The organism is Flavobacterium sp. CFBP9031 (assembly GCF_034044945.1).
GTDB lineage: Bacteria > Bacteroidota > Bacteroidia > Flavobacteriales > Flavobacteriaceae > Flavobacterium.
Map to the genome: position 1 here is coordinate 1 of NZ_JAXCWF010000008.1, position 57,671 is coordinate 57,671.

The 57,671-nt window shown below is 34.0% G+C and carries 48 protein-coding genes and 1 pseudogene (1 of these 49 running past the window's edge); 14 read left to right on the forward strand and 35 right to left on the reverse strand.

Annotation, left to right across the window (positions count from 1 at the left end; translation table 11 throughout):
• Window positions 1–289 precede the first annotated feature (289 nt).
• The gene (locus SOM12_RS14045) at window positions 290–1,102 is read right to left on the reverse strand and encodes a mechanosensitive ion channel family protein (protein ID WP_320493884.1); all 813 of its coding nucleotides are present in this window, start codon (window positions 1,100–1,102) and stop codon (window positions 290–292) included.
• A 199-nt stretch (window positions 1,103–1,301) separates the two neighbouring features.
• Between SOM12_RS14045 and SOM12_RS14050 the strand changes: the two genes are divergently transcribed.
• Window positions 1,302–4,208 carry an FAD-binding and (Fe-S)-binding domain-containing protein gene (locus SOM12_RS14050; protein ID WP_320493885.1) on the forward strand — a complete coding sequence of 969 codons (2,907 nt, stop codon included), beginning with the start codon at window positions 1,302–1,304 and terminating at the stop codon, window positions 4,206–4,208.
• Window positions 4,209–4,451: 243 nt separating this feature from the next.
• On the opposite strand, the gene SOM12_RS14055 is transcribed toward SOM12_RS14050, so the two are convergent.
• Window positions 4,452–5,612 carry a Gfo/Idh/MocA family oxidoreductase gene (locus tag SOM12_RS14055; RefSeq protein WP_320493886.1) on the reverse strand — a complete coding sequence of 387 codons (1,161 nt, stop codon included), beginning with the start codon at window positions 5,610–5,612 and terminating at the stop codon, window positions 4,452–4,454.
• Between the two features lie 363 nt (window positions 5,613–5,975).
• On the opposite strand from SOM12_RS14055, the gene SOM12_RS14060 reads away from it, so the two are divergent.
• The gene (locus tag SOM12_RS14060) at window positions 5,976–7,910 is read left to right on the forward strand and encodes an amino acid permease (protein ID WP_095931867.1); all 1,935 of its coding nucleotides are present in this window, start codon (window positions 5,976–5,978) and stop codon (window positions 7,908–7,910) included.
• Window positions 7,911–8,058: 148 nt separating this feature from the next.
• On the forward strand, window positions 8,059–9,153 hold the full coding sequence (locus SOM12_RS14065) for a DUF695 domain-containing protein (protein WP_320493887.1): 1,095 nt from the start codon (window positions 8,059–8,061) through the stop codon (window positions 9,151–9,153).
• 241 nt (window positions 9,154–9,394) lie between these two features.
• Here SOM12_RS14065 and SOM12_RS14070 read toward each other — a convergent pair whose 3' ends face one another.
• Window positions 9,395–10,639, reverse strand: coding sequence for an aminotransferase class I/II-fold pyridoxal phosphate-dependent enzyme (locus tag SOM12_RS14070; protein ID WP_320493888.1), 1,245 nt, complete (start codon window positions 10,637–10,639; stop codon window positions 9,395–9,397).
• A 325-nt stretch (window positions 10,640–10,964) separates the two neighbouring features.
• On the opposite strand from SOM12_RS14070, the gene SOM12_RS14075 reads away from it, so the two are divergent.
• Window positions 10,965–11,423, forward strand: a complete 459-nt coding sequence (locus tag SOM12_RS14075) for an Lrp/AsnC family transcriptional regulator (protein WP_320493889.1) — start codon at window positions 10,965–10,967, stop codon at window positions 11,421–11,423.
• A 367-nt stretch (window positions 11,424–11,790) separates the two neighbouring features.
• Window positions 11,791–13,194 carry a dihydrolipoyl dehydrogenase gene (lpdA, locus tag SOM12_RS14080; RefSeq protein WP_320493890.1) on the forward strand — a complete coding sequence of 468 codons (1,404 nt, stop codon included), beginning with the start codon at window positions 11,791–11,793 and terminating at the stop codon, window positions 13,192–13,194.
• Between the two features lie 60 nt (window positions 13,195–13,254).
• On the opposite strand, the gene SOM12_RS14085 is transcribed toward lpdA, so the two are convergent.
• A complete protein-coding gene (locus SOM12_RS14085) occupies window positions 13,255–13,908 on the reverse strand; it encodes a hypothetical protein (protein WP_320493891.1) in 654 nt (217 codons plus the stop codon).
• A 179-nt stretch (window positions 13,909–14,087) separates the two neighbouring features.
• Here SOM12_RS14085 and SOM12_RS14090 point away from each other — a divergent pair, with 179 nt between their 5' ends.
• Window positions 14,088–14,630 (forward strand): lipocalin family protein, encoded by a 543-nt coding sequence (locus SOM12_RS14090; RefSeq protein WP_320493892.1) that lies wholly within the window; start codon window positions 14,088–14,090, stop codon window positions 14,628–14,630.
• Window positions 14,631–14,687: 57 nt separating this feature from the next.
• On the opposite strand, the gene SOM12_RS14095 is transcribed toward SOM12_RS14090, so the two are convergent.
• Window positions 14,688–15,062, reverse strand: coding sequence for a DoxX family membrane protein (locus tag SOM12_RS14095; protein WP_095931855.1), 375 nt, complete (start codon window positions 15,060–15,062; stop codon window positions 14,688–14,690).
• A gap of 299 nt (window positions 15,063–15,361) precedes the next feature.
• Between SOM12_RS14095 and SOM12_RS14100 the strand changes: the two genes are divergently transcribed.
• The 3 genes from SOM12_RS14100 (at window position 15,362) to SOM12_RS14110 (ending at window position 20,202) form a co-directional block, all read left to right on the forward strand.
• Entirely contained in the window at window positions 15,362–16,648 is a 1,287-nt protein-coding gene (locus tag SOM12_RS14100; protein ID WP_320493893.1) for an anthranilate synthase component I family protein, read from the forward strand.
• 162 nt (window positions 16,649–16,810) lie between these two features.
• The gene (gene tilS / locus SOM12_RS14105) at window positions 16,811–18,121 is read left to right on the forward strand and encodes a tRNA lysidine(34) synthetase TilS (RefSeq protein ID WP_320493894.1); all 1,311 of its coding nucleotides are present in this window, start codon (window positions 16,811–16,813) and stop codon (window positions 18,119–18,121) included.
• Window positions 18,121–20,202: a protein-disulfide reductase DsbD family protein gene (locus SOM12_RS14110; RefSeq protein ID WP_320493895.1), complete on the forward strand. Its 2,082-nt coding sequence runs from the start codon at window positions 18,121–18,123 to the stop codon at window positions 20,200–20,202. The genes tilS and SOM12_RS14110 overlap by 1 nt, the downstream gene beginning before the upstream one ends.
• A gap of 317 nt (window positions 20,203–20,519) precedes the next feature.
• On the opposite strand, the gene SOM12_RS14115 is transcribed toward SOM12_RS14110, so the two are convergent.
• Window positions 20,520–21,836, reverse strand: coding sequence for an ammonium transporter (locus tag SOM12_RS14115; RefSeq protein WP_095931329.1), 1,317 nt, complete (start codon window positions 21,834–21,836; stop codon window positions 20,520–20,522).
• Window positions 21,837–22,151: 315 nt separating this feature from the next.
• Between SOM12_RS14115 and SOM12_RS14120 the strand changes: the two genes are divergently transcribed.
• Complete coding sequence (locus tag SOM12_RS14120; protein ID WP_320493896.1) at window positions 22,152–23,114, forward strand: Gfo/Idh/MocA family oxidoreductase; 963 nt, start codon at window positions 22,152–22,154, stop codon at window positions 23,112–23,114.
• Here SOM12_RS14120 and SOM12_RS14125 read toward each other — a convergent pair whose 3' ends face one another.
• The gene (locus SOM12_RS14125; protein ID WP_320493897.1) at window positions 23,115–23,816 is read right to left on the reverse strand and encodes a DUF1963 domain-containing protein; all 702 of its coding nucleotides are present in this window, start codon (window positions 23,814–23,816) and stop codon (window positions 23,115–23,117) included.
• A gap of 154 nt (window positions 23,817–23,970) precedes the next feature.
• Here SOM12_RS14125 and SOM12_RS14130 point away from each other — a divergent pair, with 154 nt between their 5' ends.
• Window positions 23,971–25,506, forward strand: a complete 1,536-nt coding sequence (locus SOM12_RS14130; RefSeq protein WP_320493898.1) for a YifB family Mg chelatase-like AAA ATPase — start codon at window positions 23,971–23,973, stop codon at window positions 25,504–25,506.
• A 91-nt stretch (window positions 25,507–25,597) separates the two neighbouring features.
• On the opposite strand, the gene SOM12_RS14135 is transcribed toward SOM12_RS14130, so the two are convergent.
• The 19 genes and pseudogenes from SOM12_RS14135 to gltB all read right to left on the reverse strand — a co-directional run bounded on the left by SOM12_RS14135 (window position 25,598) and on the right by gltB (window position 44,727).
• On the reverse strand, window positions 25,598–26,467 hold the full coding sequence (locus tag SOM12_RS14135; RefSeq protein ID WP_320493899.1) for an alpha/beta hydrolase: 870 nt from the start codon (window positions 26,465–26,467) through the stop codon (window positions 25,598–25,600).
• A gap of 96 nt (window positions 26,468–26,563) precedes the next feature.
• Complete coding sequence (locus SOM12_RS14140; RefSeq protein WP_320493900.1) at window positions 26,564–27,067, reverse strand: SRPBCC domain-containing protein; 504 nt, start codon at window positions 27,065–27,067, stop codon at window positions 26,564–26,566.
• A 47-nt stretch (window positions 27,068–27,114) separates the two neighbouring features.
• Window positions 27,115–27,612, reverse strand: coding sequence for an SRPBCC family protein (locus SOM12_RS14145; protein WP_095931334.1), 498 nt, complete (start codon window positions 27,610–27,612; stop codon window positions 27,115–27,117).
• Window positions 27,602–27,928 carry an ArsR/SmtB family transcription factor gene (locus SOM12_RS14150; protein WP_095931335.1) on the reverse strand — a complete coding sequence of 109 codons (327 nt, stop codon included), beginning with the start codon at window positions 27,926–27,928 and terminating at the stop codon, window positions 27,602–27,604. Before SOM12_RS14150 ends, SOM12_RS14145 begins: the two co-directional genes overlap by 11 nt.
• Window positions 27,929–28,083: 155 nt before the next feature.
• A complete protein-coding gene (locus SOM12_RS14155) occupies window positions 28,084–29,271 on the reverse strand; it encodes a hypothetical protein (protein ID WP_320493901.1) in 1,188 nt (395 codons plus the stop codon).
• A gap of 242 nt (window positions 29,272–29,513) precedes the next feature.
• Window positions 29,514–29,879, reverse strand: coding sequence for a hypothetical protein (locus SOM12_RS14160; protein ID WP_095931337.1), 366 nt, complete (start codon window positions 29,877–29,879; stop codon window positions 29,514–29,516).
• A gap of 59 nt (window positions 29,880–29,938) precedes the next feature.
• Window positions 29,939–30,412, reverse strand: a complete 474-nt coding sequence (locus SOM12_RS14165; RefSeq protein ID WP_320493902.1) for a DUF1572 domain-containing protein — start codon at window positions 30,410–30,412, stop codon at window positions 29,939–29,941.
• Between the two features lie 32 nt (window positions 30,413–30,444).
• The gene (locus tag SOM12_RS14170) at window positions 30,445–31,008 is read right to left on the reverse strand and encodes a hypothetical protein (RefSeq protein WP_320493903.1); all 564 of its coding nucleotides are present in this window, start codon (window positions 31,006–31,008) and stop codon (window positions 30,445–30,447) included.
• A gap of 99 nt (window positions 31,009–31,107) precedes the next feature.
• Window positions 31,108–32,268, reverse strand: coding sequence for a DUF1624 domain-containing protein (locus SOM12_RS14175; RefSeq protein ID WP_320493904.1), 1,161 nt, complete (start codon window positions 32,266–32,268; stop codon window positions 31,108–31,110).
• Between the two features lie 219 nt (window positions 32,269–32,487).
• Window positions 32,488–32,853 (reverse strand): hypothetical protein, encoded by a 366-nt coding sequence (locus SOM12_RS14180; protein ID WP_095931341.1) that lies wholly within the window; start codon window positions 32,851–32,853, stop codon window positions 32,488–32,490.
• Between the two features lie 76 nt (window positions 32,854–32,929).
• A complete protein-coding gene (locus SOM12_RS14185; protein WP_320493905.1) occupies window positions 32,930–33,397 on the reverse strand; it encodes a DinB family protein in 468 nt (155 codons plus the stop codon).
• A gap of 44 nt (window positions 33,398–33,441) precedes the next feature.
• Complete coding sequence (locus SOM12_RS14190; protein ID WP_320493906.1) at window positions 33,442–33,894, reverse strand: hypothetical protein; 453 nt, start codon at window positions 33,892–33,894, stop codon at window positions 33,442–33,444.
• A gap of 25 nt (window positions 33,895–33,919) precedes the next feature.
• A complete protein-coding gene (locus SOM12_RS14195) occupies window positions 33,920–34,378 on the reverse strand; it encodes a hypothetical protein (protein WP_320493907.1) in 459 nt (152 codons plus the stop codon).
• Window positions 34,379–35,038: 660 nt separating this feature from the next.
• Entirely contained in the window at window positions 35,039–35,443 is a 405-nt protein-coding gene (locus SOM12_RS14200) for a helix-turn-helix transcriptional regulator (protein ID WP_320493908.1), read from the reverse strand.
• Between the two features lie 65 nt (window positions 35,444–35,508).
• Complete coding sequence (locus tag SOM12_RS14205) at window positions 35,509–36,018, reverse strand: hypothetical protein (RefSeq protein WP_320493909.1); 510 nt, start codon at window positions 36,016–36,018, stop codon at window positions 35,509–35,511.
• 157 nt (window positions 36,019–36,175) lie between these two features.
• Window positions 36,176–36,490, reverse strand: a complete 315-nt coding sequence (locus SOM12_RS14210) for a GIY-YIG nuclease family protein (RefSeq protein ID WP_250835184.1) — start codon at window positions 36,488–36,490, stop codon at window positions 36,176–36,178.
• A gap of 454 nt (window positions 36,491–36,944) precedes the next feature.
• Window positions 36,945–38,171 (reverse strand): annotated as a pseudogene (gene lysA / locus SOM12_RS14215) (diaminopimelate decarboxylase); the annotation flags it as partial.
• Between the two features lie 420 nt (window positions 38,172–38,591).
• Window positions 38,592–40,046, reverse strand: a complete 1,455-nt coding sequence (locus SOM12_RS14220; protein ID WP_320493910.1) for a glutamate synthase subunit beta — start codon at window positions 40,044–40,046, stop codon at window positions 38,592–38,594.
• 163 nt (window positions 40,047–40,209) lie between these two features.
• Window positions 40,210–44,727 carry a glutamate synthase large subunit gene (gltB, locus tag SOM12_RS14225; protein ID WP_320493911.1) on the reverse strand — a complete coding sequence of 1,506 codons (4,518 nt, stop codon included), beginning with the start codon at window positions 44,725–44,727 and terminating at the stop codon, window positions 40,210–40,212.
• A gap of 416 nt (window positions 44,728–45,143) precedes the next feature.
• Here gltB and sucC point away from each other — a divergent pair, with 416 nt between their 5' ends.
• On the forward strand, window positions 45,144–46,337 hold the full coding sequence (gene sucC / locus SOM12_RS14230; RefSeq protein ID WP_095931350.1) for an ADP-forming succinate--CoA ligase subunit beta: 1,194 nt from the start codon (window positions 45,144–45,146) through the stop codon (window positions 46,335–46,337).
• A gap of 269 nt (window positions 46,338–46,606) precedes the next feature.
• Here the strand turns inward: sucC and SOM12_RS14235 are convergent, their stop codons facing one another.
• Window positions 46,607–47,404: a DUF5694 domain-containing protein gene (locus SOM12_RS14235; RefSeq protein ID WP_095931351.1), complete on the reverse strand. Its 798-nt coding sequence runs from the start codon at window positions 47,402–47,404 to the stop codon at window positions 46,607–46,609.
• Between the two features lie 82 nt (window positions 47,405–47,486).
• Window positions 47,487–48,284 carry a DUF5694 domain-containing protein gene (locus tag SOM12_RS14240; RefSeq protein ID WP_320493912.1) on the reverse strand — a complete coding sequence of 266 codons (798 nt, stop codon included), beginning with the start codon at window positions 48,282–48,284 and terminating at the stop codon, window positions 47,487–47,489.
• A 221-nt stretch (window positions 48,285–48,505) separates the two neighbouring features.
• Between SOM12_RS14240 and SOM12_RS14245 the strand changes: the two genes are divergently transcribed.
• Together SOM12_RS14245 and SOM12_RS14250 are read left to right on the forward strand one after the other, a co-directional pair.
• Complete coding sequence (locus SOM12_RS14245) at window positions 48,506–49,546, forward strand: histidine kinase (RefSeq protein ID WP_320493913.1); 1,041 nt, start codon at window positions 48,506–48,508, stop codon at window positions 49,544–49,546.
• A 3-nt stretch (window positions 49,547–49,549) separates the two neighbouring features.
• Window positions 49,550–50,263, forward strand: a complete 714-nt coding sequence (locus SOM12_RS14250) for a LytTR family DNA-binding domain-containing protein (RefSeq protein WP_320493914.1) — start codon at window positions 49,550–49,552, stop codon at window positions 50,261–50,263.
• A 135-nt stretch (window positions 50,264–50,398) separates the two neighbouring features.
• Here SOM12_RS14250 and SOM12_RS14255 read toward each other — a convergent pair whose 3' ends face one another.
• From SOM12_RS14255 to SOM12_RS14285, 7 genes are all read right to left on the reverse strand, one after another.
• Entirely contained in the window at window positions 50,399–50,866 is a 468-nt protein-coding gene (locus SOM12_RS14255) for a DUF1456 family protein (RefSeq protein ID WP_320493915.1), read from the reverse strand.
• Window positions 50,867–50,902: 36 nt separating this feature from the next.
• Window positions 50,903–51,937, reverse strand: a complete 1,035-nt coding sequence (locus SOM12_RS14260; RefSeq protein ID WP_320493916.1) for an aminotransferase class I/II-fold pyridoxal phosphate-dependent enzyme — start codon at window positions 51,935–51,937, stop codon at window positions 50,903–50,905.
• A 1-nt stretch (window position 51,938) separates the two neighbouring features.
• Window positions 51,939–52,949 (reverse strand): dipeptide epimerase, encoded by a 1,011-nt coding sequence (locus SOM12_RS14265; RefSeq protein WP_095931357.1) that lies wholly within the window; start codon window positions 52,947–52,949, stop codon window positions 51,939–51,941.
• Window positions 52,950–52,990: 41 nt separating this feature from the next.
• Window positions 52,991–54,220, reverse strand: coding sequence for a hypothetical protein (locus tag SOM12_RS14270; protein ID WP_320493917.1), 1,230 nt, complete (start codon window positions 54,218–54,220; stop codon window positions 52,991–52,993).
• Between the two features lie 114 nt (window positions 54,221–54,334).
• Window positions 54,335–56,326 carry an excinuclease ABC subunit UvrB gene (gene uvrB / locus SOM12_RS14275; RefSeq protein WP_250835195.1) on the reverse strand — a complete coding sequence of 664 codons (1,992 nt, stop codon included), beginning with the start codon at window positions 56,324–56,326 and terminating at the stop codon, window positions 54,335–54,337.
• Between the two features lie 157 nt (window positions 56,327–56,483).
• On the reverse strand, window positions 56,484–57,425 hold the full coding sequence (locus SOM12_RS14280) for an alpha/beta hydrolase (protein WP_320493918.1): 942 nt from the start codon (window positions 57,423–57,425) through the stop codon (window positions 56,484–56,486).
• A gap of 82 nt (window positions 57,426–57,507) precedes the next feature.
• Window positions 57,508–57,671, reverse strand: partial view of a uroporphyrinogen decarboxylase gene (locus SOM12_RS14285; RefSeq protein ID WP_111365373.1) — the 3' portion only. The gene runs 73 nt beyond the window's last position; 164 of the gene's 237 nt are visible here — the last part of the coding sequence; the start codon falls outside the window, past its right edge; its stop codon occupies window positions 57,508–57,510.

Here is a 57,671-nt window from a genome sequence, read left to right on the forward strand (position 1 = left end):
CCACAAGCTCGGAGGAACGAACAGTTTACTTTTGCTTCCTTTCTCAATCATAAATCTACTTAAAATTTCAAAAAACAAATCTAAAGGAGTAACGAGAAATCACACGCGGGATTCCGCAAAGAGAATCGTCAATCTTTGTCGAGCTACTTGCGAAGATTTCTCCTTACGTCGAAATGACAAGATTGGGGAGATTTGTTGTGGGAATATTAGGTTTCATAAGCCTTCGACTACGCTCAGGGTGACAATTGGGAAACCTCAGAACCTTAGTGCCTCAGTATCTTAGAACCTTTTATTTAAGCACAAATTCATTCTCCTTCAGTTTATTCAAAACCACAGCAATTATCTTAGAACGGCATTCTGAATTTTCGGTTGTTGATGCGGTTTTAACCCAATACCGAATATTAAGCTGAATAATGCCACCAGCAATAACATCGGTAATTACGGCGGCGTTTTCGTGGTCTTTTTGGGTTACCTCTTCGCTGTTTCCTAGAATTTCTTTTACAAGTTCGATGGCTCGGGTATAATCAGAACCATATTCGAGTCCGACGGTGAAAGTCTGGAGTAGAAAACCTTCGCTGTTGTAGTTAATTAAGGTATTTTTTATAAGAAGCGCGTTTGGAATATAAATAATTTTAGAATCGCTTTTTACTTCGGTATCACGAAGGTTGAGGTTGATGACTTCGCCTTTTACGCCGTTGCTTTCGATAATATCGCCAATAGAAAACGGACGTTTGAAAGCCAGAAGAATTCCGGCAAGAAAATTTTCTCCAATATCTTTAAGCGCAAAACCAATTACAAAAGCCGAGATTCCCGCTCCGGCAAGCATACTTTGTGCAACGCCTTCGAGACCAATAATTCGGAACATAAACAAGATTCCGATAATAATTAAAACCGATTTAATTAAACGTGCAATAAAAACTGCCAAAAGACGATCGTGCATTTTAGCTTTGAGTCGGTTTCCTGCAAAAATGCCAATGCGGCTCGCGATAAACCATGAAACGAGAACGACCAAAATGGCCAGAATAAATTTTGGTGTAAGATCAACAATGCTATTGTAGTAACCTTCGAGGTGGCTGATGACGTCCTGAAAGAAATTTTCCATATTAATAAGGCGTAAAAAAGTAAAATTTTAAAATTACCTTTTTAGTAAATCAAAAGCTTTACAGGATTCTTTCAGAATTTTATAAAATATGATGGAGTTGTTAGATAAATTCCCAAAATAGAATCGTTTTGCCCTGTGATATTTTTATCTTTGTGGTCTGAGTTTTTTCAGGAAATATTTTTATAAAAAGCACATTTACATGTTGACCCAATCTCATTTAGAGCAATTAGCCGCTAGTCTCGAAGGCACACTTTTATTCGATGAGCTTCATAAAACGCTTTATTCTACAGATGCTTCGGTGTACCGAATTAAACCCAATGCGGTGGCAATTCCTAAAACGACTGAAGATATTGCCAAATTGATCCAATTTGCAGCACAACATAATCTGTCGATTACGCCAAGAACAGCGGGAACTTCGCTAGCAGGACAAGCAGTAGGAGATGGATTGGTCGTGGATGTGTCAAAGCATTTTACAAAAATTATTTCGTACAATGCCGAAAAGAAAACCGTTACGGTTCAGCCAGGCGTAATTCGCGATGAGCTGAATTTATTCTTAAAACCTCACGGCGTATTTTTCGCTCCGATTACATCAACGTCAAACCGCGCGATGATTGGCGGAATGGTAGGAAATAATTCATCAGGAACTACTTCGATTCGATATGGTGTTACACGCGATAAAATTGCTGAAGTAAAAGCACTTTTAAGCGACGGTTCTGAAGTGGTTTTTAAAGACCTGACTTCGGCTGAATTTATCGAAAAAACAAAAGGCGATACTTTAGAAAATAAGATATACAAAACGATTTACGACGAGCTTACTATAAAAGAAGCTCAGGAAGAAATTGTAAAAGAGTTTCCGAAACCTGAAATTCATAGAAGAAATACGGGTTATGCCGTTGATATTCTGCTGAAATCGGAATTATTTGGCGGAACTGAACCCACCATAAATCTTGGGAAATTACTTTGCGGAAGCGAAGGAACACTGGCTTTTACAACCGAAGTGACGCTGAAAGTTGATGATTTGCCACCGCCTCACAGCATTATGGTTGTCGGGCATTATCATACCATTCAGGAATCTCTAGAGTCGGTTGTGGTGGCGATGAAACATCATTTGTACACTTGCGAAATGATTGACGATACGATTTTGGATTGTACCAAAACCAATCGGGAACACATTAAAAACCGTTTCTTTTTGGTTGGAGAACCAAAAGCAATTATGTTGTTTGAAGTCGCATCGCATACTTTAGAAGATGCCGAAAAACAAGCCGATGCTTTGATTGCAGATTTAGAGAAAAATAATTTTGGTTACGCTCGAGTAAAAATCTACGGAAATGATATTGACAAAGCCAATGAATTGAGAAAAGCAGGTCTTGGACTTTTAGGAAGTATTGTAGGCGACGATAAAGCAGCAGATTCGATTGAAGATACAGCGGTAGAATTGAGCGATTTACCAAATTATATTGCAGAGTTTTCGGCAATGATGTTGCGTCACGGGCAGGAAGCGATTTATTATGCGCATGCGGGTGCGGGAGAATTGCATCTTCGTCCGGTTTTGAATTTAAAAAAAACTTCTGATTTAAAATTATTCAGAACCATTGCGACTGAAGTAGCGCATTTGGTGAAAAAATACAGAGGTTCGCTAAGTGGTGAACACGGAGACGGAATTGTGCGCGGAGAGTTTATTCCGTTCATGATTGGCGATAAAAATTACGAACTCTTGAAAAGAATCAAATTGGCATTCGATCCAAATTCGGTTTTGAATATTGGGAAGATTGTAAATGCTTTGAAGATGGACGAGAATCATCGTGTTATTTCAGGAAGAGTAGAACCGGATATTAAAACGTTTCAGGATTTCTCAGATAGTTTAGGAATCTTGCGTGCAGCCGAAAAATGCAACGGTTCTGGAGATTGTAGAAAACTGCCGTCTGGCGGAGGAGCGATGTGTCCGAGTTATCGTGCAACGCGAAATGAAAAAGAAACGACCCGTGCACGAGCCAATGCTTTGCGAGAATATTTGACGTATTCTGAAAAAGAAAATAAATTTGACCAGAAAGAGCTATACGAAGTTTTTGAGTTATGTGTAAGCTGTAAAGCCTGCGCAAGCGAATGTCCAAGTAACGTGGACGTAGCGACTCTAAAAGCAGAATTTTTATACCAATATCAAAAAGCAAACGGATTTTCTACTCGAAATAAGATTTTTGCCAACAATGCCAAATTGAACAAAATGGGAAGTAAATTCCCGTCGATTACGAATTTTATTTCGAATCAGTCTTTGGTGAAAAAAACAATGGGAATTGCGCCAGAAAGACAAGTTCCGTTATTGGCGAAAAAGACTTTTAGAAAATGGTACGCTAATAATAAACCGTCACAAACCGATTTTCCAAACGGAAGATTGTATTTGTTTGTAGATGAATTCACGAATTATTATGATGTCAATATCGGAATCGATGCTTTCGAATTATTGACGAAATTAGGTTATCAGGTTTTGGTTGTCGATCATGAGGAAAGCGGAAGAACGTATCTTTCAAAAGGATTTTTGGAAGAAGCGAAGAAAATTGCGAATCATAACGTAAATATTTTTAAAGATCTCGTTCTAGGAAATGCACCTTTAATTGGAATTGAACCTTCGGCGATTTTGACTTTTAGAGATGAATATCTTCGTTTAGCCGATGATAAAGAAGCTGCTGAGAAATTATCCAGAAATGCTTTTACAATTGAAGAGTTCTTGAAAAAAGAAATCATAGATGGTAAAATCACAGCCGATTCTTTTTCAGAAGAAAGTAAAGAAATTAAGATTCATGGACATTGCCACCAAAAATCGTTGAGTTCTGTTGAGGCAACTTTTGCTATGCTGAATCTTCCAAAAAATAATACGGTTACAATTTACAATTCAGGCTGCTGCGGAATGGCGGGTTCTTTTGGTTATGAAAAAGAACATTATCAAGTGAGTATGCAAATGGGTGAGGATACTTTATTTCCTAAAGTGCGTAACACTGCCGAAAATGTAAAAATCGCCGCTGCAGGAACAAGCTGTCGCCATCAAATTTATGATGGAACGAAACGCGAAGCACAGCATCCTGTTAGTATTTTGAGAAGCTGTTTGAAGTAAATTAACCGCAAAGGTCGCAAAGAATTACGCAAAGAGCGCTAAGATTTTTTTGCTACAGATTAAAGGATTAAAAAGATTTTTATTTCACGCAGATTTTACAGATTGAAGCAGATAATCGCAGATTATTAGTTATCTCTGGTTTAAAATTAAATCTGCCTAAATCTGTAAAATTTGCGTGAAAAATTATTTAGATAAAGATTGGAAAAATCGTTTTAATCCTTTTAATCTGCGAGAAAAATAAAATTATTTCAAGCTTACTTTTTTGCCAGTTTCAGCGGCTTTATAAGTGGCATTAATGATTCGAACGTCTTTAATTCCTTCTTCACCAGTAATATGATTGGGAAGTTTTTGGTTTGCTAAAATCACTTTACAAATTTCATCCATTTGGGTTTGCTGTTGGTTTATCACAGGAAAATTAAATGGTTTTCCATCAGATCTTTTACCTACAAAAGGGCCATAACTCACCGCAGGACTCATTTCGAAGAAACCTTCATCTGCGGCAGCGTAAAAACGATCAATTCCAAAACCACACGAACTGCTGCAATTCGCCACGGCACCGCTAGGGAATTCCATTTGCCAAGTGATATTTTCTTCAACTTGAGAAAACATATTTTTGTTATTGACATGTCCAAATTGTGCTGTAACAGCAATTGGTTCTTCGCCTAAAACATAACGCGAAACCTGAATGCAATAAATTCCTAAATTAATCAAACAACCGCCGCCGGCCCATTTTTTAGTCAGTCTCCATTCTTTGCGGGCGTTTAGATCAACAGGTTTATTTATGTCACGAACATCATAAGTACTATAACCCAGACCAGTTTCAATATAACGAACTTGTCCCAAGACTTTTTCTTGTCCCAATCGTTTTATTTCTAGATGATTTGGTTCGTAATGCAGTCGATATCCCATTGCCAATTGCACATTATTATCGTTGCAGGCTTTGATCATTTCTTCGCAATCTTCAGCAGTAATTGCCATCGGTTTTTCGACAATTACATGTTTTCCTGCTTTTGCAGCGCGAACAGTAAATTCTTTGTGCAGTGCATTTGGAGTTACAACGTATACTAAATCAATGTCTTTGTTTTTTATGATTGAATCGAAGTTTTCGTAATTATAGATATTCTTTTCAGGGATGTTATATTTCTTTTTCCATACTTCAGCTTTAGAAGGTGTTCCGGTGACAATTCCAGTAAGCTGGCAGTATTCAGAAACCTGAAGACCCTCAGCTAATAATGAAGCATAGTTTCCTAGACCGCACAAAGCAATATTTAATTTTTTTCCGGTGTAAGGTTTGTGAACCTTTTCTGTTTCGGTTATAAAAGAAGGAAGTGAAGTCATCACAACCGAAGCGCCAACACCAAGTCCAAATTTATTTACAAAAGAACGTCTCGTGATTTTTTCCATAAAAATGATTCTTTAAAAATTAAATACTACTTGTATTAGTAAGCTCATTTTGAGAAATGTTACATTTGTGCTTAATATTTAACCGCGAAGTTCGCTAAGATTGACGCAAGGTTCGCAAAGATTTTTTGTTTCACGCAGGTTTGGCTGATTTGGAGCAGATTATCCTGTTCGCTATCGTTACGGTGATTGTGAAAAAAAACTTAGTGTCTTAGTGCCTTTGTGGCAAGAATCTTTGCAGCAAGAAAAAAAATCACAGAAAAACAAAATGGTTTTATATATTTGAAATCAGGATATTTTTTGCATTATTTGCAAAATAAAACCAGAACAACTGAATTAAATCAATTAATAATAGCAAAAACATATATGGCATTTTCAAGTTTATTCCGAAAAAAAACAGTGCAGGATATTCTGAAACAGGTTGCAAAAAATGAAGCAGATGGACATGGAGCATTAGGAAAGCACCTTACAACCAAAGATTTAACTGCTTTCGGAATTGCTGCAATTGTAGGTGCGGGGATTTTCAGCACCATCGGAAAAGCAAGTGCAGATGGAGGACCAGCCGTAATATTTTTGTTCCTTTTTACTGCTCTTGCCTGTAGTTTTGCAGCTTTTGCTTATGCCGAATTTGCCTCAATGGTTCCCGTTTCTGGAAGTGCTTATACGTATTCGTATGTGGCTTTTGGAGAGCTAATCGCTTGGATTATCGGATGGGCTTTAATCATGGAATATGCCGTCGGAAACATAACCGTAGCCATATCGTGGAGTGATTATTTTACAGGACTCCTCCAGAGTGGCGGCATTCATTTACCGCAATGGATTCAGATGGATTACTTAACCGCTTCAAACGGATATAATGATGCTGAAGCTTTAATGCGCGGCGGAAAATCATTCGAAAATTTAAGCACAGCTTTACAGCAAGCGCACACCGCTTGGACAACGGCGCCTACGTTAGGGTCGTTTCATTTTGTTACCGATATTCCAGCTTTATTCATTATTATTTTGATTACTGCTTTGGTTTACAGAGGAATGAAAGAATCTCGTAATGCGAGTAATTTAATGGTGGTCGTAAAACTTTGTGTAGTTCTTTTAGTGATCGCTGTCGGTGTATTTTATGTAGATACAGCAAACTGGGATCCTTTTGCTCCAAATGGAGTTGGAGGGGTTTTAAAAGGAGTATCTGCAGTTTTCTTTGCTTATATTGGTTTTGATGCTATTTCGACAACGGCAGAAGAATGTAAAAATCCGCAACGTGATTTACCACGCGGAATGATGTGGGCAATTATTATTTGTACCATTCTTTATATTGCAATTGCCTTGGTTTTAACCGGAATGGTAAAATATCACGAATTAAATGTTGGAGATCCTTTAGCATTTGTTTTCGATAAATTAGACTTAAAATGGATGTCTGGAATTATTGCCGTAAGTGCAGTAGTGGCAATGGCGAGCGTTTTATTGGTTTTCCAAATGGGACAGCCTCGTATTTGGATGAGTATGAGTCGAGATGGGTTATTGCCAAAGAAATTCTCAACGGTTCACCCAAAATTTAAAACACCTTCTTTTGCAACTATTGTAACAGGATTTGTGGTTGCAATTCCGGCTTTGTTTTTGAATCTGACAATGGTAACCGATTTATGCAGTATAGGGACTTTATTTGCGTTTGTATTAGTTTGTGCTGGAGTTTTGGTTTTACAAAACAAACCTGAAATTCCAAGAGGAAAATTCAAAACGCCTTATATTAATTCAAAATTTATTCTGCCAGTTTTAATGATTGCTGGATTGTATTATGCTTTTGCTTTCAACAGCAAAGCAACAATGGCTTTTATCAATAACGATCCGCAGATTTATGATGCAACTTCAATCGTAACCTCTTTAGACAAATCAGAATCAGAGCAGGTTTTCAAATATTTAGAAAGCATTGAAGCAAACAATAAAACCGCTGAAACATCAGATTTAGAGCATTTATTAGGACAATATCAAGACGACGAAGCTAAATATGCTGAAGTTGTAAAAGGATTGCCAATTGCAGATTCTGCTAAATATGAGTCAGGTTTCAGTTTATTCAAACACAAAATCCCAATGTGGATATTCCTATTCGTTTTGGTTGGATTAGCTGTTTGGGCTTTCAGAAAAAATCTGTCTTTAATTCCACTTTTAGGATTAATCTGCTGTCTGTATATGATGGCCGAATTAAGCGTTTGGAACTGGATTTATTTTACAATCTGGCTAATAATTGGATTACTGATTTATTTTACATACAGTAGAAAAAACAGTAAGCTGAATACTGAAAATATAGGATAAAAGTAAAATTATATACTACAAAAAGCCGTTCTGAGTACTTCAGAACGGCTTTTTGCATTCTTAATATTTTATAGAAATATTCTTATGTTTTAAGAGTGCTTTTCCTTAAGTTTGTTTTCAGTAAAATTTTAAATTTAATTAGTAATACATGGGTTTTCTCGATAAAATATTGGGCAAAAAAGAAGCTGCAATACAATCTAATACTGATTTCTGGAATTGGTTTTTAAAAAATGAAAAAGAGTTCTTTGCAATAGTTAAAAACAGACAAAACATACACCAAGGTTTTTTTGAAAAATTGGCTCCAAAACTGGATGAAATTCACAACGGGATTTATTTTCTAACGGGAATGTTAGATAATATTACAGTAGAATTAATCTTAACGCCAGACGGAGCAGTTAGAAATATATATGCAATTGAAGAATTGGTAAATGCAGCTCCTCAAATTAAAGGTTGGAAAATTACGGCATTAAAACCAGCATCAGACATTCAGGACATTGGTATTGATTATGAAGGATTCAAATTTAATAAGGACAATCTAAAATTTTATCCAAACATTCATGACGGATATCCAGATGAAATTGACTTAACCGTTATTTACGATGATTTTGTAGAAGAAAAAAAACAAGTTATAACCAACGGTGTTTATATTTTCTTAGACAATTATTTAGGAGAACTGCATTCTGTTACTTTGATTGATAACATGAAAATAGACGGTTCAAATAGTATTTCAGAAGAATTAATTCCGATCGAAAAATTAAAAGATTATTTGATCTGGAGAGAAAAAGAATTTGTAGAAAAATACGAAGGCACAAGACATAATACGGAAAATGATAACTATTCAGGTTTTGAAGCAACTGCGAAAGATGGAAGTGGCATTATAGGATTAATGAACACAGATCTTTTGCAATGGGATAAAAAAGCATCACATCCTTGGGTATTTATTATTACCATTCTTTTTGATGGAAGCAATAATAACGGAATGCCAGATAAAGAAACTTATCAGTTGTTAAACGAAATAGAAGATGAAGTTGTATTAGATCTTAAAGACCTGGAAGGTTATTTAAATGTAGGAAGGGAAACACTGGCAAACAGGAGGGAAATCTTTTTTGCCTGCAAAGACTTTAGAAAGCCAACAAAAGTGGCAGATGAATTAATTAAAAAACACTCTGGTTCATTCGAAATAAGTTACGAAATCTACAAAGACAAATACTGGCAAACGTTTAGACATTACGAGCCAAGATAAAGTACAAAAAGCCATTTTGAGAATATTCAAAACGGCTTTTTTTTCGATAAAAAAAATCCGCTTAGAGAAAATCTCCAGCGGATTCAAACGATCTAATAAAAAATGTGCAAATTTATTTATAGAGTAATGTTTGCCTTTATTGCGAGTAATTTTCTCGCGCAGATTTTGCAGATTAACAGCTCCTTTTTATAACCTTATTAATAAATCGGCATAATCAGCCAAATCTGCGAGAGAAAAAGTTTTAACGTATCTCTGCGAAAACCTCTTTGTTGGTCTTTGCGGAATTTAAAATCCCAAGCTCAACCATACAAGCTTTCATCATTTCGTAAGTACGATCAATATCATTATCCAATCCAATAGAAAAGCGAATCAAACCATCTGTTAATCCCATTTCTTTCTGCTCTTCTAACGGAATTTCACTAGAAGTTGAGGTTCCCGGTGCGCTGAATAACGTTTTATAAAAACCTAAGCTTACTGCCAAATATCCAAGGTTTCGTTCTTGCATCAATTCCATTAATTCATTGGCTTTTTCCAAAGTTCCAACATCAATCGTTAGCATTCCTCCAAAACCATATTCGGGATTAATCATCTTTTTATACAATTCATGACTCGGGTGACTTTTCAATCCCGGATAAACCGTTTTTAAACCGTCTTTTTCAAACTGATCCGCCAAATAATGTGCATTATGACTATGCTGTTTAATTCTAATATGAAGCGTTCTCAAATTTTTCATTACACTTGCAGAACGCAAACTATCCATTGTTGGCCCTAAAAGCATACTTGCACCAGAATTTACATTCTTCAGAGAATTAATAAATTCTTTAGACGCACAAGTCACACCGCCAACGGTATCACTGCTTCCGTTAATGTATTTCGTCAAACTATGAATTACAATATCGGCGCCCAATTTTGCAGGAGAAACCGATAATGGCGAAAATGTATTATCTACAACCAATTTCAAATTGTGCTTTTTGGCAATTTTAGCCAATCCAGCAATATCAGCAACTTCCAGAAGTGGATTACTAACCGTTTCGCAATACAAAACTTTCGTTTTCGGCGTAATTGCAGCTTCTACAACATCCAATTTTGTAATGTCAACAAAGCTCGTTTCTATCCCGAATCTTGGCGTAAAGTTTTTTAAGAAAGCATAAGTTCCGCCATAAATAGTTCGGCTGGAAACGATGTGATCGCCCGCACCGCATAATTGCAATAGAGTAGGCGTAATTGCTCCCATTCCCGAAGCCGAAACATTTGCCGTTTCTGTTCCTTCCATCGCCGCCAAAGCCTGATCCAAATACAAATTACTTGGCGATGAATGGCGCGAATACAAGTAACAGCCTTCCATGTTTCCCTCGAAAGTATCAAACATAGTTTTAGCCGAAAGAAAAGTATAAGTCGAAGAATCAGAAATCGACGGATTCACACCGCCAAATTCCCCAAAGTACTGCAAATCCTGAATTTTATCTGCTGGGTTGAAGTTTTTCATTTTTAGTTAGTTTCAAGTTTTTATTTGTTTCAAGTTTCAAGTTGTTTGAGCCTTGTGTTGATTTTTAGAAGCTATTTCCTGCTATCCGCTATATCTTTTGTGCCGAACCCCGGCACAAAAGGATGCCGCTTCTATCAGGGCTAGGACTCTCGTTTTCAAAATAAATTCCATCCAAAATAAGATCTAATAAGAAAATTAATCAACTATAAAATGAATAATTAGATTTTAAAACTATAAATATAGATTTTTAGTGATTTTTAATCTAAATTTGAATTGATAAAACCCAATCAATAGATTTTCTTTCATCTTCTAAAAACAAACAAAAATGACTTTAGACGTTACAGATAAAAAACTTCTGGTTTTGCTTCAAACCGACAGTAAAAAAACAACCAAAGAATTATCCTTAAAACTTGATCTTTCTGTTACAGCGGTATATGAAAGAATTAAAAAATTAGAACGCGAAGGGGTAATTAAAAACTACGTCGCCTTAGTCGATAAATCCAAAATTGAGAAAGGGTTTGTAGTTTTCTGTCACCTAAAACTCATTCAGCACACCAAAGAATTCCTAACCAAATTCGAAAGTGAAGTAATCAAACTCAATGAAGTTTTAGAATGCCATCACGTCAGTGGCGATTACGATTATATTCTAAAAGTTTTAGTGAAGGATATGGAAGCTTATAGAGAGTTTTTAGTAACCAAATTAACTTCTTTACAGCACATTGGGAGCACCCAAAGTATGTTTATGATTAGTGAAGTGAAGAACTCGACGGTGATTTCTTTTTAGGAAGGTTCAAAGGTGCAGAGTGACAAAGGTTTTTCAGTAGATATGCACTGCAGTGCGTTTAACGTTCAGTTTGTCATCCTGAGGAACGAAGGATCACACGCGAAACTCTACAGAGATTTGCGATTTTGCATGCGGAGCTTCTAGTGTGATCCTTCGTTCCTCAGGATGACAAGCATGGCCATAAACTTTGCGACTCTGCGTCTTTGAGAGATTAAAAAAAACAAAACTTTGCGAACCTCTGCGTAATTCTTAGCGCTCTTTGCGGTAAAACTAATCCCAAAATTTCACACAAAAAACATTGAAAATTAAACTTCAAACAGAACTTTATTGCTTAATTTTGTAACCGCTAAAATAAAAACAAAATACTATGAGTTCATTTGACGTAGTCATTATAGGTTCAGGTCCTGGAGGATATGTATCAGCAATTCGTTGCGCACAATTAGGTTTCAAAACTGCAATTGTAGAAAAATATAATTCATTAGGCGGAACTTGCCTTAACGTAGGTTGTATTCCTTCAAAAGCATTATTATCTTCTTCTCATCATTATGCTGAAATTGCTCATTTCGCAGATCACGGAATCGAAGTTTCTGGAGATGTAAAAATCAATTTAGAGAAAATGATCGCTCGCAAACAAGCCGTTGTAGATCAAACTGTAGGTGGTATCAACTACCTAATGGATAAAAATAAAATTACTGTTTTCAATGGTTTAGGTTCTTTTGTAGATGCAACGCACATTGCAGTTGCAAAAGCTGACGGAACATCAGAAACTATCGAGGCAAAATATACTGTAATTGCTACAGGATCAAAACCATCTTCTTTACCATTCATCAAAATTGATAAAGAAAGAATTATTACTTCTACTGAAGCTTTAGCTTTAAAAGAAGTTCCAAAACACTTAGTTATTATTGGTGGTGGAGTTATCGGAATCGAGCTTGGACAAGTTTACCTTCGTTTAGGAGCTCAGGTTTCTGTAGTTGAATTTATGGACAGAATTATTCCTGGAATGGATAGTTCATTGTCTAAGGAATTGACTAAAGTGTTGAAAAAACAAGGAATGAAATTCTACGTTTCTCACAAAGTAAAATCAGTTGAAAGAAACGGCGATGCTGTTGTAGTTCAGGCTGAAAATGCAAAAGGAGAAACTATTACTCTTGAAGGAGATTATTCATTAGTTTCTGTTGGTCGTCGTCCTTACACAGACGGATTAAACGCTGACAAAGCTGGAGTGAAAATTTCAGACAGAGGACAAGTTGAAGTAAACGATCATTTACAAACTAGTGTTCCAAATATCTACGCAATTGGTGACGTTGTTCGTGGAGCAATGTTAGCGCACAAAGCGGAAGAAGAAGGAGTAATGGTTGCTGAAATTTTAGCAGGTCAAAAACCACATATCGATTATAACCTAATTCCTGGTGTAGTGTATACTTGGCCAGAGGTTGCTGCAGTTGGACAAACTGAAGAGCAATTGAAAGCAGCTGGAGTTAAATACAAATCTGGAAGTTTCCCATTCAAAGCGTTAGGACGCGCAAGAGCAAGTGCTGACTTAGACGGATTCGTGAAAATCTTGGCTGATGAAAAAACAGATGAGGTTTTAGGAGTTCATATGATTGGTGCTCGTACAGCAGATTTAATTGCTGAAGCGGTTACGGCAATGGAATTCAAAGCTTCTGCTGAAGATATTTCTAGAATGAGCCATGCGCACCCAACTTTCGCGGAAGCGGTAAAAGAAGCAGCTTTGGCAGCTACAGAAAATAGAGCGTTACACGTATAATTTTTACGTTAATCATAAAAGAAAAACCGTCAGTTCCAAATGGATTCTGACGGTTTTTTTTTATTCTTTTATTAATTTGAAAGTATAATAGGTTTCTTTGTTTTTGGAGTAAATGCTATAAATGTTTTCTTCTTCATCATAAATTTTGTATCGATATTTATCGCCCTTCACACTTAGGTTTTTTCGTGACAAATTATTGCTTTCAATAAACTCAAGTTCAAATTCGCAATTGCCTCTTTTTCTATACAACAACTTCGAGAAAGTATTATCGCCGAATTTTTCTATCCAAAGATTTCCATTTATAGTTACCTCGACTTTTTTTCCTCTTTCTTCCCAGTAGTGAAATTTTTTGCTTTCGTCAAAAGTATTGCATTGTTCCTTAGATACATGACCTATAGGCTTTTCGTTTTGCATTCCCCAGTCATTTTGTATAGAATCTTTAGGGAAAAGCGCATTAAATTCATTACAGTTTTTTTGAAGACGATAAATCATTTTTTCAAAAGCCTTTCGCTGTGCGATCGTATCTTTAAATTTTGCCAAAAAAGGCATGACATGAGATTTATTAATGCTATGAAGTCTTATTTCATCATTTAAAATTTTGTTTTCAGCCAATGACTGGCATATTTCGTTATTTAAAGAATCTATTGTTTGTATAGTTTGAGATTGGCTAGTAAGAGAAAATAAAATAAAAAATAGTAATAGATGGATTCTCATTTTGAGTTATTGATTGTGTGTCAAATTTAATGGTTTGTAACTCAAGTTGTAAAAACTTTATCGAAATTTTCAAAATCCCTTATTTTTTTGCTGCTTAAAAATATAAACTTGAAGAAAAATTTTGTAAATTAGATGTGTATTTCAGGTGTTATCTTTATGATTATTAAAAAGATAGTATTATGAAAAGTAAATATATCGCTCCGATTCTAATTGGAGCAGGAATTGGAATCGCATTGTACTCTTGTGGAAGCGGAATTCCAAAAAATGCACAGGCTGTAACAAACTTTGACAGCAATAAATATCTCGGAAAATGGTACGAAATTGCCAGATTAGATTACAAATGGGAGAGAGATTTGAATAATGTAACTGCCGAATATTCTTTAAACGAAGATAAAACTATAAAAGTCGATAATAAGGGCTATAATGTCAAAAAAGACAAGTGGGAACAAAGTGTCGGGAAAGCTAGATTTGTCAAAAAAGACAATATTGGTATGCTGAAAGTCTCATTTTTTGGTCCTTTTTATTCTGGTTATAACGTCGTAGCAATCGATCCAGATTATAAATACGCGCTTGTGGCTGGAGAAAGTTTAAAATACATGTGGATACTTTCTAGAGAAAAAACAATTCCAGAAAGTGTAAAAGCAGATTATCTTATCAAAGCTCAGGAAATTGGATATAACGTAACCGATTTGGTTTGGGTTAAACAGGATAAAGCGAATTAAACAAAAGCCCGTCAGGTATAAACTTGACGGGCTTTTTGTTTTTGGTCGAAAAATGATTTACGCAGTAAAAACACTTTTATAATTATCCCAGTATCTGTAAATCAAAAATAAATTTCCTATAAATAGAAGCACTGCAATTGGCAGACCATCGGGAGTTAAAAAATAATTGATAAACAAAATATTTACCGTAATTGGTAAGATCAAGATGTTTGCTAAAGTTACGTAACGCCCAGTTACAAATGCAATTCCACAAAGTAATTCTATAGATTTTGCCAGTGGCATTAAATACGTCGAAGCCATTAAACCTACGTTAAATGCTTTGAAGTTTCCTGTGGTTTCAGGCTCTGGCATTAGATGGAAAAAATAACTGATAGAGGCAAAAAGTAGCAAAAGGCCAATTAAAACGCGGACAATAATAGTGGCAATTTTCATAATACTTAGGATTTTTTAAGGTTAAAAAATATAATTAAGTTATTGGAAAAGATGCAATCTAAAAGCTCAAATGAGAATCGCAAATTATTTTTTTTGAGGTTCTATTTTAAGGATTTTGCAATTAAATTAATGCTGTTTTAGGATTATTCTAATTGTATATCAAATATAACGAATTTTTTCTTATAAAAAGAATGTATTTTTAACAGTTTTACAGTGTAATTCAAATCATTTCATTATTTTTTTTGCTTTCCGCTAATGAAAGAATTTTGTCGTAATTTTGACCTTTAAAATTACCATTTTTGAGAGTTTCCATCCGTAAAAATATTGCCAATCCGAAACTGTTTAAAGAACAGATTTTAAGTTGGGCGCAGCAATTTCGCGAAGTCGTTTTTTTAGACAGCAATTCTTATCCGCAGCAGTATTCTAATTTTGACTGCATATTGGCAGTAGATGCTTTTACTTCTTTAAAAACAGATTATTACAATGCTTTTGAAGATCTAAAACAATATCAGCAAAATACAAAAGACTGGCTTTTTGGATACCTTTCTTATGATTTAAAGAATGGTATTGAAAATCTTCATTCCAATAATTTTGATGGTTTGAACTTCCCCGACTTGTTTTTCTTTCAGCCTAAAAAAGTTTATATTCTGAAAGGAAATGAACTTGAAATTAAATATTTAATGCTTTGCGATGATGAGGTAGAAGAGGATTTTGAGGAAATAATAAATGTTCAGACCGAAACATTTGTCACACTGAGCGGAGTCGAAGTGAAGCAACGTATTTCTAAAGAATTATATATTCAGAAAGTAAATAAAATGCTGGAACATATTCATGTTGGTGATATGTACGAAGCCAATTTCTGTATGGAATTTTATGCTGAAAATGCTGTTATAAATCCTTTAGAAAAATTTCAGAAGTTGAATGAGATTTCACAAGCTCCCTTTTCAGTTTTCTTTAAAAATTACAAACACTATTTGCTTTCTGCTTCACCAGAACGCTACTTGAAAAAAGAAGGAGATAAGATCATTTCTCAACCCATAAAAGGAACTTCTAAGCGTTTTGTAGATCCAATTGAAGACGAAAAATCAAAGAGTGTTTTAGTTTCAGACGCCAAAGAGCGAGCTGAGAATATCATGATAACCGATTTAGTGCGAAATGATTTGTCGCATACCTCGCAAAAGGGTTCCGTTGAAGTTGAGGAGCTTTGCGGAATTTATTCGTTTTTGCAAGTGCATCAGATGATTTCTACGATTACTTCCAAATTAGATCCTCAATATGCGGCAGTAGATGTTTTGAAGACGACTTTCCCGATGGGAAGTATGACGGGCGCTCCAAAAATTTCGGTGATGGAAATTGTCGAAAATCTCGAAGAAACCAAAAGAGGATTGTATAGCGGTGCGGTTGGTTATTTTACACCTGAAGGCGATTTTGATTTTAATGTCGTAATCAGAAGTATTTTGTACAATCAAGAGAATAGATATGTTTCTTTCTCGGTTGGAAGCGCTATAACATCGCTTTCAATTCCAGAAAAAGAATATGAAGAATGTTTGCTGAAAGCCAAGGCAATGCACGAAGTTTTGCAATAATTTTTATTCGCCATGAATTCACGATTTATTATTATCAAAGATTATCAAAATAATTCGTGAATTGCTTCGCCTGTTCGCTGTCGCTCGAGTCGTGGCATAAAAAAATACCCGCTTAACATTTCGTTTAAAAATAGATCAAATTTAATTCTTTACTTTTATCAGATGTTTTCAAAATTTCAAAATCATATCGTTTCAAGATTTTCTTTTTTAGCCGAAAAAAAGCTTTTTCTGGCTGTAAGTGGCGGATTAGACAGTATGGTTTTGCTACATTTATTGAACAGAATGCCTTATGAAATTGCAGTTTTGCATTGCAATTTTCAACTTCGCGGATTGGAAAGTTTTGGAGATCAGGAATTTATTCAGAACTATTGCGATCAGAACAATATTCCAATTTTTACTACTCATTTTGATACTGAAGCTTTCGCTAAAGATTATAAATTATCAACACAAGTTGCAGCAAGAGAACTTCGTTACAGCTGGTTTTATGAACTTTTGGAAGAAGAAAACTTCGATTATATCCTGACAGCACATCACGCCGACGATAATCTTGAAACTTTTATTATCAACTTAACTCGCGGAACTGGTTTAGAAGGTTTAACTGGAATTCCAGAACAAAACGATAAAATTATTCGTCCGCTTTTACCTTTTTCTAGAGAAGAAATTTTGAATTACGCAGAGGAGAATAAAATAGAATGGAGAGAAGACAGCAGTAATGCTTCGACAAAATATCTCAGAAATAAGATTCGTCATAATTTAGTTCCGGTTTTAAAAGAAATCAATCCTAATTTTCTAGATGCTTTTCAGAAAACCCAGTCCTTTCTTCAAGAATCAAAAGAAATGGTTGAAGATGCATCGATTATGGTATATCAGCAAGTGGCAAAAGAAGCAGGAGACGATATTCATTTTGATTTAAATCAGTTAAAAAAACTTCCAAATTATAAATCGTATCTCTACCAATGGCTAAATGAATTTGGTTTTTCTGCTTGGAATGATATTTATGATTTGGTTGAAGGACAATCAGGGAAACAAGTTCTTTCGGAGGAATTTAGATTGCTAAAAAACAGAGAAACGCTTATTTTAAGTCCGTTTTCTGAAATGCCAGAAAACGAAGAATATGAAATTAGTGAAAACGATAAAGAAGTTAATTTTCCCTTAAAAATGAGTCTTTGTAACGTAGATCACACAACATTCGGTTCAAATAAGGTTATATTTGTCGATTCCAATAAAATCCGTTTTCCATTAGTTTTGCGTAAATGGAAAGAAGGAGATGTTTTTCAGCCTTTCGGAATGAGAGGAAAATCTAAAAAAGTAAGCAAGCTTTTTAAAGACGAAAAATTATCATTGATCGAAAAAGAAAAAACTTGGATTTTATGTTCTGAAAATGAAATAGTCTGGGTTGTTGGAATAAGACAAGACGAGCGTTTTAAAATAGAGAAAACCACAAATCAAATACTAAAAATAGAATTACAATAATGAACTTTACTCGAAATCTTCAGACAAATTTGTCAAAAAATGTTTGGACTAAAACCATTTTACTTTTCGTATTTTTCTTTGCTTTTGCAAAAGGTAATGCGCAAATATTAGAGCCGGTAAAATGGACTTCTAAAATTGAGAAAAAAGGAAACAATGCCGTTTTAATTTTTGATGGAACAATCGAAAAAGACTGGCATATGTATTCGCAGTTTACTCCAGACGGCGGACCTTTGGCTTTAGAAATAACTTTTAAAAATCAAAAAGGAAACTACGAATTAGTTGGAAAAGCAAAAGAAGGTAAAACTAGAACGGCTTTTAACGATGTTTTTGGCGTAGATGAAACTTTTTTTGAAGGAAAAGCACACATTGAACAAGAAATAAAAATCATAAACCCAAATTTAAAAACGGTTGATGTAGATTTTGATTTTCAGGTTTGTAAAGAAGTTTGCATCAATTCGAGTAAGAAATTCTCGATTGCTGTTCCTTCAACTTTCAAAATGGATGAAGTTCCAGTTGTAACAGAAGCTAAAGCTGATGAAACAAAAGTAGTGGGACTAGCAATTGATACCGTTAAAAAAGAAGAAGCTACACAGCCAAAAGTGGAGAAAACAGCTGAAGCTGAAAAAGAAGAAATTCCTGCACCTGCGCCTTCAAGAAGTTTGTGGTCTATCTTTTTTATTGCCTTTTTATCAGGATTTGCAGCATTGTTAACGCCTTGTGTTTTCCCGATGATCCCGATGACGGTAAGTTTCTTTACAAAACAAAGTAAAAGCCGTGCAAAAGGAATTAGAAATGCAATTATCTACGGATTTTCAATCATTGCTATTTACGTAATTTTAGGTCTTATTGTAACTAAAATATTTGGTGCTGATGCCTTAAATGCTTTGTCTACAGATGTTTGGTTCAACTTGATTTTTTTTGTAATCTTAGTTGTTTTTGCTACTTCGTTTTTGGGTGCTTTCGAAATCATGCTTCCAAATTCATGGGCAAATAAAGCAGATCAGCAAGCAGATAAAGGCGGTTTAATCGGAATATTATTCATGGCTTTAGCTTTGGCGATTGTATCATTTTCTTGTACAGGGCCAATTGTTGGAACTTTATTGGTTGAAGCAGCTTCAAATGGAGGAATTGCGCCAATTGTCGGAATGCTTGGATTCTCTTTAGCATTAGCGCTTCCGTTTATGTTATTTGCCATGTTCCCAGGATGGTTAAATTCTTTACCAAAATCTGGAGGATGGTTAAATACTGTAAAAGTAGTTTTAGGGTTTTTAGAGTTGGCACTAGCATTCAAATTCTTATCAAATGCCGATTTGGTTTTACAATTGCATTTCTTAGAAAGAGAAGTATTTATTGCAATCTGGATCGCTATTTTTGGAGCGATGACATTGTATTTATTCGGAAAAATTACCTTGCCTCACGATAGTCCTACGAATCATATTTCTGTTGGAAGATTGTATTTAGGATTACTGACATTTGTGTTTACCATGTATTTAATTCCTGGACTTTGGGGAGCGCCTTTAAAATTAATCAGCGCATTCCCGCCGCCGCCGCAATATAGTGAGAGTCCGTTTGGAGTTGGAGGTTCAGGAAACGGAGCTGTTTCTTCAGAATCAATAAAAGGACTTCCTGAAGGAGCTGAATTAGGTCCACACGGAATTATGGTTTTCCATGATTATGAAGATGGTTTGGCTTATGCAAAAGAAATCAATAAGCCAATTATGCTTGATTTTACAGGTTATGCTTGTGTAAATTGCAGAAAAATGGAAAATAATGTTTGGTCAGAACCAGCAATTTTGCCAATCCTAAAAAATGATGTTGTTTTAATTTCGCTTTACGTTGACGATAAACGTGAATTGCCAAAAGAAGAGCAATTTACAACTGCATCAGGAGATAAGATTATTACTGTTGGCGATAAATGGACCGATTTTATGATCTCAAAATATAAAACGAATACACAGCCTTTATATGTTATTACCGATTTGGAAGGAAAGAATATGAATACTTCTAAACCAACAATAAGTTATGTAAATGCAGATGAATATTTACATTGGTTAAAAGAAGGAATTTCGAATTTTAAGTAAATCTTGGGAGAATAGAATATAGAATATAGATTATAGAGTAAAGAGAATAGAGTAAAGAGAATAGAGTAAAGAGAATGGAACTGAGAAAAATTTCTAATCTATAATCTATATTCTATAATCTATATTCTATATTCTATATTCTATAATCTATAATCTATAATCTATATTCTATAATCTATATTCTATAATCTATATTCTATAATCTAAAATCTGCAATCTAAAATCTACAATCATAAAAGGTATTTAATTCAAAAAGCACTCTAAGTCAAATTTAGAGTGCTTTTTTTTATCAAGTAATGTGAGAAGGGAATTTATTCTTATAAGAATTCTCCGTGTTGAGAGATGTCTAATCCTAGTTCTTCTTTTTCTTCAGTAACTCTTAGAGGAGTAATTTTATTTACGATGAAGAATAAAGCATAAGAAGCTACAAAAGCAAAGATTGAAACAATAACTAAAGCAGTCAATTGATTGATGAATAAAGTTGGAGTTCCGAAGATTAAACCTTGATTATCTCCAACTGCAGGGTTGATTGCTTTTGATGCGAAAACACCAGTTAAAAGCATTCCTACCATACCACCAACACCATGACAAGCAAATACATCTAGAGCATCGTCAATTTTTCCTTTAGGGAATTTGCTTACTACGATGTTACTTACAATTGCAGAGAATAATCCGATGAAGATTGCGTGAGGGATGCTAACAAATCCAGCAGCAGGTGTAATAGCAACTAGACCTACAACAGCTCCGATACAAGCGCCAAGAGCAGATAATTTGTGTCCTAAAATTTTATCAAGGAAAACCCAAGCCATTGCAGCGGCAGCGGCAGCAACAGTAGTAGTTCCTAGAGCTTGAGCAGCAAGACCATTAGCTCCTAAAGCAGATCCAGCGTTGAAACCAAACCATCCAAACCAAAGTAAACCTGTTCCTAATAATACATAAGTAATTCTAGCAGGATTAACTTTTTGAACTTTTCTTTTTCCTAAGAACATAGCTCCAGCCAATGCAGCCCATCCAGCACTCATGTGTACTACAGTTCCTCCAGCGAAGTCAAGAACTCCCATTTTGAAGAAAACTCCATCAGGATGCCAAGTCATGTGAGCAAGCGGAGCATATATCAATAATATGAATAAAACCATGAATAGCAAATAAGCCCAGAAACGTACACGTTCTGCAAAAGCACCTGTAATTAACGCAGGAGTAATGATGGCGAATTTTGCCTGAAATAATGCGAATAATATAAATGGAATTGTTGGTGCAAGGCTCCATGCGGTATTAGTTCCAACTCCTGCAAAGAACAAATTCTCAGACGGGTTTCCGATAATTCCTCCAATTGTTGGTCCAAAAGCCAATCCAAAAGCAACAACTGTCCATAGAATAGTAACAATTACCATTGCCATAAAACTTTGAAGCATAGTACTAATTACGTTTTTCTTACCTACCATACCTCCGTAGAAAAATCCTAATCCAGGTGTCATTAGCAATACAAAAGCAGTGGCAACGATCATCCAGGCAGTATCTCCAGTATCAAATTTTACAGCTTCTGCAGGTATTGGGTTGTCTGCAATAATAAAGTTTGAAATAAAGGTTAGTACCAAAATCGTGATAAGAATCACACTTAAAATAATTTTTCGCATAGTTATTTAGTTTTAAATTTTTTATAAAAGTATAAAATGATTTAATACCCCCTAAAAAAATAGGGCTGTGTGCTTTATTTTTGTTAAATTTAAAATTTAACCCCTATGATTTTGCGTGAATTTCTTAAAACAAACTTAAAATTTACAATTTGGCAACATTTTTTTTTCACTTACCACCATTTTTGATAATTTTTGGGGTAATTGATTGCTATTTTTTGTAGGATAATAGATATTTGTTGTTTAAAAAACGTCTCTTACATCTCGTAAAAGATATTTTTTAATCTTTTTAACAATTTTGATGATTATAATAAAAGGATGGGAAACAGAAGTATTAAATGGGGAATAGTAGGATTAGGAAACATTGCAAGCCAATTTGCATCAGATTTAGTATTGATTGAAAATGCTGAGATTACGGCAGTTGCTTCAAGAGATTTAGCTAAAGCGGAGGAATTTGGAGGAAAATTTAATGCTTTAAGAATGTACAATTCTTATGATTTACTTTTTGAAGATTCAGAAGTTGAAATCGTCTACATTGCAACTCCTCATAATTCGCACGCAGAATTATCTATTAAAGCTTTAGAAAGTGGTAAACATGTGCTTTGCGAAAAGCCAATGTCTTTATCTTTTAAAGACACGCAAAGAATAATAAATGCTTCTAAAAAATACAATAGGTTTTTTATGGAAGCATTCTGGACAAGATTTATTCCCTCCGTTCAAGATGTTCTTGAGAAAATAGACAACGGAATAATTGGAGACATAAATTATATAAAAGCTGATTTTGCCTTTCACGGAAGTGAAACAGAAAATAAAAGACTCTTTGATAAAGAACTAGGAGGGGGAGCTTTATTTGATATTGGAGTTTACCCTTTGTTTCTGTCTTATATACTATTAGGATATCCAAAAGAGATTGCCGCGAAAGCGATTAAACATAAAAATGATATCGATCTACAGACTTCGATGATTTTACAATACGAAACAGCTCAATCGGTTTTGCATGCTTCTATAGTTTCTGAATCTGATATGAAAGCCGTTATTGCAGGAACAAAAGGGAGAATAGAATTAAATGCTCCGTGGTTTATTGCCGATGGCTATTCTTTATATATAAATGAAGAAAAAGAAGCCACATTTACTTTACCAGCTTTAGGAAAAGGATATTCTCATGAAATAATCGAATGTCAAAATTGTATTCTGAGTAATGAAATTGAAAGTAAACTTTGGTCGCATCAAAATTGTTTGGATTTGAGTAGGATAGTGGAGGAAGTTAAGAATAAATCATAATCAATAAAAATCAATATAATACATCCATTCACCAGTTTTTCTATTTTTAGCAAAATAGAAGTTACCGCTGTCAATGATATTTAAGTTTGCTTTTTCATCAGAAGAAATTTGAAATACAAATTCATAATCTTCGCCAAAATCAATTCCTGACTGACGATAGCTTGCATATCCTCCAATTTTATGACCATTACTGTTTTCAAAAAAATCATAATAAGAGCCAATAGTGCCAGAGTCTTCTAGTTCCAGTATTTTGTTTGTGATTTCATCTGAAATCCCGGAAGTATCTTCCCAAACCGGATAATCTTCTTCAATTAATTTATTAGATAAAGGAAAAGCTTTTATAAACGATGCATCATTTTGTAAATCCTTTATAACAATTTTATCTGTGTTTTTGTATTCGCGCAAAACCCAATCATTTCCGTTAGGTGTTAAATCCATAGGGAAATCCTGAGATATAAAAACGGTAATAATTTTAGTTTCTTTTAAAATGTCGGGTACAAAAGGAAACTGATCGAAATATAATTGAAATAAAGGAAGCATTAAGTTCCCTTTTTGATCTAATGGAATTTGTTCGTTTTCATTATATAAATAAACTTTTCCAATCCAGCTTTCAGTAATTGAATTATTTGGCTTGAACCCGCCAGCTATAAATTCAGTCGCATTTTTTTCTAGTACTCTTTTTATTTTTTCTATTTCATCCATTGCCAGTTGATTTTAAAAGAAAAGTAAATTTAAATATATTATCTAAGTTAAAAATCTATTTTCATAAAAATAAAAAGTAATAAAATATTTACAAATATGAATAATTTTGTTTCTAATTGTAATACTTTTACTCTTCAATAATAGATGAGTTTTTATGTTAGTAAAAGTTTACGGAAGTGCCGTTTTTGGAGTTGAAGCCACAACGATTACAGTTGAGGTTCATATGGATAAAGGAATTGGTTATCATTTAGTTGGACTTCCAGATAATGCTATAAAAGAAAGCAGTTTTAGAATTGCCGCTGCTTTAAAGAATAACGGTTTTAGTTTTCCGGGAAAGAAAATTACAGTCAATATGGCACCTGCTGACCTTCGAAAAGAAGGTTCTTCATACGATTTGACATTGGCAATGGGAATTCTGGTCGGTTCAGATCAGATTAAAGCGCCAGAAATTGAACGCTATATTATTATGGGAGAACTTTCTTTGGATGGAAGTTTACAGCCTATTCGCGGAGCGTTACCCATTGCAATCAAAGCCAAAGAGGAAGGTTATAAAGGATTTTTTCTCCCAATTCAGAATGTAAAAGAAGCAGCTATCGTAGCGGGTTTAGATGTCTATGGGGTTGAAAATCTAAAAGAAATAATTGATTTCTTCGGAGGAAAGGGAACGCTCGAACCCACAGTTATCGATACAAGAGCGGAATTTTATAAAACACTCGATTTCCCTGAACATGATTTTTCAGACGTTCGCGGACAAGAAAGCATTAAACGCTGTATGGAAATTGCAGCGGCTGGTGGACATAACATAATTTTGATTGGTCCGCCAGGAGCAGGAAAAACGATGCTGGCCAAACGTGTTCCGAGTATTTTACCGCCAATGACTTTGCGTGAAGCATTGGAAACTACCAAAATTCATAGCGTTGCAGGAAAATTAAAAGAAGTCGGATTGATGAATCAAAGACCTTTTAGAAGTCCGCATCATACGATTTCTAATGTCGCTTTGGTTGGAGGCGGAAGTTACCCTCAGCCAGGAGAAATCTCGATGGCGCATAATGGTGTTTTATTTTTGGATGAATTGCCAGAATTCAAACGCGATGTTTTAGAAGTGATGCGCCAGCCTTTGGAAGATCGTGAAGTAACAATTTCGCGCGCAAAATTTACTATAACCTATCCGTCATCTTTTATGCTAGTGGCAAGCATGAATCCAAGTCCGAGCGGATTCTTTAATGATCCAAGTATGCCCAATACTTCTTCACCGCACGAAATGCAACGTTATATGAGTAAGATTTCAGGGCCATTATTAGACAGAATCGATATTCATATAGAAGTTACTCCAGTTCCGTTTGAGAAATTATCAGATGAGCGAAAATCTGAAAGCAGTGTAGAAATTCGCAAACGAGTTACAGCAGCGAGAGAAATTCAAACGAAACGATTTGAAACGGTAGAAAATGTTCATTACAACGCGCAAATGAGCAGTAAACTAATTCGTGAATTTTGTGTTTTAGATGAAGCTTCAAAAGAATTGCTAAAAACAGCCATGGAAAGATTGAATCTTTCTGCAAGAGCTTACGATCGAATTTTGAAAGTTTCGAGAACCATTGCCGATTTAGATCATTCAGAAAATATTGTTTCTTCACATATTGCCGAGGCTATTCAATATAGAAGTTTGGATAGAGAAGGGTGGTTGGGGTAAATTGTTGATTGTGAAATGTGAAATGTGAAATGTGAAATGTGAAATGGAGACTTTAGCATCTCACATTTCACATTTTACAATATGACAAAGTCTATTCCTTATTTTTTGGATAAAAGAATTTGAAAGAATTAAAAACAGCTGTATGCAGAATCGATCCGTGGTTTTCTTCGGGGAAATAATCGAAGTACGTTTTTACATTTTTGCTTTTGGATGCTTTTAGTTTTTCTGCAAGTAAATTGGCGTCAACTTCCATAACATGCGGAATTGCTGTTGGAGCTAATCCTTCTTTGCCGACAGCAATATAAATTTCGGTTGGCTGTTTAAAATTTTCTTTCAGCATTTCAGAATCCAAATCGAGTAATGAACCATTGTTCCACCATAAACTCGGACTTACAATAACATATTTATTAAAAAGAGCTGGTTTTTTAAGTAAGATTTCAGTTCCTAATAATCCGCCCAGAGATTGGCCTATAATGGTTTTAGAATCGTTTGTCTTGTATTTTTTTTCAATAAAAGGTTGTAGTTCTTTTTCGATAAAAGCAATAAACTGACCCGAATGACCAGTTGTAGGAAAACGAGTTTTATCTTTTTCGATAGTAGTAGGAAAGGTAAAATCTCTTTTTCTGTCAACAGTTGCAATTCCTACAACTATTGATTTTGGAACTTGATTGATCCATTCAAAACTATTAAACTGAACCAATCCAGAAATATGAATAAAATCTTCGTCGGCAGAACCGTCAAGTAAATAAATTACGGGGTATTTTGTAGCTTCAGTTGGATTATAGCCTTCAGGAAGATAAATGTTTAGAATTCTTTTTTCGTTTAATTCTTTCGATTGAATTTCGTCGATAACGCCTAAAACAAAAGGCTTTGAAGTTTCTATGGTTTTAGTTTTATTCTTTTGGCTGAATGCTAAAGTAGAAGAAAAAAGCAAAAAGGCCAGAGCAAAAAATTTGTTCATTGATAGTAAAGTAAAAATGTTTATGTAAAACGAAATTACAATTTTAATATCAGTAAATTCTTCTTTTGTTTTGACCTTTTGTATGTAATTAGATGATTATTTTGCTTTTTCTGCAAAAATAGCATCCAAACCTTCCATTGCAATAGTAAAACCTTCTTTGAAGCCCATTTGGATAATCATTTCCAAATCAGATAGTTTTTCATGTTTAATAACAACATCTACAAAAGTAGAACCATCTTTTTCAGAAAAAGTTACATCCCAGTCAGAACGCGGAAATTCTTTGTTTAAATTTCCTTCGCTATCGCTAAAAGCATCTAAATATTTAAAATTAGTTTTCGGACTAATTGAAGTAAAATCAGCAATGGCCCAATGCTTTTCGCCTTCTGGTCCAACCATGGCATACAATCTGCGTCCGCCTTCTTTAAATTCCATACTCTTTGTTTCCGATTTCCACGGAGCTGGCGCCCACCATAAATCCAATATTGGAGCTTCTGTCCATGCAGACCAAACTTGAGACAAAGAGGCATTAAATTCGCGTTTTACATTGACAGTATTAGTTTCCTTATCAACAGTAAAATTCATTAAAAGATTTGATTTCATTTTCTTAAGATTTTTAATTCGTTAATAATAATTCGGCTGAATTGACTTTATTTTTCTGCTAAGATTTTGTCCAAACCTTGCATTGCAGAAGTAAATCCTTCTTTAAAGCCCATTTCAATTATTTTTTGCAGTTCTTCAAAACTGTCACGTTTAATCACAATGTCAACAATTGTAGAAGTGCCGTGTTCAGAAAAAGTAATATCCCAAAACGAACTTCCAAATTCAGAATTCGGATTTCCTTCGGCATCAGAAAAAGTAGCAGAATGTTTAAAGTTTGTTTTAGGAGAAATTGAAGAATATTCAAAATAACTCCAGCGCTCAGCACCGTCGGGACCAACCATGGCATATAATCTTCTACCGCCTTCTTTAAACTCCATGTTTTTGGTTTTAGATTTAAACGGAGCTGGCGCCCACCATAAATCTAGAATTTCAGGTTCTGTCCATGCAGACCAAACATTTGATAACGGGGCATCGAATTCGCGTTTTACGCTCACTCTTTTATTTTCCTTGTCTACAGAAAAATTCATTAATAAATCAGTCTTCATTTTCTTTAGATTTTAAGTTAAGTAATACTTGATCTAATTGACTAAAACGCTGTTCCCAAATTGCCTTAAATTGCTCCAGCCATTGATCAATTTCTTTCATTTTATCAATTTTGAGCTGATAATAAATTTCTCTGCCCAATTTCTTTTCTTCCAATAAATCACATTCATTCAATATTTTAATGTGTTTAGAAACCGCTTGTCTTGTAGTTTGAAACTGCTCTGCAATAGCATTTGGGGTTAATGCAGTTGAGGAAATCAAAACCAATATTGCTCTTCTTGTCGGATCGGCAATAGCTTGAAAAATATCTCTTTTCATTTTTTTGAATATTTATTCGCAACTAATCAGTTGCAAATATACGCAACTTTTTGGTTGCACAATTCAAAAAGACATTTTTTTATTGAAAAAGTTTAAAGCATAAAGAAAAAGGCGCATCAAAAATGCACCTTTTTCTTTATAATTGTGTTATATAATTACCTTCTAAATTTATTCTTTACAATGATGTCTTTTAGCTTGGCTTTCAGGTCTTCACCTGTATCATACACCATCTGTTCGTTGTTCGGAAAAGCAATAGCGCGTTTGTCAAAATACCCTAAATAATTATCATCGCAAGCGTTTCTGTTCCCTTTGTAAGTCGAATACACATTTTCAAAAACATATTCGCTGCTTATCGGGAAAGTCTGGACTAGCTGATTGCTTTTTAAATCTACATAGTCCACTTTTGCAGTTACCAGACAAGACTTAAATTGTCTGAATTCATAAACCGTTGCGCGAAGTATTTTATAATTATCCACTTTAATTTCCTTACCCAAACTATCCTTTACAGGTCTTCCGCGGTTGTCCAAAAGCGTTTTTACGCCATCTTTAACTTGTCTTTCTTTAACAAATTCTTTCTCTTTAATTTGTTCTGGCGAAATCGCAATTTGTCTGAAATTAAGAATCAAACTATAATCGTACGACACATTTTTTTGTCTTGTGCTATGATAAACCGTCCATTTATCGTTTAATCCGTAGGTTTTAAAATCCAATAAATCTTCCTGAAGCATTTTCGGAATCACCATTTCGGTTTCATTTTTGGCATAAACATCGACAAAATCAGTTCCTTTAAACTGAGCGTCATCCATCAGTTTTTTGGTGTTTTTGTAGCCAGGATTAATGCTTTCCAAATAGGCAAAATCGTCATACGCTTTTCTAAAATCCAATTTGTTATTTGATTTCAAAAGAGTAGATGCGTTTTCATATAAATATTTCGAAAGTGCATTTTTACTGCTTACAATCTCATTCGAATAATTATCAAACGGAAAATTTGCATTTCTTCCCAGCTTCAATAAAGGCAAAGGCAAAATAGGTCTAATTTTTTCCTGACGATTATTTAGCTGTACATAAGTATTATAGATACGTTCGGCATTTGCCGGATTATTTTCTTTATTCAGCATTTCTAGATTACGCAAATCGCGGTCTTTGGCTTTTGCAAAGGCTTCTTCCAACAGATAAACATAATCTTGTTTTCCTTTAGAATCTTTTTTGGTGCGAAGCGCTTCAACGGCGCGATCAATTGCACCGTCGTAATTTCCATCGCTAAGCATTGATTGTGTTGTTTTTACCCCACAAGAAGAAAGGGCTAAAAACAATATAGAAACGAGAAAAGTAATTTTTTGCATAGTGTGTCTTTTGAAGTTGCAAATATATTTTATTTAACTTTCAACAACTATGCCTTTTTCTAATTTATTTAAGGAGCAGAAAAAGCTATTTTCATAAGAACGTTTACTCCCGCTGTCCACTAAATTCCCGATTAACAAAAACTACGGCTGAAATAGCCTTGTTTTTCTAAATCGGGAGATACCGCTTCCATCGGGGCTAGATTACAGCTTTTGTATTTCAGAGGAAACAAGAAAAAACTAACTTATTCTTCCACTTTTTTATATTCAAAAGTACCCACTTCAGGATTGGTTATAACACGTTTCTGACTGTCAAAAGAATTTATCGTAAACACAACTGGCAGAATAACAGAAACAATTGTCAATTGAGAATTGTCTTTAGATAATTTCCATTTTGCCTTGTGCGATTCCTCTCCAATAACACTTTCAAAATCGCCATTTTCTTTAAAAACCTGAAAAACCTGATCTGTTTTAAAACGTTTTTCAATGCTTTTTTCTTTTCCGTTTTTAGTCCATTTTACCAATTGCCATTTTCCAATAAGTTCTTTAGAAGTTTGCGCTGATGCAGATAAGCCAATTAAAAACAGAAATGCTAAGATTAATTTTTTCATTTTTAAATTTTTAAAGTTGAACTCTAATTTAATGACTTTTAATGATTTGAAAGAAAATTTTACGTTAAGTTGTTAAGCTGTTTTTTAATCAAAACAATTTGCCCTAAATGATAATAGCTATGTTCAATCATGGCTTCGATATTTCTTTTATAAGTTCCGTACTGGACGTTTACAAAACCTTCATCCAGTTTTTCGACTGGCATTTGTTCTACTAAAGATGCAAATTCTTCAGTATCATTCCAGAATCGAGTTAGAAAAGAAGTCCATTGTTCTTGAGAATGAATTGACGGAAAATCAAAACTAAATTTGTCTTTTATGTCTAATGTTCCGCCTTTAAAAACCTGATTGATTCCGTTTATGTAGTAATGAATATGCTGCGCCAAAACCGCAATTGTATTTAAGTTTTGAACGGGACTAACTGCAATTTTCCAATCTAGATTTTCGAGCTGATCTTTAAAATTGGTGTTCGCAATCCAAGTTCCGTTTAAAATGACTTCTCTAAAACGATTGGCAATTTCTACTGTACTTTTCATATTCAATAATTTAGGAGTTTTGATTTATGAGCTTATTCCTGCTGAATCCACTCGTATTTTCCGTTTTTTAGATAAATAATTCCGCCTCCACAGCTTTCTTCGGCATGAATAAAAATCCCATCATTTGGAAGTTTTATTTTATCTTCTTCTTTAATTTCTTCTTCGCCCATAATTTCACCGTCATCGTTTACATTGTTCCAGACAATTTCTCCTTTTGGTGCTTTCTCAAATATTCCGACCCAGTCAATTTCGTCAAATCCTTGACCTAAAACATTTTTTCCAAAACCGAAATAATCTGTTCTTTTGTTATTTCCAAAAGTTATTTTTAGACCACTTTTGTCACTTTTTGTACTTCTAATAATTTCTACGAGTTCGTTTTTTCCGTCTCCGTCTAAATCGCAACTTATTTGGTTGGTTTTATGTTTTTTAGAAATTACCAATGTATCAGCTTCCTCAATGTTAATTTCAGCATTAGTTTTCGGTTTTAATGCGACTTCTAAAATATCTTTTTGAGTAGTTGAGGGTGTTTCGGTTTTAGTTTCATTTTTACATGAAATTGCAATTAGGGACAAAAGCAATAAAGTTTGGATTTTCATTATTTTATTATTTTGGCTTTGAAAAATTCAAGGCTAATATAAAAAAATACGTACAGAGTCTAAAGTGTTTTTAGTAGTTCTTAAATAACGCAATGAATTTTAAATGTATTGTAGCCACCAATATGTATGTTCCGATTTATATTTTCCAAACCATTGGCAAGGTTTATAAAGTAGGACAACAACAAAAATCCAAATTAGATAAATTAACCAAAGAGATAAACCGTTTTCTATGCCTTTTGGCCTTCCAAAAGTTCCGGTTGCAAATTCAAATTGCGAAAAGCTGAAACCTTGCGCAAAAAGCATAAGAAGTGTTAGAAAATGAATAACATAAAAATGAACGACAAAATAAAATAAAGGTACTTTTCCGTAGACTAAAGACACTTTTTTGATTCTGGTTGTGAATTGTTCTGCAAATGCTAAAAGCAAAAACATAATTCCTAAAGTTGCTAAACAAAATAGGAGAGAAGGAGGATATTTGGTCACATTAATAAATGACAAAAAAGTAAAAACGACATTTTTTTGTGTGGCCCATAAAGCTGGATCTCCATAAATATTTACAAAACGAATTATGATAAATAAGACTAAAGCGCTTAAACTAATTTTTGTAAATAGTTGTTTTCTTTTCTCTTCAGTCCATTCAAAGAATTTACCAGCTGCAAAACCAACAAGCATAATTCCAAGCCACGGAATCGGTGGATAACCCATTATAAAAGCCCTTCCTGAAAACGGAAATACTATTGGACTAAATAGCGGTGCTAAGACAGTTTTTAAAATCGAATTTTCTGCAAATGGAATAAGCGGTGTGAGATTGTGAAAAAAGAGTATAAGAAGTCCAATAATTCCTAATGTCTGTGAACGGATTTTCAGTAATGCACTTAAAATGATAAAACCAAAACCTATTGTTGCAATCACTTCAAACAAAAGAGAATGAAAGCCAATATCGAAGAATAAACCAAAATTGACAATTGTAAATTCAAGGACAACTAACCAAATTCCTCTTTTGAGTAAAAACTTTCTGGTTTCAGAAACATTATTTTTGTTTTGAAGCGAAAGATAAACCGAAGTTCCGGCCAGAAAAACAAAAGTAGGCGCGCATAAATGAGTTATAAAACGCGTAAAAAACAGTAAAGGTGAAGTAGTTGTTAAATCGGTTGGACTTTGCGTAATAGAATCAACATGCATCAAATCTCGAACATGATCGAGCGCCATAATAATCATTACAATTCCGCGGACAATGTCGATTGATGGCTGTCGTTTCATGGGTTTGATTTTTAAATACTTAAGAGTAAATCTAATGAATTATTTTTTAAGTATTTAAGCAATATTAGTAATTGTAAATGAATTGCCTCCAGCTTTAGCTGGAGGTATATTTGTTAAAAGTAAAAAAGGCTTTAGCCAAAAAAAGATTTGGCTAAAGCCCTATGAGAAAGACTTTATTATTAACCTCCAGCTAAAGCTGGAGGCAATGGAAAAATATATTTATTTAGATTTTCTAATCTTGACCTGATATACAATTTCCCAAAAAATAATAGAAAGAACCGCATTAGCAAAAATGGCCGTTTTAACCTGATACGGATCATAATCTACAAGCAGATGCAAATTGGTAAACTGTAAAGCTAGAAACATAGCCAAAGCCGCAATTCCGACAGCGCAAAGTACATTAAGCAAAGGTTTCCATTTTAGGGCTGTAAAAGCATAAATAAGATTCAAGATACCAAAGCCAACTCCAAGAGTTACAAAACCATCACCTTTAAATTTCTCATTTAATTCAAGAAAAAAATGCGTAGAAGTAAGGTATAAAAAGAAAAGAATAGAGTAAATCAGGATTCGTACTTGAGGTTTCATTTTGATGTTTTTAATGATAATATTTTTTATACGAAGATAATACTAAATGTTGAATGCATTGTGAAACCCTAGAACTTCATAAATTATCAAGCTCGATTTTAAATTTTTCGATTTGCCTTCTGTGACGCAAAATATGCACAATAGCATGCTCCATAATTTGTTCTATATCATAAACTTGTCCCCAAGAAGTTACTATTTTTTTCGGATTGTCTAATTCTTCTAATTGGCTGTCGCTAAAATTTTTAAGCACATTTTCTGTGAAAACAAAAAAAGCAGTTAGATCATTTTGATAATCAGAAATAGTATTTCTGTAAACAAGATTAGGAACTTCATTTTGCTCTCCTAATAATTTTTGAACATACAAAGCGTAAGCATATCCAGAACGAACAACATGCGCAAGAATCGATTGAACAGATAGATTATTGATTGTCGTAGTAATTGCAGTAGCGTTAATGCAAGAGATTGTTTTACTTAAATCTAAAATTGCTCTTTCGTATTCATCAAGTAAACCTCCGATGGCGCCTTGTCTGTATGTTTTAGTCATGTTTTGAACGTTTAACTAAGTTTCTCAACTTTTTCATTTTTTGTTTATTCTAAAAGCGCTTCTACTTTAGTTTCCGATTTTTCTTTTAACGGACTATCTGGCTGCAGACTCCAAATAACTAGAAATCTACCTTTTGCTATATATTCTTCTGGATGTTCAGCTGTTGGCTCGCCAGCTTTTCCCCAAAGTAAACCTTGCAGGAATCTATCGCCTTTAAAAACATGATCAAATTCAAAATACATAATTGAACCACGATCTGCTTTGCTTTTAAAACTCTGAATCGCTTTACTTTTTACAGTTCCAACAATATTGCTGTACGTTTCAATATCATTATAAAAACTGCAGGCTTGTGGCGTAATACAAATATTGCCGTCGCTTACCATATAGCCGCCTTTTGGAATTTCTTTTGGTTTTAGTTTTAAATCGGCTAGGGTTTGGCTGAATGAATTGGTTGTGAATAGTAGGAATAGTGTAAATAGGGGAATTGTAATTTTCATTTATTTTAGGATTTGGGATTGCTAGTTATTGACTCTCGAGCAAACCTACTTTATCATGAATAAGAATGCTCTTGTTTTCTAAATCTCTTTTTAATTTTTTCCAGGTTTTATCTTTTAAACTGCTTGCGCGCACTAGTTGCGTTTCGCTTTCAGTTTTAATAAATAAGCATCTTGGTGAGCGATAAGGCTGAATAATAGTAATATCTTTGATTTGATTCAAATCGAATTCTATAAGTTTTGAATACCAAACAGGATTTTTTACTATCAATTTTTCATCAGTTAAAATAAAATAATTCATTTGATATGTAAAAAAAGCAAAAAGCAACACAAAGCTAAATATAATCATCCAATATTTATTATTTCCTTCTAGAACGCATTGATAGATCATAAAACAAGTGAAAATAAAAAATCCGATAAGCATAATTCCAGAAGAAGTTAAAATATAATTTCCACTATAAATTTTTGGTTTGTTTTTATCCGTCATTTAACTGATTTTTTTGCTAAAAAAGAACAAAATAAAAAGATATTTGGGCTTTTGCAAAATTTTATTGTGAGGAATTATTTTCCTTTTAGCAATTTTTATACATATTCAATTCTTGTCAGTTTTATAATTCACTGGCTCTGGTACGTCACTCGTACCAGTTTTTTTATTTAGTGAATTTGATTTTACAATTCTAACTAACTTCTAAAAACATTAATAGTTTTTGATAAAATTAAATACAATTGAAATGCAGTTATAGATATCGTAATAAGTGTGAGATAAGCAGAAGAATTAATAAGTTTATTGTTTTCTATCTGTAATTGTTTTGCAATATTTACTCTTCTGTTATTCAAGGTTTTTAAAAAATGCATTAATACGATTGACCAGCTAAACATTACAAGTACAAAAAACGCAAAGCCATTTGGCATTTCTTCGATGTTTAGTAAAGTATAAATTTTGGTAAAAACTATTGCAATTACAAAATAGACTAATGCGTACAAAAGTATTTTTTTTAAGCCATTTTCAGATTTTAGAAAATAAAAAAAGGAGCAATTTACTAAGACAATAAAAAGAGCAAGAAGAAGATATGACATTTTGTTTCTGGGCTTAAAAAAAGCACAAAGTAAATCTCTGTGCTTTTGTAAAATTTATATTTCTAAGGAATTATTTTCCTTTTAGTAATTTTTCTAAATATTCCACTTTGTCTTTTTCAGCCTGAACCAAACGTTCGTAAAGTTCTACAACTTTATCAAGTGGATTGAAAGTGCAAGAATTGTTAGTGTTTCCACTTCCTTGCGCTCCGTTATTTGCACTATTGTCATAAAAGTTATTAAAGAAATTAAAAACTGATTCTTCAGAAAAATTTTCAATCACCTCTTTAGTTACGCCTAAAGCTTTTGCAATTTCAACAAGTTTATCTTCATCAACAGTTTCACTTGCCTCAATATTAGAAATCGTCTGTTGGCTTAAACCAATTGCAATTGCAAGCGCTTCTTGCTTCATACCTTTAAGCTCTCTGATTCGGCTTATGTTTCTGCCGATATGTTTTGGTTTTGATGTTGTGCTCATAATTTCAAAGGTATTTAATTTATTCTGAAACAAAAATACGGTTTTTCTTATAATTTAATTGATTATTATTTTCTGACTTCCAATTTTAAAATCTGATTTGAATTTTCTATTTTGATATAGCCAATCTTAACATATTTATTTTGGTCTATTGCTCCACCATGTGATTTTGCATTATTGTATCCAAAACCTGATATGTCAAAATCTGAGAATTGGAATTGTACTCCGTTAACAGTAAATCTTTCGCTATCGTGACCACCTTCAGGCATTGCGTGAAAATTGGTTACAAATCCTTCAGTTTCAAATAGAGAGTTGTTGTATAAGTTATAAGTTTCGTAATATTTACTGCCAAACATTATTACAAAAAGTATAAAAATAAATACAGAAATATATTGGAATATATACACTTTAAATTTCTGCTGTTCATGATTTTTAAATAAATCTTCATCCTTGTCATTTTCAATCAAGAATAATAGAAATCTTGAGAATAAGAAAAACCCAATTGGAACAAATAATATTTGAAGCTTTTTGAATCCGTCGCTGGATGTAAAATCATAAATAGTCTCAAAGGAATTCATAGTTTACAAATAAATGCGATTTACTTCTTTATTTCAAATATAATATTTCTTGAAAAATAAGTGTTTTTAGTAGTCATCAAACTTTTAATTATTTCCAATTTTGTCATTTCGACGTAAGGAGAAATCTTCGCAAGTAACTCTACAAAGATTGGAAACATTATTCAAATAAATAATTTAGAAAGTCCAAATCAGGATTAGTGGTTTTTATTAATTCAATTTTCTTTTCTCTCCGCCAATCTTTTATTTCTTTTTCTCGAGCAATTGCTTCTTGAATCCAAGTGAATTTTTCGTAGTACAACAAATAAGTAGCATTGTATTTTGATGTAAAGGTTTTATTTCCAGCGGTATTGTTTTCTCTATGCTGGCTCAAGCGAATTCTTAAATTATTTGTAACTCCTGTGTAGAAAACGGTTTTGTGTTTGTTTGTTAGGATGTATATATAGTAGGTGTGATGGCCTTCTTGGTGTAGCATTTTTTTAGGCTAAAGATAAAATTTATTTTAAGATTTTTCTTTCTTTTTTTAATAGGAATTTAATATGCTTTGTGGAGCTACTTGTGAAGATTTCTCCTTACGTCGAAATGACAAACTTGGTGGTTACTTTGTGTGTTTTGACTTGCTTTGTGGAGTTACTTGCGAAGATTTGCTTCGCCTGTTCGCTATCACTCGAATCTCCTTACGTCGAAATGCCAAACTAGATGGTTACTTTGCGTGTTTTGACTTTCTTTGTGGAGTTTCTTGCGAAGATTTCTCCTTACGTCGAAATGACAAATATCACGGTTACTTTCTGTGTGATTTGAGCGAAATACTTTGTGGAATTGCTTACGAGGATTTCTCGTCCCTCGAAATGACAAGATTGAGCAAAAAAAATCCCGTTCACCTTTCGGGAACGGGATTTCAACAATTGATATTCTCTTTTTTTCTATTGTTAAACCGTAGCAGCAACTTCTTCTGGCAACGGAATTTGATTTTTAAGTAAATCTTCAAATGTTTCAGCTTGGCGAATCAAGATTCCTTGTCCGTTCATCCAAAGAACTTCGGCTGGTTTGTATCTTGAGTTGTAGTTTGAAGACATTGAGAAACAATATGCTCCTGCATTTCTGAAAGATAAAATATCGCCTTCAGTAATTTCCTGAATTCTGCGGTTGTTTGCAAAAGTATCTGTTTCGCAAATGTATCCTACAACTGAGTAAAAACGCTCTTTTCCTTTTGGGTTTGAGATGTTTTCAATATGGTGTGAAGATCCGTACAACATTGGACGAATTAAGTGGTTGAAACCACTGTCAACTCCAGCGAAAACAGTTGATGTTGTTTGTTTTACTACGTTTACTTTTACTAAGAAATGACCTGCTTCACTTACCAAGAATTTTCCTGGTTCGAAAATCAAGGTTAAATCTCTACCGTATTCAGCACAGAAAGCATTGAATCTTTTAGATAATTTTTTACCTAGTTCTTCGATGTCTGTTTCAATATCGTCTTTTTTGTAAGGAACTTTGAATCCGCTTCCGAAATCTAAGAATTGTAAATCTTTGAAATGTTTTGCTGTATCAAATAAGATTTCGGCAGCATACAAGAATACTTCGATATCTAAAATATCAGATCCTGTGTGCATGTGAATTCCAACAATGCTCATTTTTGTATTCTCCACAATTCGCAAAATATGCGGAATCTGGTGAACAGAAATTCCGAATTTACTATCGATATGTCCAACAGAAATGTTAGCGTTTCCGCCCGCCATTACGTGTGGATTGATACGAATACATACCGGAATATGTGGATGTTTTGTTCCGAATTGTTCCAGAATAGATAAATTGTCGATATTGATTTGTACACCCATTGCGGCAACTTCTTCGATTTCTTCTAGAGAAACGCCGTTTGGTGTAAAGAAAATTCTTTCGGGTTCATAGCCAGCATGAAGTCCTAACTGAACTTCCTGAATTGATACAGTGTCTAAACCAGACCCCATGTTCTTCAATAACTGTAGAATCGCAACGTTTGACAATGCCTTCATGGCGTAATTAACTCTTAAGTTTTCTACCTTAGAGAAAGCTTTAGTTAATCTGTTGTACTGAGATTGGATTTTTTCAGCATCGTAAACATACAATGGACTTCCAAATTGGTCTGCTAACTGCAGTAAATCTTTTGCTTGCATTTTTAAATCATTTTGGGCAAAGTTATTACACTTTTATCTATCAGCAAATAATTTGTAGAAAAATAACAAATTATAACAAATTGTTTTATTTTAAACAAAAAGTTGCTGTTTTTGAAATTTTGTAACCTTTTTAAAGGTGTTAAGGTTCTGAGATGCTAAGATACTAAGTTTTTTTGGCTCGAATTCGCGAATTAACTTATTCTTAAATGCTGTTGAAATTGTTTTTTGCCATTGATTTGCTTCGCCTGTTCGCTATCGCTCAAGTCGTGGCGGAAAAAATAATCTGTGGCTAAAAAAAACAAAACCCCTGAATATAAATTCAAGGGTTTGTTAGTAGTTATGTTGTTTATCGGAAAAGATTAAATAAAATGCTAAGAAAAAAACTTAGAACCTTAGCACCTTAGTATCTCAGAACCTTAAAAATTATAAGCTCGGTAAATCTCCTTTTCCTTTAGTAGGCAAGTTTGTAGATCCCATAAGGAATAAATCTACTTCTCTTGCAGCTTCGCGACCTTCTGAAATAGCCCACACGATTAATGATTGTCCTCTTCTCATATCACCAGCAGTGAAAATGTGAGGCACGTTTGTCTGATAGTTATGCGCTTTGTAGTTGCTTCTCATATCAGTTTCGATTCCTAATTGCTCGCTTAATGTTTTCTCTGGACCTGTAAATCCAAGAGCTAATAAAGCTAAATCGCAAGGCCATATTTTCTCAGAACCTTCTTTTTCGATTAATTCTGGACGCTGACCTGGTGTCATTTTCCATTGCACTTCAACAGTTTTTAATCCAGTTAATTCGCCTTTATCGTTAGAAATGAATTCTTTAGTATTGATCAACCAGTTTCTGTCGCAACCTTCTTCGTGAGAAGATGATGTTTTAAGCTGCAACGGCCAGAAAGGCCAAGGAGTTGACTCGCTTCTTCCAACTGGAGGTTTTGGTAAAATCTCAAAGTTAGTTACCGATTTAGCTCCGTGTCTGTTAGAAGTTCCAATACAGTCAGAACCAGTATCTCCACCACCAATAACGATTACATCTTTACCAGTTGCTTTAACCTGATCTGGAATTGATTCTCCGTATAAAACTTTAGTTTGTTGAGTCAAGAAATCCATTGCTTGAACAACGCCTTTGCTTTCGATTCCTTTAGTTGGCAAGCTTCTTCTTTCAGTTGCTCCTCCGCATAAAACGATAGAATCGAATTGGTTTAATTCTTCAACACTGAAGTTAACGCCAACGTTTACATTAGTTTTGAAAGTGATTCCTTCTGCTTCAAGAATTGCTACACGACGATCAATAATTCCTTTTTCTAATTTGAAATTTGGAATTCCGTAACGTAATAAACCTCCAATTGCGTTGTCTCTTTCAAAAACAGTAACGGTGTGACCTGCTCTGTTTAATTGCTGAGCCGCTGCAAGACCTGCAGGTCCTGAACCAATAACGGCAACTGTTTTACCAGTTCTTGTTTTTGGCGCTTGTGGTTTGATCCATCCTTCAGCAAAACCTCTTTCTACGATGCTTTTTTCGATGTTTTCGATAGAAACCGGATCTTTGATGATTCCTAATACACATGCTTTTTCGCATGGAGCAGGGCATAAGCGACCTGTAAATTCCGGAAAGTTGTTGGTAGACTGCAAAATCTCTAATGCACCCTGCCATTCTTCCTGATGTACCATGTCGTTGAAGTCGGGAATTAAATTTCCTAACGGACAACCACTGTGGCAAAAAGGAATACCACAATCCATACATCTTGATCCTTGTTCTTTTACTTTATCTTTTGCTAACGGAATTGTAAATTCGTTGTAGTTTGAAACACGTTCTGCTACTGCAAGATTACTTTCGTCGGCTCTGTTATATTCTTTAAATCCGCCTATTTTACCCATGACATTTTAATTAAATGTAAATGATGATTTAAATTCCAAATTTCTATTTTTTTAACCGCAAAGTACGCAAGGTTTACTTTTTGCTTCTTTGTGAGTTTAAGTTCGCAAAGCTTTGAGGTTAAGTTCAATAATCTAAAATCTGAACTCTAAAATCTAAAATCATTTATCCCGCTATTAATTCTTCTATTTTTTTCTCTTCTGCAATTCTTTGTAATGCTTTTTTGTAATCAGTTGGCATTACTTTTACGAAGTGCTGTTGTTGGTTTTCCCAGTCTGCTAAAATTCTTTTTGCTAATGGACTGCTTGTGTACAATGAATGATTTTTGATCAGTTTTCTTAGTTTCGTAAGATCTTCTTCTTCCATTGGGTCGAATGCAACCATTTCCATGTTACAAACTGTAGAATCGAATTTCTTATTTGGATCGTAAACATAAGCCACACCACCGCTCATACCAGCCGCGAAGTTTCTTCCTGTTTTTCCTAAAACTACTACTGTACCACCAGTCATGTACTCGCATCCGTGATCTCCAATTCCTTCAACAACTGCTGTTGCTCCAGAATTTCTCACACAGAAACGCTCTCCGGCCATTCCATTAATATAAGCCTCTCCGGTAATAGCTCCGTAAAGGGCAACGTTTCCAATAATGATATTGTCTTCAGGTTTGAAAGTAGCAGTAGGAGGTACTTTTACAATTAATTTTCCTCCAGAAAGACCTTTTCCTAAATAATCATTACAGTTTCCGTGAATTTTAAATGACAATCCGTTTGTTGCAAAAGCACCAAAACTTTGTCCAGCAGAACCTTCAAAATCAACTAAAATAGTGTCATCAGGTAATCCTTGTGCGCCGTAGATTTTTGAGATTTCGTTACTCAAAATCGCACCTACAGAACGGTCTGTATTTTTAATTTTAAAGGTTACTCTTGTTTTCTCTTTTCTATAGATAGACGGAATCGCTTCTTTGATGATGTCAAAATCCAATACATTTTCAAGTTGGTGATCTTGAGTTGTTGTATTATGATTTGGCTGCGTTTTTGCTTTTTCCGGTTTGTATAGAATTGATGACAAGTCTAAACCATTTGCTTTGTAATGTTTGATGGCTTTGTTCACATTTAATTTTTGTGATTGGCCTACCATTTCTTTTAACGTTCTGAAACCTAGCTGTGCCATGATTTCTCTTAACTCTTCAGCAATAAAATACATGAAGTTGATTACGTGCTCTGGAGTTCCTTTGAAATTTTTTCTCAATTCAGGATCCTGAGTAGCAATACCAACTGGGCAAGTATTTAAGTGACAAGCTCTCATCATGATACATCCAGAAGCTACAAGCGGTGCAGTTGCGAAACCGAATTCTTCAGCTCCTAATAAAGCAGCTATCGCCACGTCACGACCTGTTTTCAACTGTCCGTCACACTCTAAAACTACACGGCTTCTTAAATCGTTTAAGATCAAAGTCTGCTGAGCTTCAGCTAAACCAAGTTCCCACGGAATACCTGTGTGCTGTAAAGATGTTAATGGTGCAGCTCCCGTTCCTCCGTCGTAACCAGAAATTAAGATTACGTCAGCTTTTGCTTTGGCAACACCGGCAGCGATGGTTCCAACTCCAACTTCAGAAACTAATTTTACGTTAATACGAGCTTCACGGTTTGCATTTTTCAAATCGTAAATCAACTGAGATAAATCCTCAATTGAGTAAATATCGTGGTGAGGAGGAGGCGAAATCAAACCTACATAAGGCGTAGAGTTTCTAGTTTCAGCAATCCAAGGCACTACTTTTTCTCCAGGTAGCTGTCCACCTTCACCAGGTTTTGCTCCCTGAGCCATTTTGATTTGAATCTCTTTAGCGTTTGTCAAATAATTGATCGAAACACCAAAACGTCCTGACGCAACTTGTTTGATAGCACTATTTCTAGAATCTCCGTTAATTTCTTTCTGGAAACGTTTTGGGTCTTCTCCACCTTCTCCAGAGTTACTTTTTCCGCCAATTCTGTTCATTGCAATCGCTAAATTCTCGTGTGCTTCTCTAGAAATAGATCCGTAAGACATTGCACCCGTTTTGAATTTCTTTACAATTTCTGTCCAAGGCTCTACTTCATCAATAGAAATTGGATCTAAATTATTGAATTCAAATAAACCTCTAATGGTCATTAAGTTTGAGCTTTGCTCGTTAACGGCGTTTGAGTATTCTTTATAACTTTCTGGGCTGTTTAAACGAACCGCTTGTTGTAATTTAGAAATAGTGGTCGGGTTAAACATGTGTTTTTCACCACCACGTCTCCATCTATAAATACCTCCAATTTCAAGAGAAAGCAAACTTGCCACTTTTGAATTTGGGAAAGCTTTTTGGAAACGTTTTTTAACCTCTTTCTCCACTTCCATTAAACCAATTCCTTCAATTCTTGATGGAGTGTAAGGGAAGTATTTAGAGGTAAATGTTTTGTTTAAACCTAAAATCTCGAAAATCTGAGCAGCTCTGTACGAATGTAAAGTAGAGATACCAATTTTGTTCATGATTTTTACGATTCCTTTTGCAATCGCTTTGTTGTAGTTTACAACTGCATAATCCGCTTTTACTTTTGTAATAAAACCTTTTTCAACCTGATCGTGAATGATTTCGTTTACCATGTAAGGATTGATTGCACTTGCACCGTAACCGAACAATAAAGCAAAATGATGAGGTTCTCTTGGTTCTGCAGATTCGATGATGATTCCGAATTTAGAACGAACCTGTAAAATGTTTAAGGAGTGGTGAATGTAAGAACAAGCCAATAACATTGGAATTGGAGCTAATTCTTCACTTACACCTCTATCCGATAAGATAATGATGTTGCATCCTTCTTCAACTGCTTTAAAAGTTGCCTGAACACATTTTTCAAGAGCTCTTTCTAAACCGTTAACTCCTTTTTCTATTTTGTATAAAGTAGAAATAGTAGCCGATTTGAAATCTGGGTGATCTATATTTCTAATTTTATCCAAATCCTCATTAGAAACAACTGGATTTTGGATTTTTAATTTTTTGCATTGTTTAGATTCAATTTCGAAAATATTGAAATCTCCACCAATCGCTAAACTAATATCAGTAATGATTTCTTCACGAATACCATCCAACGGCGGGTTTGTAACCTGAGCAAACAATTGTTTGAAGTAATTGTACAACAACTGTGGCTGATCAGATAAAACAGCCAAAGGTGTATCGTTACCCATAGAACTAATTGCTTCAGCTCCGTCGCTACCCATTGGGTTAATGATTGTTTTTAAATCTTCAATAGTATAACCAAACAAACGCTGTCTTGTTAAGAAATCTAATTTTTCAACAGGAGTAGGGTTGTTTGTATAAGGAACGCTAGCCAATGGCAATAAGTTTTCATCAACCCATTGTTTGTATGGACGTTTTGTAACGATCGCTTTTTTAACTTCTTCGTCTTCGATGATACGTCCTTCATTCATATCAACTAAGAACATTTTTCCAGGCTCCAAACGTCCGTGCTGAATTACATCTTCTGGATCAATGTCTAATACACCAATTTCAGATGACATAATTACGAATCCGCTTTTCGTTAATGTATAACGAGAAGGACGCAATCCGTTTCTGTCTAGTAAAGCACCAATTACGTTACCATCTGTAAACGGAATAGAAGCAGGACCATCCCAAGGCTCCATGATACAAGCGTTGAACTCGTAGAATGCTTTTTTCTCCTCAGACATTGTCTGGTGTTTTTCCCAAGCTTCAGGAACAACCATCATCATTGCCTCTGGCAATGAACGACCTGTCATTAATAAAAGTTCAATTACCATATCCATAGAAGCAGAATCTGATTTTCCTTCTAAGATAATTGGGAATAGTTTTTTGATATCATCGCCAAAAACTTTGCTTTGCATAAGCTCTTCACGAGCACGCATACGGCTTACGTTTCCACGAAGTGTATTGATCTCACCATTGTGACACATGTATCTAAACGGTTGAGCTAAGTCCCAAGATGGGAATGTATTTGTAGAGAAACGCTGGTGTACAAGTGCTAAACGAGTCACCAAGTCTGGATCTTTCAAATCTATATAATAACGGCTGATGTCTTCTGGCATCAATAGACCTTTATATATTATAGTAGTTGTCGATAAACTAGTAAAATAAAACATGTGGCTTTCAGAAGTTTTTGATCCTCTTACGGCATGTTCAGCAATTTTTCTAGCTGCAAAAAGTTTTGCATTAAATTCTTGTTCAGTTAAATCCTGTCCGTTTTTAGAAACGAAAACTTGTTTAACAGTTGGTTCTTTTTCTGCGGCAATTTCACCTAGATTTTCAACGTCAACGGGTACATCTCTCCAACCTAAAACTTTTAAGTTTTGGTCTTTGATTGTTGCTTCAAAGGCATTGATACAAAAAGAAACTTGGTTTTTGCTTTTTGGTAAAAAAACCATTCCTACTGCATACTCACGCGCTTCTGGGATTTCAAAGTCACAAACTTTCTTAAAAAAATCATGAGGAATGTCGAATAAAATTCCGGCTCCGTCACCAGTTCTTCCATCAGAACTAACGGCACCACGATGTTCTAATTTAATTAAGATGTCTAATGCTTTGTGAATAATATCATTTGACTTAATACCATTCAAATTACAAATAAATCCTGCACCACAATTGTCGTGTTCAAATTCAGGCAGATAAAGCCCTTGTTCTTTAACTCTCATTCTTGATATTTTTTTTACAAAAATAAAGATTTCGTTAAACATAATGTAGTGAATTAGTGCTTTTGCTTTCATTTTTGCTGTAATATTAGAAAAAGCATTCTTAATTATTAATATTATGATATAAAGCATCCCGAATTGCTAAAAATATAATTACTCTTAAAATATATTAGGAAAAATCATCGGTAGGCCAATAAAACCAATGAATTTTTTGTTAAATATCAAACGTTTTATGCGAATTGTGTTAACATTAACAAATTGTTCCGTTAACGATTTGTTTGCTTTGAAAAATTATCAACGCCTAATACCTATATATAACATTTATTTAATTGAAAAAGATTTTACTATTAAGTTGTATTTTGTTACTTTTGTCGCACTTTTATTCTGAAATAAATTCAGAACCAGACAAATTCTATATTATGAACATACACGAATATCAAGGAAAAGAAATTTTAGCGAGTTACGGAGTACGCGTACAACGCGGAATTGTGGCTAACAATGCGGTTGAAGCTGTAGCTGCTGCAAAACAATTAACTGCCGAAACTGGTACAGGATGGCATGTAATAAAAGCACAAATTCACGCAGGTGGTCGTGGAAAAGGTGGTGGAGTTAAGCTGGCAAAAAACTTACAACAAGTTGAAGAGTTAGCAGAACAAATCATCGGAATGCAGTTGATTACACCTCAGACTCCGCCTGAAGGTAAAAAAGTAAACAAAATATTAGTTGCTGAAGATGTTTACTATCCAGGTGAAAGCGAAACTTCTGAATTCTATGTTTCTGTTTTATTGAATAGAGGTACAGGACGCAACATGATTATGTATTCTACTGAAGGTGGAATGGATATCGAAGAAGTTGCTGAGCATACTCCACACTTAATCTTTACTGAAGAAATTGATCCATCTGTTGGATTACAAGGTTTCCAAGCAAGAAGAATTGCCTTCAACTTAGGTCTTTCTGGAAATGCTTTCAAAGAAATGGTTAAATTCATCGATGCACTTTACAATGCTTACATTGGTTCTGATGCTTCTATGTTTGAAATCAACCCAGTTTTAAAAACTTCTGATAACAAAATCTTAGCTGTTGATGCTAAAGTTAACATCGACGATAACGCTTTATACAGACAACCTAAATATGCTGAGATGAGAGATATCCGTGAGGAGAATCCAATCGAAGTTGAAGCTAAAGAAGTTGGTCTTAACTATGTTGACCTTGACGGTACTGTAGGATGTATGGTAAACGGAGCTGGTCTTGCAATGGCAACTATGGATTTAATTAAATATGCTGGTTTTGAGCCTGCTAACTTCCTTGACGTAGGAGGAACTGCTGATGCAAAACGTGTTGAAACAGCTTTCAGAATTATCTTGAAAGATCCAAACGTAAAAGCTATCTTAATTAACATCTTCGGAGGAATCGTTCGTTGTGACCGTGTTGCTCAAGGTGTTGTTGATGCTTACAAAAACATGGGAGACGCTATTAAAGTGCCAATTATCGTTCGTTTGCAAGGAACAAATGCTGAAATTGCAAAAGAATTAATTGACAACTCTGGTATGCCAATCTTATCTGCAGTTCAATTCCAAGAAGCTGCTGACCAAGTTAAAGCTGCTCTTTCTTAATTAAATAAGAAATCAATTTATATAGAAAATCCCTCCGTGCTTCGGAGGGATTTTTTTTGGAGTCTATTTAACCGCAAAGTTAGCAAGGTTTTTTGCCAAGGACTATGAATACAAACGCAAAGTTCGCAAAGCTGTATGTTGAAAATAGCCACGAATTCACGAATTATTTTCAAAGATTGTAAAAAAATAAAATTCGTGAATTCGTGGCTAAAAAAAACTTTGCGAACTTTGCGTAATTCTTTGCGCTCTTTGCGGTTAAATCATCAAGTTTATTTCAAAACTGTAGATAGTTCTACAAGTTCAAATTCTGGATCATGGGTTATAAATTCTCTTATCAATGCAGCATGACCAGCGCCAACTAAAACCATTATTTTGTTATCTGTGCTTTCAGTTAGTTTCTGAATTAAAGAATACATATATAAATTTCTTTTGTACCAATTTGAAACTAAAGACGGTCCCGTAAAATCATCTGGATTTCCAGCTCTATTTGCTACTTCCAAATACCATTGGATGTTTTTATTTTCGGTTTCTTTTTTATTGTAATGCAGCATGAGTTCTTGTAACGAGCTTTTTGTTATTCTTTCATTATGATCTTTTTCATTTCTTTTTTTCCACTCATTATTTCTTTTCAATAAATCCTGTTGGTTTGCTTTTTCCATTGACATCAGTAAACTGTCATATGGAAAAGAAGTATAGAGATTCATTCCGTATAATTTTTTATGATTCAGTTTTTTAGCCGTACGGAGTGCCAGTTGTGTTATTTCGTTTTTGTTAGTTTTAAAAAGACTGTCGGTGTTTTTATTGTAAAACTTATCTAAATCGGCTTGCTCGTTAAATTCCCATTCTACAAATATTTTATCTGGGCCAAATTTTTTGATTTTGTCACTCATTATTTCGAGTTCTTTTTGGCTTTTCTCAGACAAGATATCAAAACTGTTTAATTGAGCAACGTCAAGACCAGGGTTGGCGTAATGAAATGTTCCAACCAATAGAATCTGCTTTTTCTTAGTTTGAGCAGATGCCATGTTAAATGTTATAAGAGCTAGTAATAGAATAATTTTTTGCATGATTTTTTGTTTTTATGGATAATGTATATCGTAGAGGCACACTGCAGTCTACGCAAAGTTTAATAATATGGTTAAAAAAGTATTATTTCAAAACAGTCGATAATTCTACGATTTCAAATTCTGGATCATGTGCTAGAAATTCTCTTAGCATTGCAGCGTGTCCGGCTCCAAGTAAAACCATGATTTTATTATCTGAGCTTTCGGTTAATTTCTGAACTAAAGAATACATGTATAAGTTTCTTTTGTACCAATTTGAAACTAAAGAAGCACCAGTAAAGTCATCTGGATTTCCAGTTCTGTTTGCTACTTCTAAATACCATTGGATGTTATCTTCATTAGACGCTTTTTGATTGTAGTAAAGCATAAGATCTGTTAAAGAGCTTTTAGCCATTCTTTCGTTATTATCTTTTACAAACATTTCTGTTGACTCCGTGTTTTTTTTCATTAAATCCTTCTGATTTGCTTTTTCCATTGACATCATCAAGCTATCATAAGGAAAACGGGTACGATAATCAATCCCGTACATCTTTTTATGATTCAGTTTTTTAGCAGTACGTAATGCTAATTGAGTAATTTCATTTAGATCTTTTTTAAGTAAACTGTCGGTGTTTTTATTGTAATACTTGTCTAGCTCAGCTTGTTTGCTAAATTTCCATTCTACAAATATTTTGTCTGGACCAAATTTCTTGATTTTGTCACTCATAATTTCGAGCTCTTTTTGGCTTTTATCAGACATTACATTAAAAGTTTTTATTTTGGCAACATCATGACCAGGATTGGCGTAATGAAAAGTTCCAATTAATAAAATTTGTTTTTTCTTAGTTTGAGCAGAAGTTAAGTTTAATGTAATAATTGCGAGTAATAAAATGATTTTGTGCATGACGTTTTGTTTTTAAATTCATGACAAATGTATTCCCTCTTTTGACCTCTATTTTTTGTTTTTGATGAACATAGAATTTCATTTTATAAACACATGAAATTTGCAGTTTAATAATTTCATGTAAAGTTTTTGATAGTTCATCCCTAAAAAAGCATGTTTTAAATAAATGTCATTTTCGATTGCAGGCTTAATTGTATTTTTGAGCTAATTATCATAAAACTATGAAATCAAGAATCCCTTTTTACTATCACATTGTCTTTTTCTTATTATTATTTCTAACGTATATTTTCTGGGATATTGGACTTAATGATCAAAAAATAGAAATTGTAATAAAAGCAATATGTTATGGAATTACGCCAACTCATTTGTTAGCAATATTTTGTATTTACATTCTTAATTTTTATTACTTCTGTGAATGGTTTTTAAACAGGAAGAAATTAGTTTTTTATATTCTGACAATTCCAGTTTCGCTATTGCTTTTTGCGGCTGTTCGCTATTTTTTGCAAGAAGTGGTTATGTTTAATATTACCGGAATGCACAACTACTATGAAGAAGCCAGAGAAATAGGTTATTACATAAAAGACAATTTTTTCTTCGGATTGCCAGCTGTACTTTTAAGCGCACTGACTTTTTTATTTTGGCAGTTTCATACTACGCAACATCAAAATCAGGAATTGCTTCTGGAGAATAAAAAAGCAGAGTTTCAAATGCTGAAAGCACAGGTTAGTCCGCATTTTTTGTTTAATACGCTGAATTCTTTTTATAGCCAGTTGGTTTTAAAAGAAGATGAAATGGCTGATGATATTTTGGTTCTTTCTGATTTACTTCGATATGTTATTACAGAAACAGACAAAGATGAAGCAATACTTTCCAAAGAAATTCAATTCATTCAAAACTATATTCATTTGCAAAAGAAAAGATTTGAAGATCAGTTGTTTTTAGATTTTTCGGTTGAGGGAAATTATTCAAACGAAAAAATCATTTCCTCGGCTTTGGTTCACTTTGTTGAGAATGTTTTCAAGCATGGAAAATTTAATAATGAAGACGAAAAAGCCATTATTTCAATTCGAATAAAGGACGATTTTCTAGAAATTTCAACTTTCAATTATTTCATTGAAGGAGAAAATTATTCTTCAACGGGAATTGGTTTTGATAACTTGACAAAAAGGCTGGAATATACTTATAAAGGTCAATTTATTCTGGAAAAAACAGAAGAAAATAATATCTTTAAAACCTACTTAAAAATACCGCTAAAGAAATAATTTATGACTTTTAAATGCATAATTGTCGACGACGAACCGCCTGCAACGCGAATATTGGAAAATTACATCGGAAAAGTGAATTTTCTGGAGAAGGTTGGCGTTTTTAATGATTCGTTAAAAGCATTAGAATTTCTAAACTCACAATCTGTAGATGTTATTTTTCTAGATATTCAAATGCCTCAATTAACAGGTTTACAGATTTCTAAAATTATTTCTAAAGATATAAAAGTCATTTTTACAACAGCTTATCCAGATTTTGCTTTAGAAGGATTTGAGTTGAATGCAGTCGATTATTTATTAAAACCAATTGCATTCGAACGTTTTTATCAAGCTGTTTCTAAATTAAACTCTGAACCGAAAATAGAAGTTTCGAGCACCAGTAGCAGCACCGTACCAGATTTTTTATTTATAAAAACCGATGGAAAAAATAAATTTCAGAAAGTTTTTTTGAACGAAGTTTTGTACGTAGAAAGTTTACAGAATTATGTTTGCATTCATACTGTAAAGCAGCAGATTATTACACATTCGTCATTAAAAAATGTTATTGAATCATTACCAGAAAAAGATTTTATTCAAATCCATAAATCGTATGTGGTTTCATTGCAGCATATAGAATCGACAGATAATTTTTCGGTTTTTATAAATGGAAAAGAATTGCCAATTGGAGCTACTTTTAAAGATGCTTTTTTTGATAAAATAGAAGAGAATAAAATTTAATTTTTTTTAACCGCAAAGTGCGCAAGGATTTTTGACTAAGTATTGTGAATACAAACGCAAAGTTCGCAAAGCTTTGTGAATAAAACTTTACGAACTTTGCGTAAATCTTAGCGTTCTTAGCGGTTAAATCCTCAATTACGATTTTTTCTTATTGCCGTTTTTGAAAACCACTTTTTCTACCACAACAGGTTTTCCATTTCCTTTTGGGAATGCTTTCTTTTTAGGTTTTCCAGCTGATGAACCTGACTTTGAAGAACTTTGATCTCCTCTATATTTTTCTGAATCTTTGGGAGTAGCTTTAAATTCTGGTCTTTCTTTAGAAGTTTCTTTCTTCGGAATTTCAGATTTATGTTTTGCTAAAACATCATTAGGATTTTTAGGATTTTCTTTAGTTCCTCTTAAATGAATAACCAATCCGTTTAGGAAGTTTCTTAAAACCTGATCGCCACATTCCATGTAATTTGGATGATCTTCTGCTCTAAAAAAAGCACCCAATTCTGATTTTGTAATTCTAAAATCTACCAATTCTAAAATTTCAACTATTTGGTCATCACGGAGCATCAAAGCCACGCGAAGTTTTTTAAGTATATCGTTATTCGTCATTGTTTTATTTTTTACAAAGGTAGTTTTTTAAAATGATTAAAATTGAGAATTAAATTCATTTAAAACGCCAATCAATTTATCTAAATCTTCTTTTGTGTGATTTGCGGTTACTACAATGCGATTAAGCGGTTCAGCTTCTTTAGTATATTTGAAACTGGCAATAATTATATTTTCGTTTTTTAATTGGCTAATTAATTCTTTTGGTAATAAGTAAATTAAAGGATATTCTGCATCAAACTTAACGTTCTTATTTTTAATTAAAATCGAATCGATATAGCTCAAATTATCTTTCAGTTTTTGATGCTGTAATTTATAAATTTCAGAAGCATCAGAAAGCGTTTGTACAAAAGCGGGATTCATTCCTGCAGCGCTTGTAAAAGTTTCAATTTCTTTTATTTCTTTGATGAATTCCGAATCTGAAGCAATCACTCCGCCAGTTAATCCGAAAGCTTTTCCTAGAGACGAAACCAGGATTTTTCTTTTAATTGGAAAATCAATTGAGGAATAGATTCCAGAACCATTTTTGCCAATAATTCCCAACGAATGCGATTCATCAACAACCAAGGTAATTTCTTTATGGTTTGAAATCTGTTTTAAGAAAGATAAATCAACAGGTTTGGTTTGGAAGGAAGGAACGCCATCGGTCAAAATGGTTATTTTTTCTGATTTAGGATCTAATAAGTGCTCATTCAATTTTTCATTTATAAAAACAGGAAAACTATTCTCAATTTGAATAGCCGAATGAATGTCGTTTAAATGATAAAAGCAATCGGTTTGCTTTTTCAATTTTTCTAGAACCAATTTTCCAGCCAACATTCCAGAAGAAACGGTTACAGTATCTTCAGAACCAATATGTTGAATTAAAAAATTTTCGCCCGCAGTATAAGCGCTCAATTTAATGTTTGCAGTTCTCGAGCTTCCGTAAGTTGTTCCCCATTTTAAAATGTTTTGAACTACTAAATCTTGAAATTTCTTGTTTGTTGGAAGTCCCAAATAGGCAGTTCCTCCAAAATACAGATATTGTTTTTGGTCAATTTCAATGATTCGATCTGGAAATTTTTCGACTATCATTTTACAGCAATGTAACTCCTGTTCCGTTAAGATTTGAATAATTGACCACACCGTCTTCAATTGTTACACCAGTTGCAATGTCTTCAGACAAAAGCAAGGCGCCGTCCATATCAACATAATCCAATTGAGGAAGCAAATGTGCAATAGCAGAAATACCTACAGTAGATTCGGTCATACAGCCCACCATTGTTTTTAAACCTAGTTTTTTGGCTTCTTCGATCATGCGTTTTCCTGGGGTTAGTCCGCCGCATTTTACGAGTTTTACATTTACGCCATGAAAATGGTTAAAACATTTCGCCACATCTTCTTCAATAATACAGCTTTCGTCAGCAATTACAGGAAGGACAGAATGTTTGAAGACTTCTTTGTGGCCTTCCCAATTATCAGCCTTCATTGGCTGTTCTAGAAATTCAACACCCAATTTTTTTAATTCGGCCGCATTATTGATGGTTTCGTCAACCGTCCATCCACAATTGGCATCAATTCTAAAAATGGCATTGGTATGTTTTCTAAGTTCTTTTACAATAGCAATATCTTCCTTTGTTCCCAATTTAATTTTATAAATAGGCCAAGGCAGTTCTTGCATTTTAAAAACCATTTTTTCAATCGTATCAATTCCAATCGTATAATCAGTCAACGGATTATGATCGGTTTTGTAATTCCATAATTCGTATAATTTCTTTCCTTTTTTACGAGCATACAAATCATTATAAGCTAAATCTAAAGCGCATAAAGCAAACATATCCTCTTTTAAATACGGATGAATTTTTGACCAAAAAACTTCTGGAGTTTCATTTTCTGTGTTTTCAATAATCGATCTAATTTTCTCCAAATCAGCGATCATCATTGGAACCGTAATATGATAATATGGATTTGAAGTAGCTTCTCCAAAACCAGAAAAACCATCACTTTGTAATTCTACAATTAAGGAAGGCTGAAAATCTATAGATTCTCTAGAAATCGTAAAAGTGTGTTTTAGTTTTAGATTGTATTCTCTTAAAATTAGTTTCATGGCTAATCCTTGTTTTGTGTTTCTGTTTAAAAAATAGAATTCTAACTCTTTTTGATTGACATTTTTATACCAATGCCTGTTTGTAAATCTGGTGCATTATCTAGATTTAAATCTTCCCGAAGATACACAAAATAAGAAAATCGCTTCGTAGAATAAGTACAAATTGCACTCCATCCTTCTAAATCTTCATACAAATGAGATATGGTCTTTTGCCAGTGCGTATTTATTCTTTGGCCCGTTAGAACAATATAATCCATATCTTTTTTCTTGTTGTAAGAATTCTGGAAATTATAATTGATACCGTATGAAATTCGATTGTTGTTTTTAAGTTTTACTTTGTAATTAATAAGACCTTCAAAACTGCATAAAAAATCTTGATTGCTAAGATTTACACCATCTCCATATTCAAAAATGTGCTGACGTAAAACACCTAAACTTAATCCGAAACTTAGAATATTTTTATCCTTAATGATCATTTTTTTTAAGATAGAAGAAGAAATTCCGAAATCTGAAGCAGGATTATATTTTGAAGTATTAATACCCAGCTGAGCGCCAAAATTTAAGTAAATATGATGTTTTTCATTCATTTCTAGTTTAGGATAATACGTATAATTTATATCAAGCCCGGAAATTAGAAAGTCGTTGTTATCCATTGTTAAGACCTTATTATTCTCATCTTTATAAGCGATTCCAGCTTGGTTTATACCATAATGGTATCTAGAAAAAGGATCTTTTCCGCCTGCAATATTGCGATGAAACCATTCGATTGATTCATCTGAAGTAAAAATAGAATACGGATATTTACCTCGATCGAGCGAGTTAGCTCGAAGGCTGAAACTCAATTCGTGATTAACTGTAAGTGGTAAGGTAAAATTAAAGCGATACGATCGAATAACGCCATCGGCTTCAAATTCTTTAATTTTGGATGGCACTTTATCTAAATCAAATGAAAATTCGCGCGTATGCCAGGGCTGGTTTTTGGAAATTTCGCGGTCATTAGGATCAGTCAATTCATATGATTTTACATAAGGAAGCACTACGTTTCCACTTGAGACTTCAAATGCGAATGAATATTTATCAGTCGAGCGAACGTTGAAATTGTGGTTTAATCTTGATATATAAATACCAAATGGATGAGTCGAAAGAGTATTAGGTTTTATAAGGTCGGATGAATTTTCTAATTCTTCATTCCAAAAATCACTTTTATTTGATTGTGCTGTTGATACGCCATTAAAAATTAAAAAAACAAAAAAGAGTAAATAATATTTCATTCTAGAATTTAAAAATTTTTGATAAATCTAATGAATTTTAAAAAGATTAGATTGTTTAATTTTTAAAAAATGAATTTCTTTATTATAGGTTTAATTGTTTTGAAATAAAGTTTTTTAAGGCAGCTGTTCCTGTAATTTTTTAATTTCGTCACGAAGCTTTGCGGCTTGCAAAAAGTCTAGTTCTTTTGCCGCTTTTTCCATTGTTTTACGCTTTTCACGAATCATTTTTTCCAATTCAGCTTTAGATAAATAGGCAGTTTCTGGCTCAGCAGCAACAGGAATTGGATGACCTAATTCATATTCTACCAATGGGTTTTTGGTGAAAGCGCTTTCGATTTTCTTGTTTAGAGCTTGAGGAGTTATATTATTTTCTACGTTGTAATTAATCTGTTTGGTTCTTCTGTAATTGGTTTCGTCAATTGTTCGCTGCATACTCGCTGTAATTTTATCAGCATACATAATTGCTTTACCATTTAAGTTTCTCGCTGCACGACCAATAGTTTGTGTTAAAGATCTATGGTTACGCAAGAAACCTTCTTTGTCGGCATCTAAAATGGCAACAAGAGAAACCTCTGGTAAATCTAAACCTTCACGAAGTAAGTTTACTCCAATAAGAACATCAAAAATACCTTTTCGCAAGTCTTGCATGATTTCGATACGTTCTAAAGTATCAACTTCAGAATGTATGTAGCGGCATCGAATGCTTACTTTTGTTAGGTATTTGGCCAATTCTTCGGCCATTCTTTTGGTTAAAGTCGTAACGAGAACTCTTTCGTCTAATTCACAACGAACCTGAATTTCTTCAATCAAGTCATCAATCTGATTTAAGCTTGGGCGAACTTCAATTTCGGGATCTAATAATCCAGTTGGGCGAATAATCTGCTCAACATAAATACCATCCGATTTTTGCAATTCGTAATCTGCAGGAGTTGCAGAAACATAAATCACTTGATTTTGCAAGGCTTCAAATTCTTCAAATTTCAAAGGTCGGTTGTCCATTGCTGCCGGAAGACGGAAACCATATTCTACCAAGTTTTCTTTTCGGCTTCGGTCACCACCGTACATGGCGTGAACTTGCGAAACGGTTACGTGACTCTCATCAACAACCATTAAATAATCACTTGGAAAATAATCTAACAAGCAGAAAGGTCTCGTTCCCGCTTCACGTCCGTCAAGATATCTTGAGTAATTTTCAATTCCAGAACAATATCCTAATTCGCGAATCATTTCTAAATCGAAATTGGTTCTTTCTTCCAAACGTTTCGCTTCAAGATGTTTTCCAATTTCTTTAAAATAATCAACTTGTTTCACTAAATCCTGCTGGATCTGCCAAATTGCGCCTTGTAAAACTTCTGGAGAAGTCACAAACATATTGGCAGGATAAATCGTTAATCTTTGGAATTTTTCTATTACCTGAGAAGTTTTCGCATCAAATGCTTCGATTTCTTCAATTTCATCTCCAAAAAAATGAATTCGATATGCATCATCTGCATAACTTGGATAAACTTCGACCGTATCTCCTTTAATTCTGAAAGTTCCAGGATTAAAATCGGCTTCAGTTCTGGCATATAAACTCTGAACTAAACTATGCAATAATTTAGTTCTCGAAATAACCTGATCACGTTTAATTTCAATTACGTTTTTCTGAAATTCAACAGGGTTTCCGATACCATATAGACAAGAAACAGAAGCTACAACCAAAACGTCACGTCTTCCTGAAAGTAGGGAAGAAGTGGTGCTTAAACGCATTTTCTCCAATTCTTCATTGATAGATAAATCTTTTTCAATGAAAACTCCAGTTACGGGCATAAAAGCTTCTGGCTGATAATAGTCGTAATAAGAAACGAAGTACTCCACCGCATTGTTTGGAAAAAACTGTTTGAACTCCGAATACAATTGCGCTGCTAAAGTTTTGTTGTGCGCCAAAACCAAAGTGGGTCTTTGCACTTCCTGAATAACATTGGCAACAGTAAACGTTTTTCCGGAACCGGTAACTCCTAATAATGTTTGGTATTTATCTCCGTCAACCACGCCTTGTGCCAACTTTTGTATGGCTTGTGGCTGATCTCCTTTTGGACTATATTCTGAAGAAACTTGAAATTTCATTTGCGTATACTGAAAATTTGGTTTTGTAAAGATACAAAGTTTGTGTAAGTAAGTAGTTTAAAGTCTGTCCCGAATTGTACTAATTTGCACTAATTTTGTTTATGAAACCAATGTAAATGCAAAGCTTATTTGTAAAAATGTGTGACAGAAAACGCTCTTAATCTAAAAAACTAATAACAGCTTCATTTACAATCTTGGGCTGATCAATAGTTAGAAAATGCCCTGCATCTTTGATGATTCTAGTTTCGCTTTTTGATAAATGTTTTTTCGCCCTCTCTAGACTTTCTTCTGAATTGATAACGTCTTTATCTCCAATTAAAACCAAAACAGGATTTTGAATCGATTCTAATTCTTTATCTGAAAAAGGCATCATTTTAAGCATGCTAGAATTGGATTTTGCATATTTATTAGCCAAATAAAACTGTCTTTTATAAATACGGCTTATGTTTTCAGGATGAGTTGAAAAAGTGGATACGGTTTTACTGAATTTCTTTTCGCTCGGAAAAAGTTTCAGCATTAATGCAGAAGTCGTTTTTCTGGGTTTATCAAGAAATTTAAAAGTCTGCGCAGGACTTAATAAAACAATCTTGTCGATCGAATTTGGCTTTTGAGTAGCTAATAATGTAGCAATCCAGCCACCTCGTGAAGCCCCGATTAGATCAAATTTCTTTAATTTATAATGATCGAAAATTTCGTTATAAAAAACAACAATGTCATCAGATGAAAGCGATTTTGCGGTTAGATGGGATTTGTTGGGCTCCATGATAAAATCGATGGCGTAAATGCGATGATTTTTGGCCAGAACTTTAATGTTTGGATACCACATGGTAGAACTCGCGTCCATTCCGTGAAGTAAGACTAGGCTTTTCCCGTTCCGTGGCCCTGCGATTACAATGTGCGCCGTTCCAAAACTTGTTTTTACGTCTTCTTCAGTGTATGGAATGTTCCAAAGTTTTAAAGCTTTGTCGTAAGCAGTTTGGTATTTTGCTTCTTCGGCTTTGGTTTTAAAAACGTAATCGTCAAATTTTGCTTTTTTTGAAGCACAACTTGTCACTAAAAAAAGTACAATTGCTAAGCGGGAATATATTTTTAATATCATAATAAAATTCAATTTTCAGCTTAAAGTTACGATTAGAGTAGGTGAAAAGGGTATCAGAATTTTATTTTAAAATATCATAATTTTAAGATTTATCGTTTTTGGAGGTTAAATAATAAATCTGTACAAAAGCTAAAATAGCGTTCGGAATAATTACCGGCCAAAGCCATTGGTTGAAATCTCTGTAATCATTTAAAAAAATACCGTAAATGACAAAACAGATACAGCCAAACATATTAATGAATCGGA

Bases quoted from the DNA above. Each gene is read 5' to 3' on its own strand.
- SOM12_RS14210 (WP_250835184.1), bottom strand. From the start codon at position 36,490: ATGCTACACCAAGAAGGCCATCACACCTACTATATATACATCCTAACA.
- SOM12_RS14125 (WP_320493897.1), bottom strand. From the start codon at position 23,816: ATGGATGAAATAGAAAAAATAAAAAGAGTACTAGAAAAAAATGCGACT.
- SOM12_RS14160 (WP_095931337.1), bottom strand. From the start codon at position 29,879: ATGAAAAAATTAATCTTAGCATTTCTGTTTTTAATTGGCTTATCTGCA.
- SOM12_RS14265 (WP_095931357.1), bottom strand. From the start codon at position 52,949: ATGAAACTAATTTTAAGAGAATACAATCTAAAACTAAAACACACTTTT.
- SOM12_RS14150 (WP_095931335.1), bottom strand. From the start codon at position 27,928: ATGAAAAGAGATATTTTTCAAGCTATTGCCGATCCGACAAGAAGAGCA.
- SOM12_RS14055 (WP_320493886.1), bottom strand. From the start codon at position 5,612: ATGGAAAAAATCACGAGACGTTCTTTTGTAAATAAATTTGGACTTGGT.
- SOM12_RS14060 (WP_095931867.1), top strand. From the start codon at position 5,976: ATGGCATTTTCAAGTTTATTCCGAAAAAAAACAGTGCAGGATATTCTG.
- SOM12_RS14195 (WP_320493907.1), bottom strand. From the start codon at position 34,378: ATGACGGATAAAAACAAACCAAAAATTTATAGTGGAAATTATATTTTA.
- SOM12_RS14095 (WP_095931855.1), bottom strand. From the start codon at position 15,062: ATGAAAATTGCCACTATTATTGTCCGCGTTTTAATTGGCCTTTTGCTA.
- SOM12_RS14280 (WP_320493918.1), bottom strand. From the start codon at position 57,425: ATGATATTAAAAATATATTCCCGCTTAGCAATTGTACTTTTTTTAGTG.
- SOM12_RS14135 (WP_320493899.1), bottom strand. From the start codon at position 26,467: ATGAACAAATTTTTTGCTCTGGCCTTTTTGCTTTTTTCTTCTACTTTA.
- SOM12_RS14110 (WP_320493895.1), top strand. From the start codon at position 18,121: ATGAACTTTACTCGAAATCTTCAGACAAATTTGTCAAAAAATGTTTGG.
- SOM12_RS14200 (WP_320493908.1), bottom strand. From the start codon at position 35,443: ATGAGCACAACATCAAAACCAAAACATATCGGCAGAAACATAAGCCGA.
- SOM12_RS14050 (WP_320493885.1), top strand. From the start codon at position 1,302: ATGTTGACCCAATCTCATTTAGAGCAATTAGCCGCTAGTCTCGAAGGC.
- SOM12_RS14190 (WP_320493906.1), bottom strand. From the start codon at position 33,894: ATGAAAATTACAATTCCCCTATTTACACTATTCCTACTATTCACAACC.
- lpdA (WP_320493890.1), top strand. From the start codon at position 11,791: ATGAGTTCATTTGACGTAGTCATTATAGGTTCAGGTCCTGGAGGATAT.
- SOM12_RS14090 (WP_320493892.1), top strand. From the start codon at position 14,088: ATGAAAAGTAAATATATCGCTCCGATTCTAATTGGAGCAGGAATTGGA.
- SOM12_RS14205 (WP_320493909.1), bottom strand. From the start codon at position 36,018: ATGAATTCCTTTGAGACTATTTATGATTTTACATCCAGCGACGGATTC.
- SOM12_RS14065 (WP_320493887.1), top strand. From the start codon at position 8,059: ATGGGTTTTCTCGATAAAATATTGGGCAAAAAAGAAGCTGCAATACAA.
- SOM12_RS14075 (WP_320493889.1), top strand. From the start codon at position 10,965: ATGACTTTAGACGTTACAGATAAAAAACTTCTGGTTTTGCTTCAAACC.
- uvrB (WP_250835195.1), bottom strand. From the start codon at position 56,326: ATGAAATTTCAAGTTTCTTCAGAATATAGTCCAAAAGGAGATCAGCCA.
- SOM12_RS14245 (WP_320493913.1), top strand. From the start codon at position 48,506: ATGAAATCAAGAATCCCTTTTTACTATCACATTGTCTTTTTCTTATTA.
- SOM12_RS14085 (WP_320493891.1), bottom strand. From the start codon at position 13,908: ATGAGAATCCATCTATTACTATTTTTTATTTTATTTTCTCTTACTAGC.
- SOM12_RS14155 (WP_320493901.1), bottom strand. From the start codon at position 29,271: ATGCAAAAAATTACTTTTCTCGTTTCTATATTGTTTTTAGCCCTTTCT.
- SOM12_RS14145 (WP_095931334.1), bottom strand. From the start codon at position 27,612: ATGAAGACTGATTTATTAATGAATTTTTCTGTAGACAAGGAAAATAAA.
- SOM12_RS14170 (WP_320493903.1), bottom strand. From the start codon at position 31,008: ATGAAAATCCAAACTTTATTGCTTTTGTCCCTAATTGCAATTTCATGT.
- SOM12_RS14165 (WP_320493902.1), bottom strand. From the start codon at position 30,412: ATGAAAAGTACAGTAGAAATTGCCAATCGTTTTAGAGAAGTCATTTTA.
- SOM12_RS14045 (WP_320493884.1), bottom strand. From the start codon at position 1,102: ATGGAAAATTTCTTTCAGGACGTCATCAGCCACCTCGAAGGTTACTAC.
- SOM12_RS14180 (WP_095931341.1), bottom strand. From the start codon at position 32,853: ATGAAACCTCAAGTACGAATCCTGATTTACTCTATTCTTTTCTTTTTA.
- SOM12_RS14255 (WP_320493915.1), bottom strand. From the start codon at position 50,866: ATGACGAATAACGATATACTTAAAAAACTTCGCGTGGCTTTGATGCTC.
- SOM12_RS14185 (WP_320493905.1), bottom strand. From the start codon at position 33,397: ATGACTAAAACATACAGACAAGGCGCCATCGGAGGTTTACTTGATGAA.
- SOM12_RS14070 (WP_320493888.1), bottom strand. From the start codon at position 10,639: ATGAAAAACTTCAACCCAGCAGATAAAATTCAGGATTTGCAGTACTTT.
- SOM12_RS14175 (WP_320493904.1), bottom strand. From the start codon at position 32,268: ATGAAACGACAGCCATCAATCGACATTGTCCGCGGAATTGTAATGATT.
- SOM12_RS14120 (WP_320493896.1), top strand. From the start codon at position 22,152: ATGGGAAACAGAAGTATTAAATGGGGAATAGTAGGATTAGGAAACATT.
- SOM12_RS14140 (WP_320493900.1), bottom strand. From the start codon at position 27,067: ATGAAATCAAATCTTTTAATGAATTTTACTGTTGATAAGGAAACTAAT.
- SOM12_RS14270 (WP_320493917.1), bottom strand. From the start codon at position 54,220: ATGAAATATTATTTACTCTTTTTTGTTTTTTTAATTTTTAATGGCGTA.
- SOM12_RS14130 (WP_320493898.1), top strand. From the start codon at position 23,971: ATGTTAGTAAAAGTTTACGGAAGTGCCGTTTTTGGAGTTGAAGCCACA.
- SOM12_RS14260 (WP_320493916.1), bottom strand. From the start codon at position 51,937: ATGATAGTCGAAAAATTTCCAGATCGAATCATTGAAATTGACCAAAAA.
- sucC (WP_095931350.1), top strand. From the start codon at position 45,144: ATGAACATACACGAATATCAAGGAAAAGAAATTTTAGCGAGTTACGGA.
- SOM12_RS14240 (WP_320493912.1), bottom strand. From the start codon at position 48,284: ATGCACAAAATCATTTTATTACTCGCAATTATTACATTAAACTTAACT.
- SOM12_RS14250 (WP_320493914.1), top strand. From the start codon at position 49,550: ATGACTTTTAAATGCATAATTGTCGACGACGAACCGCCTGCAACGCGA.
- SOM12_RS14115 (WP_095931329.1), bottom strand. From the start codon at position 21,836: ATGCGAAAAATTATTTTAAGTGTGATTCTTATCACGATTTTGGTACTA.
- gltB (WP_320493911.1), bottom strand. From the start codon at position 44,727: ATGAGAGTTAAAGAACAAGGGCTTTATCTGCCTGAATTTGAACACGAC.
- SOM12_RS14235 (WP_095931351.1), bottom strand. From the start codon at position 47,404: ATGCAAAAAATTATTCTATTACTAGCTCTTATAACATTTAACATGGCA.
- tilS (WP_320493894.1), top strand. From the start codon at position 16,811: ATGTTTTCAAAATTTCAAAATCATATCGTTTCAAGATTTTCTTTTTTA.
- SOM12_RS14220 (WP_320493910.1), bottom strand. From the start codon at position 40,046: ATGGGTAAAATAGGCGGATTTAAAGAATATAACAGAGCCGACGAAAGT.